Below are 56,441 nucleotides of genomic sequence, written 5' to 3'. Positions count from 1 at the left end.
CAGGGGCCGTAACGGGGCAGGGCGGGTCTTTGGCCACAAGTGTCAAAACCCTGGCAGCATCGGTCAAGATTGCACAGCACGTGCCGGTCTATCCCCTTGGTCATCGCAACCCACCAAGGAGACAGACCCATGCAAGACCAACCCATCCTCGTCATCGGCGCCACCGGCAAGACCGGATCGCGCGTCGCCACCAAGCTTGAAGCGCTGGGCCACCCAGTCCGTCGCGGTTCGCGCAATTCGGCCATCCCGTTCGATTGGGAAGCGCCGGAAACATGGCCCGCCGCACTGGCCGGTGTCCGCGCCGCCTATGTCACCTATTTTCCCGATCTCGCCTTCCCCGGCGCTGTGGAAAAGCTCGAGGCGCTCTGCGAAGCGGCTGTCGCGGCGGGCATTCAGCATCTGGTCCTTTTGTCCGGGCGCGGCGAACACCACGCGCGGTTGGGCGAAGAGGTGGTCCGCAACTCCGGCACCGCCTTCACCATCGTCCGCGCCGCATGGTTTGCGCAGAACTTCTCGGAAGGCTACCTGCGCGATCCGGTGCTGGCGGGTGTGCTGCCGATGCCCGGCGGCACCGTGGCCGAGCCGATCATCGACATTGACGACATCGCCGATGTGGTTGTCGCAACCCTGACCGAACCGGGACATGAAGGCCAGCTCTACGAAGTGACCGGCCCGCGCCTGATGAGCTTTGCCGACATGGCGGTCGCGCTGTCCGCAGCACTTGGCCGGGACGTGCAGTACATCCCGATCACGTTCGAGGATTTCCACGCCAGCGTTGCGCAGGCGGGGGGCGATTTCGTCGCCGACGTGTTCACCGCCATCGCACGCGAAACGCTGGACGGGCGCAATCAGCACCTGGCCGACGGTGTGCAGCGCGCGCTAGGCCGTCCGCCGCGTGACTTCGCCGAGTTCGCCCAAGCCGCCGCCCGGTCGGGCGCGTGGACCCAAGCGGCCTGACACCCGAAACGGAAAGGAACATCCCATGTCTCTCAACCGACTGCAAAAGACGGCACTTGCCGTGGCTGGTGCAATCTCGTTCGGTATCGGTGCCACCATCCTGGGCGCGCCGCATGTGTTCTACGCAAGCTACGGCATCGCCATCGGCTCCGATCCCAGCCTGCTGAGCGAAGTGCGCGCCCTCGGGGCCGGGCTGGCCGGGTTCGGCGCTGTGATGCTGGCGGGGATCTTCTGGTCGCCGCTGCGCCAGACAGCCCAGGTCGCCGCGCTTACCGTGTTCCTGGCCTTTCCCGCCGGACGCCTCGTGAGCCTTGTCGCGGACGGGGCTCCGTTTACGGGCATCCTGTCTGCGCTGGGGCTGGAACTGGCGATTGCCGCTTTGTGCCTCGTCGCCTTTCGGCAGCGTGCAACCGCTCCGGCCCGCATGGCGGTCAGCTAGTCCCAAGAGCGGGGAGGGGTGTCCTCCCCGCTGAAACCCTCCTGAACCGAAAGTCCTCTCATGTCTCCGTTTCTCTTTTTCCTTATGCAATTCGCCATCCTTGCCTATGCGCTGATCGGCGGTGTGTTTCTTGCCTTTTCCGACTTCATCATGCGGTCGCTGTCCCTGACCGGCGGTGTTGGTGGGGTCGAGGCGATGCAGGTCATCAACCGCGAAGTGTTCCGCTGGGTCTTCATGGCGCTCTTCCTCGGCATGGCGGCGGTGTCGCTGGTGATTTCCGGCTATGCGGCGGTCGCCCTCAGTGGCCCGGCAGGCACGTTGATCCTGCTCTCCGGGCTTGTCTACCTTTTCGGCTGTTTCGGTGTCACCGTGGTGTTCAACGTGCCGATGAACGAAGCCCTTGCGGGAATGGATCTCGCTGCAGACGCTACCCAAAGCTATTGGACAGGCACCTACCTGCCGCGCTGGACCTTCTGGAACTCGGTCCGGACCATCGCCTGCGGCCTGTCGGCCATGCTGTTGATGACCGGGCTTTTGTGGCTGACGCAAACGCAAGCGCGTATGGCGTGATAGCTCGGCAGCGCCGGATTGAGTTCCCCGATATCATGCCCGAGACGCGTCCGGCGAACCGCCGGGCGCGTGATCGACGTGAAAGCTGCGCTGTCGCGCAAGTCCATGAGCACGATCCGGAAGATCTAGCCGCATCACCAAGTTACATCCGTTGGTCAGCCTTCAGTGGCCGTGAGCGCCGCAAACTCCAGTTGCGCGGTCAGCCCTCCGTCGCACTCGATATTGCAGCCTGTGACCCAGCTGGCCTCGGGCGAGGCGAGAAAGCGGATCACCTGAGCGATTTCTTCGGGACGCCCCGCGCGCCCGGTGATCTCTACCCCTTTGCTGGCGCGCTCACCGAACGCGGTCATGAAATCGTCGAGGATCGGCGTCGCCACGGCGGCCGGGCTGACGGCGTTGATCCGCAGTCCCTGATCGCGAAACCGGGCGAGGTTTGACAGGCCCCAGACGATCACCGCCTCCTTCGAAAGATCATAGGCGCGGACCGGGTCGATCCGTTCATCGCGGACAAACGCAGCAAGATCATCCTTAGGGTCCATGGTCAGAAACCGCTGCACCTGCACCAGATTCTGCCGCCACTTGCCACCCGCCTTTGAGGCCATGTTGACGATGGCACCGCCGGGGCGCAGGCGCGGCAGCAGCTGCTCGGTCAAGGCGATCAGCGCCTGCGTGTTCACGCGCAGGATCGTGGTCTCCAGCCCCGGACGCGGCGGCAGACCGGCGGCATTGACCAGAACGTCAATCTCCGGGCCGGGATCAAGCGCAGGTAGAGCCGCGAGGTCCGACAGGTCGGCCTCAATCCACGCGTTGGCCATCGGGCCGGGGTCGTGGCGGTCGATCACCGTCACCCGGTCGCCCTGTGCCGTGAACAGCGCCAGCGCCGCAGCCCCGATGCCGGATGCCCCGCCGGTGAGGACAACATGTCGGCTCATCGCTGCGGGTCCCGACCGATGGCTGTGGCAAGGATGCGTCGGGCGTCTTCGGACGTGCAGATATCCCCCGACCACGCGACAAAACCATCAGGGCGCACAAGGACGATGCGCCGATCCCACGGTCCGAACCAGTCAGGCGAACTGCGCGGCGCAGTAAGCGGAACGTCAAGGGCCTGCGCGACCCTCTGGAAGGTCGCGGCATCCTCCGGATCGGCACTGAGCAGCGTGAACCCGGCGCCCAGAGCATCGCCCGCGCTGCGGCCGTCTGGTCCAGCGGGGGGCAGGTGGTGGCCGGCACGGGCGACAAAGCTGTGCGATCCCTTGGCGCTCGGCGCGCCTGTGCTGTCGGGAACAAGGGTTGAGCCTTCGTAGTTCGGCTCGAAATCCTCGACCCCCGAAACGCCCTCGGCGCGGGCCTTCCATGCCGTCTCGAAGGTGTCTCGGTCCTTGGCCGGGTCAAAGCGGTTCAGGAACTCGCGATCTTCGCGGATGAAATTCTCGATGAAATCCCGCGCGGTCGACGCAAAGACCGGCTGGCGTTCGGCGGAATAGCTGTCGAGAAGCGCATCGCTGCCCCAGCCTTGCAGCACGGCGGCGAGTTTCCAGCCCAGATTGCGCGCGTCCTCGAAGCCGGTGTTGATGCCATAGCCACCATAGGGCGGATGGCTGTGCGCCGCGTCCCCCGCGATGAAGGCGCGACCCGCGCGGTAAGTGTCGGCGAGCGACACGCGCAGATCCCAAAAGCCGATATGGTCAAACTCCAGCGCGAATTCCTGTCCCACGGCCTTGTGGAGCAGGGCGCGAAAGTCGAAATTCTCGGCTGTGGTTCCGTATGGCACTGGCGCATGAAAGAACCACGACAGCCCGTGATCGACACGCCCGAAAAACAGCCAATAGCCTTCATAATCAGGATGCAGAACGTTGTAGAACGCCTTGCCGGGATAGCGGGTCAACAGCTCGTGCAACTCTTCCGACCGGAACACCAGAAGCGCCATCAGCCGGTTGTGATCGGACAGGGTTTCCGTGATCCCGGCGGCTTCCCGGACGAAGGAGCGGCTGCCATCACAGCCGACGACAAAGGATGCCTCGATCACCTGCCGACCGTCGCCAGTGCGCTCTGCGATGCTCAGCCGGACGCCGTCCTCGAACATCGCGAGCGCGTCACCTGACCAGCCGTATAGCACCGTGATGTCCGGGATCTCCGCCGCGCGGGCGCGCAGCACGCGTTCGGTGGCGTATTGCGGCAGGCGCGCGTTCGGCGCGAAGTAGTAATCCTTCACGTTCGACCGGTTGAGCCAGTCATAGGTATGGTCGGACAACAGGCTCCGATAGGCGGTCATGCCGCCGATGCCACCGCCTTTGGGGATCGGATGCGCGCTGTGCAACTCGGCCTCGCAGCCCCACGCCCGGAAATGCTCCGAGGTGCGCTGCGTCAGGTTCTGGCCCTTCGGGATCGGCTGCGGTTCGGGATAGCGTTCGACCACGCAGACGGAAATGCCGCGCTGGCCCAGTTCGATGGCCAGACCCAAGCCAACAGGGCCGCCGCCATTGATCACGACGTCATAGCGGTTGGTCATGCGCCACCTCCCACGCGGCCCGGTTCGGAATAGATGTGCTTGGTCTCGAGAAAGTCACAAAGCCCTCCCGGCCCGTGCAACCGACCGAGGCCCGATTTGCCATAGCCGCCGGTCTCGGCCTCGGCAAAGAGCTTGAGATGGGAATTGATCCAGACCGTGCCCGCCCGGATCGCCCGCGCCATGCGCAGCGCACGGTGGTGGTCTGCCGTGAAAACGGATGCGGCAAGCCCGTAGGCGGTGGCATTGGCCTTGGCGACGGCCTCCTGCTCGTCGGCGAATGTCTCGATGGACACGATGGGGCCAAACAGCTCTTCCTGCACCAGCTGCGAGGTCACGTCGTCGATCCGGAACAGCGTGGGGGTCAGGAAGGCGGCATCCGAAAGCGGTGCGCCTTTCAGCACGATCTCGCCCTCATCGCCGGCCTGTTCGATCAGCCGTTCGATCCGCGCGCGGTTGTCCATGTCGATCAGCGATCCCATCTGGCTGTCGGGCCGGTCGCCAGGGCCGACGCGCACCGCCTTGAAGGCGGCGGTGATGCGGCTTTCGAACTCCGACGCGATGGAGGCATGGACCAGAAACCGTGCCGCCGCGACGCAGATCTGGCCCGACATCGCCAGCGCGCCATGGGTCAATTCGTGCACCGCGTGATCCAGATCAGCGTCGGCAAAGATCACGGCAGGCGCCTTTCCGCCCAGCTCCAGTCCCACGCGCTTCAGCGTTGGAGCCGCAGCCGCCATGATGGCCTGCCCGGTGCGGCTGCTTCCGGTGAAGCTGATCACGTCGATATCGGGTGAGGCGGTCATGGCCTGACCCACGGCGATGCCGTTCTCGTTGACGGAGTTTACCACGCCCTTGGGCAGGGACGGGGCTGATGCGATGGCCTGCATGATACGCGCATGCACCAGCGGCGTCTGATGCGCGGGCTTGATGACGGCAGTGCAGCCCGCAGCGAGCGCTGGTGCAAGCGAGCGCATGAGCAGGGTCACGGGCGCGTTCCACGGCACGATGATCCCCGCAACGCCCGCCGCCTCGCGATGAAAGAGCGACAGGCTGCCCGGTGTGATTTCCTGCATGGAGCCGCGAATGTCCCGCGCCAGCCCCGCATAATATCGGGTTTCGGAAATCGCGGCCATGGTCTCGCCCAGAGCTTCGGCGCGGATCTTGCCGTTCTCGGCCACCACGAGGTCCGCGATCTCGGTCTTTGCGCCCTCCAACTGGTCCGCTATCTCCAGCAGCACCTGCGCGCGCAGCCGTGGAGCAAAGGCCCAGTCGGTGCCGAAAAAGGCCGCGCGGGCAGAGGCTGCGGCCGCATCGGCAAGCGCGGCGCTGCCGAGGTGAAACTGTCCCAGCCGCTCGAGATTGGCTGGATTGACGCTGGCGGCCAAGGCGCCCTCGCCAATCCAGTCTCCGCCAATGTAATGCCGTGCAGGGTCGGGGATCATGATGTCGGTCTCTCCTGGTCTGTCATGGGTCAGGCACTTGCCCGGTGCGGGGCTTGGGACAGGGCATCGGAAATCGCTTCGGCTCTGTCGCGGATCATGGTGCGGAGTGCGGTGAGCTGGTCCTTGGACAATGTCGCTTCTTCGGTCGATAGGCAGAGCGCGCCGACCGGTGTGCCGTCGCCAGCCAGAATGGGCGACGCGACCCCGACAAGGCCGGGTGTGACTTCGCCCCTTGCCGTGGCCACGCGATCACGACGGATGCGCTTGAGCTCTGTCAGCACCGCGTCCTTGGTCGAACCGATGCCCGAGGTCACGAAGGCGTCTAGGTAATCGCTCACCAGAGCCGCCCGTTCCTTCGGCGGCAGAAACGCGACGATGGCGCGGCTGACCGCGCCCTTGCCGATGGGCATGGGGCGCCCGCGCGGGTAAGAGGACCGAGGCTCGGGGGCAGAGACCTCTGAGGCCACGCAGAGCATCTTCTGCCCATAGAACCGCAGCACGAAGGCCGAACCGACAAACGCCTCGGACAGTGCCCTGAGATGGGGTTGGGATGCGGCGATGAGCGGGTCGGACCGCCGCATGAGGAAATCAAGCTCGGTCACGCGCGGACCAAGCGTGTATCCCGCCTGCGGCAACGACACGAGATAACCCGCATCCTTGAGCGTCTTGAGATAGCGGTAGAGTGTCGGGCGAGAGAACCCAAGCGCCTGCATCATCTCTTCCGGTGTCCATTCCGGCGCGTCCTCGGAAAACAGGCCGAGGATGGCCAGCAAACGTTCGCCGGATCCCGAAACCGAGGTCATTGCGGTGTCTCCTGCGTGGCTCCGGTGGCCCGCGCGCGGACCATCTCGGCCAGTATCAGCGCGATACCAAGCGCTACGCCGACCGCATCTGTCAGGATCGCACCGTCGAACGCACCAGCCGGCACTAGGGCCATCAGACCCGCAGCGATGAAGAGCGCTCTTTTCAGCGGCGACAGACGGACGACGAAATACCCGGCAAGGGCTGCGGAAACGAGCCAGACACCAAGGCTGGCCGTCACGGCCGCAAACAGGATCTCGGCCGTCTGCCCGATCAGGATCAGCGAGGGGCTGAAAACGAACAGAACCGGGATCACATATGCCGCCCAGCCGAACCGCATGGCAGCCCAGCCTGTCGCCATGGCCGGTGCCTTGGCGATGGCGGCGGCGGCAAAGGCGGCCATGGCGATGGGAGGCGTGATCATCGACATCATGCCGAAATAAAGCACATAGAGATGTGCGGCGATTGGCTCGATCCCCACTTCGATCAGCGCTGGGGCCACCAGTGCGGCAAGCAGAACATAGACACCGAGGGTCGGCAGGCCCATGCCGAGGATGATGCAGACGATGGCGGACAGGGCCAGCAGCATCACCGCGCTGCCGCCGCCCACCTGAACCAGAGCATAGGTCAGGTTGAAGCTGAGACCCGTGATGTTGAGAACCCCGATCACCATGCCGGATGCAGCGGAAATCAGCAGGATCTCGACCACACCGTGCCCGGTGCGGGCAAAGCTGCCGAAAAGTGCGCGCAGGGAGGGGCGCACGCCGCGATAGCCGAAGATCAGCGCGGTGATGCACAGCGCCAGCGCCGACCAGAGGGCCGCACGCTCGGGCTGGTAGCGCATCCAGAAGAGCAGGTAGATCAGCACGGCGAAGGCGGTGGCGAAATGCAGGCCGACCAGGACCGTGCTCTTGGTCGGGATCTCGGACTCGGGCACGCGCTGGATGCCCAGCTTGGCGGCTTCGAGATCAGCCTGAATGAACAGGGCCACGTAATACAGGACCGCAGGCAGCAGCGCCCCCATCACGATCTGGCTGTAGGGAATGGCGAGAAATTCCGCCATCAGGAAGGCGGATGCGCCCATGACGGGGGGCATGAGTTGTCCGCCGGTCGAGGCCACAGCCTCGATTGCGCCGGCTTTATGGGCCGGATAGCCATCGCGCTTGATCATCGGGATCGTCACAACGCCGGTGCCGACCACGTTGGCGACGGCAGAGCCCGAGATGGACCCGAAGAGGCCCGAAGCCAGAACCGAGATCTTCATCGACCCGCCCCGGAACCGCCCCATGCCGATCATGGCCGCATCGGTGAAGAACTGCGATCCCCCGGTGATGCCCAGCAGGACACCGAACAGGATGAAAGCAATCACCACCGTAGCCGCAACCGACATCGGCAGGCCCAGCACGCCGTTGGAGTCGACCGCCAGATATCCCGCCAGCAATTGCCAGTTCTGCGGCCGCCCCTGCAGTCGTCCCGGGACAAGGTCTCCGAAGAGGGCATAGAGCAGGAAGGCGGCGATGATCAGCACCAGCGCCCATCCCGTCGCGCGGCGCAGCGCTTCGAGCAACAGGACGATGATGATGCCGCTTGTGATCCAGAGCTCGGGTGGTCGGGCAAAGATCATCAGCACCAGATCGGGATACCTGACGGCGACATAGCCGAATGCGGCCATGGACAGGGTAGCCAGTCCAAGATCGTGGAGCGGGACATCCTCGCGGTCCGTGCCGCGCCGGGCGGGCAGGGTCAGAAACGCCAGTGGCAGGGCAAAGGCCAGAACACCCGCGAAGAATTGCTGCGGGTAGAGGTCCAGCCCCAGCTTGCGCTGCACGGACAAGGCCCAGCCCACCGCCAGCAGGACAAGGCAGGCAGCCAGCAGATCGGCAAGGGGTCTGGCACGGCGCGCGGGTAGGGCGGGCATGGGGATGATCCTGTCCTCGAGCGCGGGGGCAAGAGCGGGTGGCGCGCGCCGGATTGCGGCGCGCGCACCGGGCTCAGTTCAGGCCGACGTCTTCGAAGAAGCGGAGCGCACCGGGATGATATTCCGCGGCACCCTGCGCGCCGCGCATTTCACCGGGTTTGAAGGCGCGGAACGGAGGGAAGGTGTCCACCATCACCTGCGCGTTCTCGTAGATCGCCTTGGTCATCGCGTAGACCGTGTCGTCTGGGACATTTGCATGGGTGAAGATCACCTGCGGGAAGGCGATATAGACCGTGTCTTCCAGCACGCCGGGCATCGCGCCTGCGGGCAAAGTGGTGAAGAACGCGGTCGGCCAGTGTTCCCGCGCGGCTGCGAGCGCGGCATCGCTGTCGTCCTCGACCCCAAGCGCACGCAGGCCGCCCACGGCGGCATCGGCTTCGCGGACCTTGCCCGCGCCATGGGCAAAGATGAAGCCCACCGTGTCGCCCGCCATAAAGGCATCGGCCCCGGCAACCACGCTCGCGACCGAGACTTTCTCCACATCGTCGCGGGTCATACCGGCGGTTGCATAGAAGGCAGAAAGCTGCGGCAGGATGGTGTTCTGCGCCGTATAGCCATCGGTCATCGGCTGGCCCTTGAGATCGGACACCTTCATGATGTCGCTGTCTGCGCGGACGAAGATCGCCTCGACAAGCGGCATGAGATGCGCGACGACGCGCAGGTTGGGATGGCTGCGCCCGTCCCACCACGCGTCACCGGTGAGGGCGTAATCGACCTCCTGCAGGTTCGCCACGCCGAATTCGATACCGCCCTGGTCAATGAACGGAATGAACTGGTTGGGGCTGGTGGCCGGCTGGATCGTCGTGTTCAGCCCGGCGGCGTTCGCGGCATTGGCGACGGCGGTGCCGATGTTGTGGAACAGCGATCCGGGGTTCGATGTGGCGATGCCGACATTCTGCGCACTGGCGGATGTGGCAAGGGTCGCGCCTAGAAATACCGCTGCCGCGGTGAGAAGCGTCTTCATGGTGGTCCTCCCAAATATGGTTCTCGTTTGGGTTAGAATCCCAATTATTGAGAATAAGTTGACTTTACGAAGGGGCAGCGGAATATCAAGCCTGAGATTCAGGGAGGATGTATGTTTGACGATCAGGCCCGGCCCCGGACCGGAGGCGAAGCGCTGCTGGCGGCGCTGAAATCGTCGGGAATCGACTATCTGTTCGCAAATGCGGGAACCGATTTTCCTCCGATTATCGAAGGGCTTGCGCGACTTCCTGAAAGCGATGTGCCAACACCGGTCCTCGTGCCGCATGAAACGGCGGGCGTTGCCATGGCGCATGGGCACTGGCTGGTCACTGGGCGGCCGCAGGCGGTGATGGTGCATGTCAATGTCGGTCTGGCAAACGCGGTCATGGGGGTGATCAACGCGGCCTCGGACAATGTGCCGATGTTCGTTCTGTCCGGGCGCACGCCCCTGACCGAGACAGGCCGCAAGGGGGGCCGCATGACGCCGATCCAGTACGGGCAGGAGATGTATGACCAGACCAGCCTTGTGCGCGATGTGGTCAAGTTCGATTACGAATTGCGCTATCCTGAACAGGCGGACAGCGTGACCAAACGCGCGGCGGCGCTCATGACCAGCGCGCCCGAGGGGCCGGTCTACATGAGCCTGCCGAAAGAGCCATTGACCGAGGCGTTGCCGGAAGGCTTCGTGCCAGCGCAGATGCCCGCCACCGCAACACACGCTGCACCGGATGCTGACGCGATCGCGACATTGGCGGCGTGGATTGCCGAGGCGCAGTCTCCGGTGGTCCTGTGCCAGCGTGGCGATCCGCAAGGGCGGCTCTCGTCGGTTCTGTCCCGCTGCGCCGAGGCGTTCGGTCTTGCGGTGGCCGAACCGTTCAGCATCCGCAACATTCTGGCGTCCGACGATCCGGCCCTCCTCGGCTACAATCCCAAGGCTGCGACCGCGGAGTCCGATCTGGTGATCGTCCTGGATTCCGGTGTGCCGTGGATCGAAGCGGTCAGCGCGCCGGGCAAGGACATCCGTGTCGTACATATCGGCCCAGATCCGCTGTTCCGCAGGATGCCCGTGCGCGGTTATCGCACCGATCTTGCCATCACGGCCAACCCGATCGCGGCCCTTGAGGCTCTTATTGCCTTGCCACCCGATACAAACGCATCCCGGCGGCGCGACATGGTCCATGCCAAAGTCGCGGCGGCCCGTGCGGCCAAACCGAAACCCGATGCGGGCGGTGATGGCCCGATGACCGCCGAATGGATGAGTGCCTGCATCTCGGATATCATGGATGACACAGCGGTGGCCTTCTCGGAACTGGGGCTCTTGCTGCCGCATATGAATTTGAAAGGACCAAACCGCGTGTTCTCCAACGTGCATGCAGGCGGCTTGGGCTGGGCCATGCCCGCCGCTCTGGGCGCCCAACTGGCGGATCGGGATCGTCTGGTGATCGCCTGCATGGGCGACGGGTCGTACATGTTCGCCAACCCCGTGGCGTGCCACCAGATCGCCGAGGCGCTGGATCTGCCGATCCTGACCATCATCAAGAACAACGCCATGTGGAACGCGGTGCGCCGGTCGGTGCTCAAGGGCTACCCTGACGGTGCCGCGGTACGGGCGAACCGCATCCCACTCACCTCGCTGGAGCCGATGCCGGATTTCACGCAGGTGGCGAAGGCCAGCCGCGCCCATGCAGAACGGATCGAACGCGGTGCCGATCTGCCCGAAGCGTTGCGCCGCGCCGTCGAGATCATCCGCACAGAACGCCGACAAGTCCTGCTGGATCTGTCCGTCGCAGCCTCGGACGAAAATTGATGGAGCCCGCATCCTTGGCCTTTGCCTTTGTCGGCATCCTGCTGGGCGGGTTCCTGAAAGGCGCAACCGGGGCAGGGGCTCCGGTGGTGGGCGTGCCGGTTCTGGCCATCGTCTTCGACGTGCCGAAAGCCGTGGCGATCTTTTCGGTGCTGAATCTCTGCACGAACATCTGGCAAAGCTGGGCGTTCCGGTCAGAAATCACGGAACACCGCTTCGTCTGGATGTTCGCGGCGATGGGCGCTGTCGGTGCGGTGATCGGCTCCATCCTTCTGGCATCGCTCCCGGTGCCGCTCTTGATGGCGTCCCTGGCGCTGGTGGTCTTTGCCTATATCGGATTGCGGCTGGCGCGCCCCACATGGCACCTGCCACGCGAGCGCGGACGCCAGATGGGTCCCTATGTCGGATTGGTCGGCGGCGTCATGCAGGGCGCGGGGGGCCTGTCCGCGCCAGTCTCGATCACCTTCCTCAATGCCCTGAACCTGCCGCGCAAGGAATTCATCGCAACCATTGCCATCTTCTTTCTGGCCATGTCGGTCACACAGGTGCCCGCACTCTGGACGCTCGGCATCCTGACACTGGATCGGTTGCTTCTCGCCTTTCTGGCGCTGATCCCGATGTTTCTGGGCATTCCCATCGGGTCATGGGCGGCGAGGTTCCTGTCGAAACAGGCATTCGACCGGTTGATCCTGACGCTTTTGGCGGTGATCGCGGTCAAACTGATCTGGGACGCGGCGCAAGCCGGATTTTGAGGCGGACCCAAATGCAATACGCCACCCCGGGTGGGGTGGCGTTCTTAAATAAGGCGCTGATATATCAGGATTTCTTATCGGCGTCCGGCATGACCCCGTCCAGATTGACACCGATCTGGTCGCCTATCTTCTTCATCGCGGGCAGGGCCACCGCCATGTCGAGGATCGAGTCGATGGTCTGACCCACGGGCGACGTGCTGCCCCCGCCGTCCGATTTGCCGAGGCCCGTGACATGGTTGATGTTGATGCCCCGGATCTTCTCGGCGGGCTTGACCATCTCGGCAAGGATCTTGGGCATCGCCTCCAACCGCGCCTTTTCCAGTTCCATCGACATGAGCTCTTTCGACCGGGTGTTCTCGGCCTTGATGCGCTCGGCTTCGGCTTCGGCCTCGGCGGTCTTGTAGACCTTCAGCGAGGCCGCTTCCTCGCGCTTGATCACGCCCTTGGCCTTGGCGACTTCCTGATCCGCGACCGAGGCGATCCGGGCTCGTTCCGCATTGGCCTCGGCGTCCTGCCGCGCCGCCATCAAGGCCAGCGCCTTGCGCCGTTCGGCCTCGGCCATCTCACGCAGAGTCTGGATTTCCTCCTCGGCCTTGACCAGCGCAGCGCGGGCCAGTGTCGCCTCGGCGCGGGCCTTGGATTCCTCCTCGCTCTTGGCGGCGGTCTGAATGACCTTTTCCTGTTCTGCGATTTCCAACGCCCGCAACTGCGCAATCTCGGCCTCGCGGATCTGCAATTCACGCTGGATCGAAGTGGCCTGGATCTCCTGCTCCATACGGATTCGGGCCTGCGCCGCCTCGCGTTCCGCTTCGGCCTTGCGGCGGGCGACCTCGGTCAGTTGCGCGGCCAGCAGGGTTTCGATCTCCTGCGTCTGTGCGATCTCCGCACGGCGCTCTTCGAGTTCGATCTGAAGACGGCGCTGGTTCGCCTCGACCTCGGCGCGACGCACCGCAACAGCAGTTTCGCCTTCGATCTCGGCGCGTTCCTTCTTGGACTTGGCGATCACCTCGGCCAGCTTGCGCATGCCCACGGCGTTGAAGGCGTTGTTTTCGTCCAGCGACGAGAACGGCGTCTGATCCAGAGCGGTCAGGGACACGCTGTCCAACTGCAGTCCGTATTTTACCAACGTATCCGCCAGCGCCTCGTGCACCTCGCGCACGAATTCCGAGCGGTTCTCGTGCAGCTCGTCCATCGTCATCTGCGCCGCGACGGCGCGCAGGGCATCCACCATCATCCCGTCGATCAGCGACTTGAGCTGATCCGGCTGGAAGGTGCGTTTGCCCAGCGTCTGCGCAGCGCGCACGATGGCGGCTTCCTCGGGCATCACGGAGGCGTAGAACTCGGCCCCCACGTCGATGCGCATCCGGTCCTTGGTGATCAGCGCGCTGTCGCCCGCGCGGCTGACCTCCATGCGGATGGTCTGCATGTTGACGCGGCTGATCTCGTGAAAGAACGGAATGGCGAGAGTCCCGCCGTCGATCACGACCTTGCGCCCACCGACCCCGGTGCGCACAAGGCTGATTTCATTGGTCGCGCGTTCATAGAACCACGCGGCCAGAACCACGATAAGTGCGGCAATGACCAGAAGCAGGATGATCCATCCAAGAGCTGTCATGTGTAATCCTCCCTAAACGCGGGTCAAAAGACCGGCGGGTAATGGCGGCCGCCGCGTTCCAGCGTGATCCACCGCAGTTCCGTAAACGCATCCAGCGACCAGCGCCCGCCATAGCGCCCGACGCCCGAGGCTTTGACACCGCCGAACGGCACCTGCGGTTCGTCATTGATGTTCTGGTCGTTCACATGAACCATCCCGGTCTCAAGCCGCCCGGCCATGCGCAATGCGCGGCCTTCATCGGCAGTCCAGACCGCAGCGGTCAGACCGTATTCCGTGTCGTTGTTGAGCTCGATCGCCTCGTCCTCGGTGCGGAAGGGGGTCACGACAACAACCGGACCAAAGGTTTCGTCGTGCCAGATGTCCATGCTGCGGTCGACATGGGTCAAGACCGTCGGCTCGACGAAATTCTCCCACGCCTTGCCGCCCAGAGCCAGTTGCGCCCCTTTGGCCACCGCGTCATCGATCAGCGCCTTGACCCGGTGCGCCTGACGGGTGTTCACCAGCGGGCCGATCACGTTCGATTTGTCGTTCACATGTCCGGTCTTGAGCTTGCCTGCACGGGCCAGGAATTTCTGCATGAAGGGTTCATAGACGCTTTCATGCACCAGCAGCTTTTCGGTCGACATGCAGACTTGACCCTGATGCATGAAGCTGCCGAAATTCGCGGCCTCGGCGGCTTTGTCGAGATCGGCATCTTCCAGCACGATCATCGAATCCTTGCCGCCCAGCTCGACGCAGCACTTCTTGAGATGCGCCCCGCATTTGGCGGCGATATGGCGGCCTACGGCAGTGGAGCCAGTAAACGAGATGCCCTTGACCCGTGGGTCCTCGATCAGCGCATCGCCCACTTCGCCCACGCTCTCGCGCGAACAGGTGACAACGTTGAACACCCCTGCCGGCACGCCCGCTTCCTCAAGCACTTCGGCATGGAAGAGACCACCCGAATAGGGCGTGTCCTCGGACGGTTTCAGCACCACGCAGTTACCGGCCGCCAGCGCCGCCGCATAGCCACGCGAGGTCAGGATGCCCGGCATGTTCCAAGGCGAGATCACTCCGACCACACCCAGGGGCCATCTGGTGGCCATCGACACCTTCCCATCTGCCGAGGGCAGCACTTCGCCTGTGGACTGGTAACAAAGCGCGGCGGAGGTGCGGAAAATCTCGGCCACGAACCCGGCTTCGAACACGCCTTTGCCATACCAGCCGCCGCCTTCATGCATCACCGCATGGATGAAGTCGTCCTTGCGGCTTTCCCAGACATCCGCGATGCGCAACAGCATCTTGGCGCGCTCCTGAAACGTGTTGCCCGACCATTCCGGGAAGGCGGCCTGTGCGGCGGCAATGGCGCGGTCCATGTCGGTGGCGCTGCCATCGGGGATGCGGGCAAAGAGCGAATTGTCCGACGGGTTCAGGTCATCAAAGGTGCGGGCGGCGGGCACCCAGCTTCCTCCGATATAGAGACCTCGGATAGTGGGTGCGGAGGCGGTGGAGTCGAGCATGGCGTTATCTCCTTGGCTTATAGCTTTCGGCGCGGCGGGCCGCCGCTTCGATGTCTTCGATCATGGCGCGCAACCGGTCCGACGAGGACGCAAAATCCGGGATCGCGGGCTGCGCGGGGCGTGCGGGTTGGGGCGGGGTGATCGGTGGTACGGGCATGCGCGGAGGCGGCGTTGCTCCGTTGCGGCGTGACGCGGTGGCGCTGGCCTTGGCCACCAGATCCGAGATGTTGGGCGCATTCGGTTTGGGCGCTGCGGTCATCCCATTCGCCACTGGTGCCGGTTTCGGGGCAGGAGAAGGCGCATTGGCCGGTGTAGCCGTCATTGCGGTGGGGGCGGGTCGCGCTGGCGCGCTGACCGACTTCATGGCTGCCGCCGCAATGTCGCTCGGATTCGGCCCAGACGCGGGTCGCGGGCTTGCCGGTTTCGGCATTGCCGCCGGGGCAGGGCGCTTTGCCCCACTCGCCGTGCCGCCGCCACCCAAATAGGCTTTCTGCACGGCTGGGTCATTGGCCAGCCGGTCCGCTGTGTCTTCGTGCACGATCTCTCCGTTCTCCAAGAGGTATCCCCGGTCCGCAATGCGCAGGCTTTGCTTGGCGTTCTGTTCGACCAGAAGGATGCCCAGGCCCGCCTGTTTCACCACGCGAAGGCTTTCGAACAGGTCTTTGCAGAGCAATGGCGACAGCCCCAGCGATGGCTCATCCAGCGCAAGGATCGACGGGTTCGACATCATTGCGCGGCCGATGGCGACCATCTGCTGTTCGCCGCCCGACATGGTGCGCACGGTCTGGCGGCGGCGTTCCTGCAACTTGGGGAACAGCGACAGCACCCGTTGCAGATTGCCCGCCTCCTCGTCCCGCGCCCGTTCGGCATAGGCCCCAAGCGTCAGGTTCTCCTCGACCGTCAGATCGCCGAAGACGCCACGACCCTCGGGCACCAGTGCGATCCCGGCCTCGACGATCTTGTGCGGCTTTTCCCCGACCAATTGCGCGCTTTCGAGGGTCACATCCCCCGCGACATGCCCCTCGCAAATCCCGCAGATCGCTTTGAGCAGCGTCGATTTCCCCGCACCGTTCGCCCCCAGAATGACGACAATCTCGCCCTTGCCCACACGCAGCGAGGCCCCATCCAGCGCGCGGTGCTTGCCATAGCTGACGGACAGGTTGCGCACCTCAAGCATCGTCATCCCCCAGATAGGCACGGATCACGTCGGGGTCGGACAGCACTTCGGTCGGCGTGCCCTCAGCGATCTTGGTGCCGGTGGACATGACCACGCAGCGATCACACAGCGACCGGATTGCGTCCATCACATGTTCAACCAGAATGATCGTGCGCCCCTCGTCGCGCAGCCGTTTGATCAGTGCGATACCTTCCTCAAGCTCGGTCGGGTTCAACCCGGCCAGCCATTCGTCCAGCAGCAGCACCTTGGGTTCCGAGGCCAGCACACGGGCCAGTTCGACGCGTTTCGTGTCGATATAGGTCAGCTCGCCGACATGGGCATTCGCCCTGCGGTCCAAGCCCACCAGCGCCAGCATCCGCAGCGCGTGGGCATCCGCCTCGGCCCCCCAGCGGCGGCGATGGCCGAACACGGCACCCGCGCGGACGTTTTCCAGAACGGTCATCGACGGCAGCAACCGCACCAGTTGGAAGGTCCGGGCAATGCCCCGCCGGGCGATGTCCGCCGCAGAGAGATGCGAAATCGGCGTGCCGCGCAGGGAAATCGTGCCCTCGGTCGGTTTCAACGCGCCCGAGATCAGGTTCAGCGTCGTAGACTTGCCCGACCCGTTGGGGCCGATCAGACCCAGCACCTCGTGCTCGGTCACGTCGAAGTCCATATCGTTGACCGCGACCAGCCCGCCGAAGCGTTTGGTCGCGCCGCGTAGGGACAGAACGGTGGCTCCGGTCGTCATGCAAACGCCTCCCGTTCCCGCAATTTCCGCTTGCCGCTTTCGATCAGACCGACAAAGCCGCGCGGCAGCAGGTAGACGATCACGAGAAAGCTGAGGCCCAACAAAAGTGTGGTCTGGTTCGGGAAGCTGGCCGAGATCGCCTCCCACAGCAGGGTGAACGGAATGACGCCGACAAGCGGCCCCCACAACCGACCCGTGCCGCCCAAAAGCGCCATGATCACCACGAGGAAGGACAGCATCGGCGTAAACGCCAGCGCGGGTTCGATGTAGATGTAACGCGGTGCCAGCATCGACCCCACCACGGCGGCGGTCGCTCCGGACACCATGAACAGCAGGATCTTGGCCCGCGACGTGTTGATCCCGGAATGGCGCGCGACCTCTTCATCGTCCCCGATGATGCGTAGCGCAAAGCCAAGACGCGACCTCCCGATGGCCCAGCCGGTCAGGTAGACGATTGCGGCCAGTATCAGCAGCTGCCAGTAGATATGCACCTCGGTGATGTCGGTCAGGACATAGAGGCCCTTCTGGCCGGACACGTTCTGCCCCCATGTCACCACCTGCCGCACCAGTTCGGCCAGACCCAGCGTGAAGATCACGAAATAGACGCCCGACAGGCGCAGCGTGGCCAGACCGACAAGGGCCGCCAGTACCGCGCCAAGGACGGCAGCAATGGGCAGGGTGGCCCAGTAGTTCAGTCCGTTCTCGATCCCGATCGCCGTGGTGTAGGTGCCAAGGCCAAAGAACGCCGCCGTGGCGAGCGAGACGTAATGCGTGGGGCCAGAGAAGAGCGCCCAGCTTGTCGCCAGCACCGCGTACATCGCGATCGTGATGCCGATGGACAGCATGTAGGCGTCCCCGGTCAGCGGCAGGCAGGCGGCAACAGCCAGCAGGACTGCCGAAAGCGTGATGGATTGCCAGTCGCGCTTGGTCAGGTTCATGTCGTGCGCCTCCCGAACAGGCCCTGCGGGCGGAAGAGCAGGATCAGGACAAAGAGAAGATAGGCGGCGGCCAGCGTCAGGCCGGGGTCGATCACGGTCGCCACGAAGGTCTCCAGGATGCCCAGCAAAAGTGCTGCCACGATGGTGCCGCGCACGTCACCGACACCGCCCATGATCACGATCACCAGCGCCTTGAGCGTGAAGAGCACGCCCGTCGAGGCATCCAGCGTCAGGAAGGTGGAAATGAGTGCACCGCCCACAGCCGTCACCGCCCCGCCAAGTGCAAAGGCAAGCGCGGACAGTTTGGGCACATCGATGCCCACCAGTCGCGCGCTTTTCGGATCGACGGCAATTGCCCGGATCGACATCCCCGCACGGGTTCGGTTCAGCCAGAGCCACAGCCCGCCACAGATGATCACCGCCGCAATTGCCGCCGTCACGCGGTTCAGCGCGTAGGTGTCGCCGATCAGGGTGATGGGCCGGGCGAGGTAGGAATACGAGAAATAATCGCCCCCGAAGACCGCCAGCATGAGACCGACCGACACGAAGGCAAGACCGAAGGTGGTCAGGATGGCATCGACCTCAAGCTGGCCATGCGACTTGGCGCGCTTGACCAGCGGGCGCAGCATCACAACATAGACAAGCCAGTTCAGCAGAAACGCCAGAGGTGCCACGATGAAGATCGTCAGAAGCGGGCTGACCTGTCCCGCGGTGTAGAACCAGAAGGCGGCGAACCCGCCGGCCACAAGGAATTCCCCATTGGCGAGGTTCATGATCCTTGCCATGCCGTATTGCAGGTTCAGCCCCATCGCGATCAGCGCGTAGGTTCCGCCCAGCAACAGTCCTGTGATCAGAATGTCCATGTGGTCTCCGGTGTTGTTCGGGATGGCCCCGGGGATGCCGGGGCCATCTCGGGATCACTCCCAGCCGGTCTTCGGCTGTGCGGCAACGGCCCCTTCGCGCCCGGTCGAGGCCACGCCCTTGAAGACGCCGCCCTGCCACTGGCCCACGGTCCAGTAGCGCGCGTTCGAGTTGTTCTCGTCCCAGGTGATCGGGCCGACAATCGTGTCGAAATCGTTGTTGGCGATATACTCGGCCACCGCCGCGCGGTCGGTCGTACCGGCCCCTTCGATGGCCTGCTGCAGGATCTGGAACGACGCATAGACCGCAGCCGATGCCCAGAAGTCGGGTTTCGCCCCTGTCACCGCTTCATGGCGCGCTGCGTAATCCTTGAACGCGTCACCATCGGCAAAGACGCCGCCCGCGCCCAGAACGCCTTCCGCCGCCGCACCGAACCGCGCCTGATAGGATGGGAAGGACGTCGCCACGGCGGTGTAGAACGCCTTGGGCGCAAGGCCTGCGATCTGCGCCTGCTCGGTCAGACCGAATGTGTCCGGCGGATAGGACCAGGCGATGAAGGCATCCGGATTGGCATCCCTGGCCCCGTTGATGACCGGCGACAGGTCCTGCGTGCCCAGCGGATAGGACGAGTCGTACACGATCTCGAACCCGGCGGCCTCGAATTGCGGACGCGCGGCTTCTGCCAGTTCGATGCCGAAGGCGTCGGCGACGTTGACCATTGCGACATTGCTGCCGATTTCGCCCGCGTCCCGCATCTGGGTCAGGACCTCGACAACGCCGCCCGACAGACCGGTCGCACCCCCCAGCAGGAAGTACATGTTCGGGAATTTGCCCGACAGGTCTTCGATCTGGTCGGAAATCGCCGTGTGCGTGATCATCGGATAGCCGTAGCGTTCAAAGATCGGAGCAGCGGCGATGTTCAGGCCTGTGCCGTAGGGCGCAAGAATGAAGTCCGCCTCGTCCTGCGTCGCCAGACGCTGCACCGCCTTGATGGTCTCGCCGGGATTGGTCTGGTCATCATATTCGATGATCTCGACCATCATCTTCGTGCCACCGACGTCGATGCCGCCGCCCGCGTTCACGTCATTGGCCCAGAGTTGCACGTTCGGCCAGAACGTGACCGCGCCGCCCCCGGCCAGCGGGCCGGTCTTGGGGCCAACCGCGCCGATCTTGAGCGTTTCCTGCGCGGCCAGCGGGCCGGACAGGGCTGTGGCCAGGCTCAACGCTGCGGCCAGTCCGAAAAGGTGTCTGCGTTTCATGTGTCGTCCTCCCTTATTGATTGTTGGTTCTGCCCCCGGAGGAGGGCTGGTCGTGAATGGCCATCCATTGACATTCGGTGAATTCCGCCACCGCATCGCGCCCGCCGAACCGCCCGTATCCGGACGCCTTGACGCCGCCGAAGGGCAGGCGCGGGTCGTCGTAGACGGTCGATCCGTTGACATGGCCTATGCCGGTTTCGATCTGGCAGAGCATGTCGCGTGCAGCGTCCGTGTCGCGGCTGAACACCGAGGCTACGAGCCCGAACTCCGTGTCATTGGCGATGGCCAGCGCCTCTTCGGCATCGGCCACGCGGATCACACCGGTGACAGGACCAAACGCTTCCTGATCATAGAGCATCATCCCCGGTGCCACGCGGTCGAGCACGGCGGGCTGCAGGCCACCACCCGAAAGCTCGCCCCCCGTGACCAGAACCGCACCCTTGGACACCGCCTCATCGATCATCGCGCGGATGCGCACCGCTGCCGATGGACCGATCAGCGCGCCCAGCGGGCTGGGGTTGCCGGGGGCAAAGCGCAACGCTTCGGCCTCCCGCGCCAGACGCGAGACCAGCGCATCGGCGACCGAGGCCTCGACGATGACCCGTTCGGTCGACATGCAAATCTGGCCCTGATTGAAAAAGCTGCCATGCGCAATGGCGGCGGCGGCATGGTCAAGATCGGCATCGGCCAGAACAACCGCAGTGCCCTTGCCCGAAAGCTCGAGCAGGCAGGGTTTGAGATGCTGGGCGGCCAGTGTCGCGATCTCGCGGCCGACCCGGGTCGATCCGGTGAAATTCACGCGCCGCACGGCCGGATGCGCGATCAGCGCGTCCACCACCTCTTCGGCATGGTCAGGCGCATTGGTGATGTAGTTGAGCACACCATCCGGCAGCCCGGCACCACAGATGGTTTCGGCCACCCATTCATGGGTCTTTGGGCACAGCTCGGACCCCTTGAGAACCACTGTGTTACCGCAGGCCAAAGGTGCTGCGACCGCCCGGGTGGCGAGTGTCACCGCTGCATTCCACGGCGCGATGCCCAGCACGACGCCCGCCGGTCTGCGCCGCAGGATGTGGCCGGGCAGGGGCGTTTCCGTCCCGTCCAGAAGCTCGGCAAGATCGGCGGTCTGCCGCAGCATCGCCGCCGCCAGCCCGGTGTTGAAGCGCACCCAGTCCGGAGCCGATCCCACCTCGGCGCAGGCGATCTCGACCACCTCATTCGCGCGGGACACGAGGGCGTCTGCGGCTGCCGTCAGAAGACCGATCCGCTCGCGCACCGGTGTTGCCGCCCAATCGGCAAACGCACTGGCAGCGGCGACCGCAGCGGCACGGGCATCACCGGCGCGCGCCGCTGCGGCACGGGTCACGACGGCATCCGAAACCGGGTCACGTCGCTCGAAGGCGACCACCGGATCCGGCGCAACATGGCGCCCGGCTATGATCAAGCGGGTTTCGTACAAGTGCTCCTCCCCAGGCACACTCACGGTGGCTGTCTCCCCACAGCTTCTTCTAAAATTGCTCGGTTCAGCGCCGAGTAAATGATATCCTGTGGTAATAACTTATCATTTCGTGGGAATCTGTATGCCGGACCTGAAGTTTCATGAATCCGCGGCCGTACGCGCCGGTGCCCTCACCGGCGATCTGCGCAGCCGGATCGTCGGGCTGGCAGAAAGCCTGCGCGGACCATCCTGGTGTGCCGTGCTGCTCGAGGAAGGAGGCGCGGTCCTGACCGGCGAAGAGGTGCGGATCGAGGCGCCGGTGCTGGCATGGCGTCCCTGGACCGAGACCTCGCGCCTGCGGTTCGATGCGGGCGCGGTGGGGACCTATGTGCTGCTCAGTGCAAGCGCCTTGGGCAACACCATCGGGCACCTGCCCGAAGCGCGGGATCTGCGCGATGTGGCGGATCACAAGCTGACCGTGCGCCTGTCCCGCTCGTCGGAACAGCGCGCCGCACTCCGCACTGCGTTTGCCGGCATCCGTCGCGAGCTTGAGGATGACGCCATCGCAGCGCATGTGGTGGTCGAGGCGTATCTGCGGGTGATCCTGATCGAGCTTCTGCGCGCGGCGCCGACCCATTCAGACGGGCCGCGCGGTGCCAGTCCATCGCACCGCGCCTTCACCCGGTTCAGCACGTTGGTCGAGCGACATTTCCGCGACCGTTGGACCGTGTCCCTGTATGCCGAGGCGCTGGGCGTGACCCGTGACCGTCTTGGAGACATCTGTCGGCGCGTGCGCGGGCTTAGTCCCAAGGACATCATCGACCGCCGCGTGATGATCGAATCGCAGCTCTTGCTCGAGACATCGGGCCATTCGATCAACGAGATCGCAAGCGAGCTAGGCTTTGGGTCCGCCGCCCAGTTCAGCCGGTTCTTCGGACGTCATTTCAGCCAGCCGCCGGGCGCCTATCGGGCTGCGTTCCTGCGCGGACAAGAGCAGGGCGTCTCTGATCCGGCACGTCCCTTTGATTGGCCGTAAGGGCATTCTGTATACAGGATTGCAAAAAACTTTTGCCTTGAGCGCAATATTTCCCGGATTGACAGGTTTCTGTATACAACTTACCACAAGTGCCAGAACGCCGCAGGGGAGAGCGGCGGGCGCTCTGAGGGGGGTGCATGTCCGATCGCATGACGCAGTTCGACAAGGCGCTGCTGGGCCTTCGCTCGCTTGTGATGAGCGGCGAATTCGCCGGAAGCGCGCGCCTGTCCGAAGTCGCATTGGCCGAGAGACTGGGCCTGTCGCGCACGCCCTTGCGTCAGGCAATGGACCGCCTTGTCGCCGAAGGCCTGCTTGAACGGATCGAAACCGGCGGCTGCCGGGCGGCGCGCTTCACACTGGATGACATCAACGACGCAATCGAACTGCGCGGCGTGATCGAGGGGACGGCGGCACGCCTTGCCGCCGAACGGGGGCCCGAGCCCGAGTCGCTGGCCGAAGCCCAGCTTGTCCTCGACCGGATCGACCGCGCGCTCGACCGGGCCGACCACATCGACTTTGATGCCTATATCCTTGAGAATGCAGAGTTTCATCGGATTCTTGCGCGCCTCGCCGGCAGCCAGCTGATCCAGCGCGAGGCCGACCGGGTCAGCCGTCTGCCGCTGGCTTCGCCCAGTGCCTTTCTGCGCGAGCAGGAACTGATCCCGGATTTCAGCGCCTCCTTGCTGCGCGCCCAGCACCAGCACCGCGCCATTCTCGAAGCGATCCGCGCCCGCGAAGGCGCACGGGCCGAACATCTTGCCCGGGAACACGCCCGCCTAGCCCGGCGCAATCTCGATTACCTCGCCAATGCCGGTCCGGCCGTCGCCACGCGCGTGCCGGGCCTGTCGCTACTTTCCGCAGACTAAGATTCTCAGGAGGAGATCACATCTATGCCCAGCTTGTCCGACAAGATGAAGGAATGGGGAAATCCCGTTGAAATGCTTCGGAATTCCCAGATCGGGATGTATGTCTACCCGGTCGTGACCCCGGAATTCCGCAACTGGCGTGTCGAACAGGAAGCCTGGCGCAAGACCGCCGTCCTGTTCGACCAGTCGCACCACATGGACGAGTTGATCGTCGAAGGCCCGCAGGCCGAGGAATTCCTTGCCCATCACGGCATCAACGCCTTCCACAATTTCGACCTGAACCGCGCCAAGCATTACGTCCCCGTCACGCCGAACGGCCATGTGATCGGCGACCACATCATCTTCCGCGAACGTCAGGACAAGTTCATCCTCGTGGGCCGCGCGCCCACCTCCAACTGGCTGATGTTCGCCGCCGCCTGGGGCAAATGGAACGTGCGGATCAAGCACGATCCCCGCTCGACCTCGCGCCCCGAAGGCGAGCGCGTTCTGCGCACCCATTACCGCTACCAGATCCAGGGCCCGGATGCGCCGAAGATCTTCGAAAAAATGAACGGCGGCCCGATCCCGGACATCAAGTTCTTCCATGTCGACTGGATCAATATCGGCTCCAAGAAGGTGCAGGCGCTGCGTCACGGCATGTCCGGTGCGCCCGGTCTCGAAGTGTGGGGGCCGTATGAGGACAAGCACTACATCCACTCGACCATCCTGCAGGCCGCGCGCGATGCAGGTGTCGATCTGGTGCAGTGCGGCAGCCGCGCCTATTCGACCAACACGCTCGAGTCGGGCTGGATCCCGTCGCCTCTGCCGGGCATCTACACCGGCGACGGCATGCTGGCCGATTACCGCGACTGGCTGGGCACCGACATGTACGAAGCGGCGGGCGCCATCGGCGGCAGCTTCATCAGCGACAACATCGAAGACTACTACGTCAACCCGTTCGAACTGGGTTACGACTTCTACATCGGCTGGAAGAAGGACGACTTCATCGGCAAGGAGGCGCTTCTCAAGATGAAAGAGAGCGGCACCAACCGCAAGAAAGTCACCTTCGAATGGAACAAGGAAGACGTGCTCAAGGTCATCGCCTCGGCCTTCGAGGACGGCATTCCCTACAAGTGGATCGACTTCCCGCAGCCGAACTACGCGTCAAGCTCGGCCGACATGATCATGCATGGTGACAAGATGGTCGGCATGAGCATGTTCAACGGCTACAGCTACAACGAACGCTGCGTGCTGTCTCTGGGCGTGGTCGACCAGAGCGTCGAGGTGGGCGATGTCCTGACGCTGCGCTGGGGCGAATCCGACGACACCGCGAAAACATCGACCGAGCAGCACAAACAGGCCGAAATCCGCGTTCGCGTGTCGCCGACACCGTATTCCAATGAGGCGCGGTCGAGCTATGCTGAGAACAGCTGGCGGACCAAGGCAGTCTGACCGGCACGACATTCGCGGGACGCCCACGCAGAAGGGGCGTCCCGCGTCACATCTGGTTCGACAGGGTCGGACCGTTCACGGGAGGAAAGACCATGACACTCAGAACGACCTTCATGGGGGCTGCTCTGGCCCTTGCTGCGGCCGCACCTCTGGCGGCACAGGAACTGAAATTCGCCAATTTCACGCCACCGTTCCACACGGTCAACGCCAGCGTGATCGAAAAGCTGAACGCCGATCTGTCGGCGGCCACGGGGGGCAGCCTGACCGTGCGCGGCTATCACGGCGGTGAGCTGGGCGCAGGCCCGGTCGAACAATATGTCCGCGCCGTGCAGGGTGTGGCCGACATGACCTGGGGCCTGCCGGGCTACACCTCGCAGCAGTTCGAAAAGACGATGATCGTCGAACTGCCGGGGGTCGTGCCCGAGGGCAAAACCGGCGCTGACGCGCTCTGCGATGCGATGGACGAGATCTCGGGCGAGTTTCCGGGCACCGTTCCCGTGGCGCTCTGGACGTCCGAGCCCAACATCATGATCATGAAGGACAAGGTTGTCCGCACGCCCGCCGATCTGGCTGGCCTCAAGATCCGCGTCGCGGGTGCAACCGCGGGCAAGGTGGCCGAAGCGCTTGGCGCGACCCCGGTCCAGATGCCGATCAATCAGGTCTACAACTCGCTTCAGACCGGACTGATCGACGGCGTCTTCACCGGAGCCTCCACGCTCAGCGACTTCAAGCTGGATGAAGTGGCCGATGCCTTCACGCTGGGCGCACCGCTTGGCCGCTTGGCCTTTTTCGCCGTGATGGGGCAGGGCGCCTACGACGCACTGTCGGACGAGGCCAAGGCGGCGCTGGACGAAGTGCGCGGCTGCGGGCTGGGCAACAATGCCGAAACCGCCTGGAACGCCACCGCCGACGCGGCGCTCGAGGCGGCACGCGGCGATGCGGCCAATACCTTTGTCGATCTGACGGCGGACGAGGCGCAGGCCTTCCAGGATGCCGTGTCGAACGTCGTGGCCGATTACGTGGCCAGCGTGGGTGGCGATGCGGCGCTGGCCGCGATGCAGAACTGAGCGGTGCGTCAGATTCGCATCCTTGCGGACAGGCTGATCGGCCTGTCCGCGTCCATCGGCGCAACCGCGCTGATGCTGGTGGTCGGCGTGATCCTGGTCGATGTGATCGGCCGCGCCTTTGGCAGTCCGCTCTACGGCGGTCAGGACATCACCACCATGGCCACGGTCATCCTTGTCTTTGCGCCGATGGCTCTGTGTGACCGGTTGGGCGGGCACATCTCGGTCGATCTCTTCGAACGGTATTTCCCAGATGCCATGAACCGCGCGATCGACATCTGTGTGGCGCTCATGGGCGCGGTGATCTTCGCAACACTGGCCTGGGCCACATGGGACAGCGCAAAGCTGTCCGTTATGCTCAACCTGTCGACCAACCTCCTTTATCTGCCCAAAGCCTGGTTCCAATGGGCGGCCATCGTCTTTCTGTGCATCGCGTCGCTTGGCCTTGCCCTGCGCGCGCTGGAACTGGCGATCACCGGCCGCGACATCCGCAAGGAGACCGCATCATGAGCGCCGCCGCGACGGGTGTTCTGGGCATGCTCGCCCTGTTCGCGCTGCTGGCGCTGCGGGTGCCGGTGGCCTTTGCCATGTTCGTGATCGGATTTCTGGGTATCTGGGCACTCAACGGGCTCAACGCCGCAACCTCGCTCTTGGCATCCGAGGCGTTCACTCTGGCATCTTCGCCTGAACTCGTCGTGATCCCGCTTTTCATCCTGATGGGCAACGTGGCCTCGCATACCGGCATGAGCCGTCAGCTCTTCGACGCCGCCTATGCCGTGATCGGATCTATCCGGGGTGGTCTCGCCTCGGCCACGGTGATCGGCTGTGGCGGGTTCGCCGCGTTGTCGGGATCGTCCGTGGCCTCGGCCCTGACCATGGGCAAGGTGGCATTGTCCGAGATGGACCGCTTCAAATATGACGATCGCCTGTCCACAGGCGTGGTCGCAGCGGGCGGGACGCTCGGTATCCTGATCCCACCCTCCACCGGGTTCGTGATCTACGCCATCCTGACCGAGCAATCCATCGGACGTCTGTTTCTGGCAGGCGTGCTTCCGGGGCTGCTGTTGCTGACGATGTTCGTTCTGGCAATCACGCTGATCTGCATGGTCCGCCCGGATTTCGGTCCGGCGGGTCCGGCGACGTCGCTGGCCGAGAAAATCCGGGCTGTCGGAGGGGCTGGCCCGATCGTGCTGGTGATCTTCATCACCATCGGCGGCATGTATGGCGGGTTTTTCTCTCCGGTCGAGGCGGCCGCCGTCGGGGCGGGTGCCGTCATCATGATCGGCTTTGTGACCCGCAAACTGCGCCTGTCGATGCTCTGGGCGGCGGCCAAGGACAGCGTGGTCACGACCGCGACGGTCATGCTGATCCTGATCGCCGCGCATATGATCAACCCGTTCCTCGCCCTCAGCCATATGACAGACCTCGTGGCACGGGCCTTCGTCGCACTTGATCTGGGGCCAATGGGCAGTCTGCTTCTGATCCTCGCCATCTACATCGTTCTGGGCTGTTTTCTCGAAGGGTTCGCCATGCTGGTCCTGACCCTGCCGATCTTCTTTCCCATCGTGCTCGACCTTGGCATCGACCCGATCTGGTTCGGTGTTCTGGTCGTGCTGGCATTGGAGATGGGTCTGATCTCACCCCCCGTCGGTCTGAACGTCTTTATCGTGAAATCCGTGGCCCCGGGCGTGTCGCTGGGGCGGATCTTCGTGGGTGTCGTGCCTTTCTGGGTCATGATGTTGCTCACGCTCGCGATCCTCGTGGCCTTCCCGCAAATCTCGCTCGTCCTGCCAAACACCATGTTCAATTGAGGCGCTTATGACCGAACCCTGCTTTGACGTTGCCCATCTCGGCCATGTGGAGGTCCTGACAAACAGGTTTGACGAGAGTCTCGATTTCTTCACGCGGGTGTATGGGTTGAAACTGTCGGCGCTCGACGGCGACAGCGCCTATCTGCGCGCGTGGGACGATTACGAATTCCATACACTCAAGCTCACCAAATCCGACACGACAGGGGTCGCCCATATCGGCTACCGCGTGTCCTCCGAGGCGGCGCTGGAACGACGGGTCAAGGTGATCGAGGCGTCGGGTTACAAGATTCATGGCTGGGTCGAGGGCGATCTGGGCCATGGGCGGGCATTCAGGTTCGAGGACCCGTTCGGCCATGTGTTCGAGCTTTACTGGGACACGGTGAAGTACGACCCGCCCGAGAACGACAAGCCCGCACTCAAGAACATGTCGAGCCGATTTCACGCACAGGGTGTGTCTCCGCGCAGGCTCGATCACCTGAACCTGTTGGCCGAGGACGTGACCCAGTTCCGCGACTTCATGCAGACCTGTCTGGGAAGCCGCGTGACCGAACAGATCCGTCTGAACAACGGGCGTCTTGGCGGGTGCTGGTTCACCATCAACAACAAGACCTACGATCTGGCCTGCACCGAAGAGCACGGGCGCGGCAGCAACCGGTTGCACCATGTGACCTACGCCACCGACCAGCGAGAAGACATCCTGCGCGCGGCTGACATCTTTCTGGAGAACGGCGTCCATATCGAAACCGGCCCGCACAAACACGCCATTCAGGGGACGTTCTTCCTCTATGTCTGGGAACCGGCGGGCAACCGGGTGGAACTGGCCAATGCCGGCGCGCGGCTGATCCTGCAGCCGGATTGGGAAACCGTCACCTGGACCGAGGATGAACGCAAGAAGGGACAGGCCTGGGGGCTCAAGACGATCGAGACCTTCCACACCCACGGCACCCCCCCGGTCGAAAGCTGACCGCGTCGGTGGAGCCCGCGTCCAACGATATGCGCGATGCATGGCTGTCCCGTCTGGGATTGCCCTCGGATCTTCCGGTGACGCTGGACAGCCTGACCACGATCACCCGCGCGCATCTCGACCGTATCCCGTTCGAGAACCTGACCGTTTTCTGCGGCGACGTCCCCGAGCTCGACTCGGATGCGCTGACGGCGAAGATCCTGCACCAGCGCCGCGGCGGGTATTGCGTCGAGTTGAACCCGCTCCTTTGTGCGGGACTTCGCGCCTTGGGCTTCGACGCCCGTCTGCGCATGGCGCGGGTGCTGTGGCAGCGGGACGTACCCGGCCCGCGCAGCCATTGCCTCTGCCTCGTCACGTTGGAGGGCCGCGAGTATCTGGTCGATGTGGGGTTTGGCGGTCCGGGGCCGACCGGACCGCATCTGCTGGGCTCCGAAACTGAGAACCTTCGCACCGAAGCGCGGCAGGCTCTGGGCACCGTCCTGTCCCGGCAGGTGGCAGAGGGCAACTGGCGGGATCTCTATGCCTTTACCGACGAAGTGACCACGATGTCGGACGTTCAGGTCGGCAACTGGCTGGCGGCGACCTTGCCGGGATCGCTCTTCACCCGCTCCCTGATCGTCACCCGCCATATCGACGACACGCGGTTGGTGCTTGAGGGCGGAACGTTTCGCAGATTTGCAAAGGGCAGGGCACCCGAGGCCGAGGTTTTGCAAACCCCCAGCGACCTGATCGCCTGCCTGCAGGACACCTTCGCCATCGACCCGCCACCGGGTCTTGAACGCGCGCTGATCGACAAAGGGCTTTTTTGACCAAATGGTCAAAAAGCCGCCAACCCCGCATTTGTGTTGAGCAGGAACTGCGTGAAGATCGGACTGCTGGCTGCACCAATGGCCCGCGCATTGCCGCCCACGCTGCCCGGTTCGATCAACGGCGGGATCAGGCCGCGCGTGTCCTGATTGGCCAGATACCGCCGCACCCGTTCCACCAGTTCGATCCGAACTGCCGCAGGGAAAGCGCCATCAATCAGCACCGCCTCGAAGTCGATCACGGCGCAGACCGACAGGGACGCCTTGGCCAGCTCCTGCGCGGTTTCCCCGATCCAGGGTTCCACATAGCGGCTGAGATCGGTCCAGTCCTGTGGTTGATGCCAGAGCACACGGGGGTCGATCCCGGCCTGAACCAGCCGCCCCTCGAGCAGATGGATCGACGCCACGTCGATCAATTGCTGGCTTTCCCCCAAAGGCCCCGTGCTGCGCAGGGACCCGAGCGCCCCGGCATTCCCCTGATTTCCCTCGAACACGGTGTCATTGACGACAACGCCGCCGCCGACAAAAGAGCCGATGAAGAAATACGCCCAGTCGCGGAAGTCGTGCGTGCGCCCGTAGAGGTGTTCGGCACGACAGGCCGCAGTGGCGTCGTTCACCACAAAGACCGGCAGGTCCGTGAAGCGCGCCACCTGTTCCGCGAAATCCAGATCCTTCCACGATTTGAACCGCTGTGACGGTGCACCGATCAGGTCGTTCCATTTCCACAACTCGAACGGTGCGGCGATGCCGATGCCGCAGACCCGGTCCAGCGCGTCTTCCGACAGGTCCGCAAGCAGCGATGCCATGCCCTCTTCGAGAAAGGTGAACACCTCGTCGGGCAGGGGGTAGGGATAGCCGGTGCTGACCTGCGCGCGCACGTTGCCGGTGAAGTCGAGCAGCAGAAGCTCGGCGCTGCGCCGCCCGATCTTGAGGCCCAGGGACAGCACGCCATCGGGCGACAGTTCCATCGGGATGGACGGTTTGCCCACCTTTCCGCGCACCGGATCACCCCGGCGCAGGAACCCGTCCTGTTCCAGCTTGCGAAAGATCACGGACACGGTCTGCGGCGACAATCCGGTCAGGCGCGCAAGGTCGATCCCGGCCATACCGCCCCGGCGCTGAAGCATCGAAAGCAGCAAGCGTTCGTTATGGTTGCGTACACCGCTCTGGTTTACGCCACCACTTGCTCCCCTGATCTTTCCGCCGTCCATGACCGCGACCTTACTCCTCCTCCACGCACAGGCAATCATGGCAGAGGCCATTTAATAAATAAAGTTTATTTATTTATTGACAGGCCAAATAGAATCTGGCCTTTTCATCGCCAACCTGCAGCAATCCATGCAGGCAGGGGAGGGCGGTCTGGTCACGGTCCGCGCGATTGCAAAACTGACGATTTCTGGGAGGAAACCATGAAGAAACTACTGCTGAGCTCGGCCATTGCACTGGCCTCCATGTCCGGCGCGGCCTTTGCTGCCGGTCACGGCGTGAGCGCCTGCCTCATCACCAAGACGGACACCAACCCGTTCTTCGTGAAGATGCGCGAAGGTGCCACCGCCAAGGCGGAAGAGCTGGGCATCACGCTCAACAGCTATGCCGGCAAGATCGACGGCGACCACGAAACACAGGTCGCAGCCATCGAGACTTGCATCGCCAATGGCGCCAAGGGCATCCTGCTCACCGCGTCCGACACCTCGTCCATCGTCCCTGCCGTGCAGCAGGCACGGGATGCGGGCATCCTCGTGATCGCGCTCGACACCCCGCTTGATCCGATCGACGCCGCGGACATGACCTTTGCCACCGACAACTTCCTTGCCGGTCAGCTTATCGGTCAGTGGGCGCGCGCCGCTCTGGGGGACGATGCGGCAAATGCCAAGATCGCAACGCTCGACCTGAACGTCAGCCAGCCGACCGTGGACGTGCTGCGCAACCAGGGCTTCCTGCAGGGCTTCGGCATCGATCTGGCTGACCCGAACGTGATCGGCGACGAAACCGACCCGCGCATCGTGGGCTCCGACGTAACCGACGGCAACGAAGAGGGCGGCCGCCGCGCGATGGAGAACCTGCTGGCGAAAGACCCGATGATCAACGTCGTGCACACCATCAACGAACCCGCCGCTGCCGGTGCCTATGAGGCGCTCAAGGCGATTGGCCGTGAAAACGACGTGCTGATCGTGTCGGTCGACGGTGGCTGCCCCGGCATCCAGAACGTCAAGGACGGCGTGATCGGCGCAACCTCGCAGCAGTACCCGCTGCTGATGGCCTCCAAGGGCATCGAGGCGATTGCCGCATGGGCCGCGGACGGCACGAAGCCGTCGGCCACCGAAGGCAAGGACTTCTTCGACACCGGCGTGGCGCTTGTGACCGACAAGCCGGTCGACGGGGTCGAGTCCATCGACACCACCGAAGGCACCAACCTCTGCTGGGGTTGATCCTGAACCCATCTGAATGAACAGTCAGGGAAAGGGCGGGTACCGACCCGCCCTTTTCACAAGAACGACCCGTTTCTTCGTGAGGGAGGATTCAATGCCATCATCAGACAATTATGAATCGGTTGTCGGCAAGGCGAGCGCTGAAATCGCGTCCTTTGGCGGGCGCGACAAAAGCCTGATCGACCGGTTCCACCACGCCCTGCACACGACCCCGGCGCTGGTGCCGCTGATCGTGCTTGTCTCGGCGATCATCATTTTCGGCCTTCTGCTGGGGACACGGTTCTTTTCGCCCTTCGCGCTGACGCTGATCCTGCAGCAGGTGCAGATCGTCGGCATCGTCGCTGCCGCACAATCGCTGGTGATCCTGACCAAGGGCATCGACCTGAGCGTCGGGGCCATCGCGGTGATCTCTTCGGTGGTGATGGGGCAGTTCGCCTTCCGCTACGGCCTGCCGCCGGGCATCGCCGTTGTCTGCGGGCTGGCACTGGGCACCGCCATCGGGGCGCTGAACGGCTGGCTGGTGGCGCAGATGAAACTGCCGCCGTTCATCGTGACGCTGGGCATGTGGCAGATCGTGCTGGCGGCAAACTTCCTGTACTCGCAGAACGAAACCATCCGCTCGCAGGAGATCGCGGAGCAGGCACCGCTTCTGCAGATCATGGGCGCCAAGTTCGAAGTGGGCGGTGCCGTCTTTACGCTGGGCGTTGTGTTCATGGTGCTGCTCGTGCTCGTGCTGGCCTTCGTCCTGCGTCACACCGCATGGGGCCGCCATGTCTATGCGGTGGGTGACGATCCCGAGGCGGCGGAACTGGCGGGCGTCAACGTCAAGGCAACGCTGATTTCCGTCTATGCTCTGGCCGGTCTGATCTGCGCCTTCGCCGGCTGGGCCCTGATCGGGCGCATCGGGTCGGTGTCGCCAACCTCGGGTCAGCTTCTCAACATCGAAAGCATCACCGCCGTGGTGATTGGAGGCATCTCGCTTTTCGGGGGGCGCGGGTCGATCCTCGGCACCTTCTTCGGTGCGCTGATCGTGGGTGTGTTCACGCTGGGCCTGCGTCTGGCCGGAGCGGATGCGCAATGGACCTTCCTCTTGATCGGTGTGCTCATCATCGCCGCCGTGGCCGTGGACCAGTGGATCAGAAAGGTGGCAGCCTGATGGAACCGATTTTGAAAGGCCGTGGCCTCGTCAAACGCTACGGACGTGTGACTGCTCTGGACAATTGCGACTTCGATCTGATGCCGGGGGAAATCCTCGCGGTGATCGGAGACAACGGGGCCGGGAAAAGCTCGCTCATCAAGGCGATCTCGGGCGCGGTGATCCCGGACGAAGGCACCGTGACGCTCGAAGGCAAGGAGGTGCGCTTTTCCTCTCCCATCGAGGCACGGGAAGCGGGGATCGAAACCGTCTACCAGACACTCGCCATGTCGCCCGCCCTGTCGATTGCCGACAATATGTTCATGGGCCGGGAAATCCGCAAACCCGGCTGGCGGGGCAAGTGGCTGCGCCAGCTCGACCGTCCGGCGATGGAAAAGATGGCGCGGGACAAGCTGTCGGATCTGGGGCTGATGACCATCCAGAACATCAATCAGGCGGTGGAAACCCTGTCGGGCGGTCAGCGTCAGGGGGTGGCCGTCGCCCGCGCGGCAGCCTTCGGATCGAAAGTCATCATCCTTGACGAGCCGACAGCGGCGCTGGGCGTGAAGGAAAGCCGCAAGGTGCTGGAACTGATCCAGGACGTGAAATCGCGTGGCATTCCGATCATCCTGATCAGTCACAACATGCCGCACGTGTTCGAAGTGGCCGACCGCATCCATGTGCACCGTCTGGGCAAACGGCTCTGCGTGATCGACCCCAAGGACTACACCATGTCCGATGCGGTGGCGTTCATGACCGGAGCGAAAGAGGCCCCCGAGGCGGCCTGACACGACGGACTTTTGAAAGAACGGCCCGGGGTTCGCCTTGGGCTGTTTTTTTAACGGATGGTCAAGTTCAAGTATTTCGCAGAACCCCGGGAACCGGATCGGCGGTTTCGCGTTGCATCAGTCAACCGTGGCCGCGAGCCGCGCAAAACGCATGCAAGATGAGGACTGATCCGCATGGAAGAAGTTGAAGCTGTCGCCACCAGCGTCTGGGACCAGATCGCCGCCATTTTCACGATGGAGATCTACAATGGCCGGTCCTTTGCCGACCTTCTGACGCTCGAGGCGATGCTGTCATTGCTGGGCAATGCCATTGCGGCAACACTGATCCTTGTCATCGGCTTCACCATCTCCAGCGTCCTCAGCCGCCGGATCACCCGGATCGGGTCGATGCATGCGAGCCTTGACGATACGCTCTTCGTGTTCTTCGGCAATATCGCGCGATATACGATCCTCGCCTTTACGGCGCTGTTTGTGCTCAACACCTTCGGCGTTCGGACGACCTCGGTTGTTGCGGTCATCGGTGCGGCCGGTCTGGCGATTGGTCTTGCCCTGCAGGGCACGCTGTCGAACGTCGCGGCGGGGGTGATGCTGATCCTGTTCCGGCCTTTGAAGAACGGCGATTTCGTGCAGGTCAACGATGTGGTCGGTACGGTCAAGGAGATCACCCTGAACTATACCGAGATCGCGGATATCGGGAACGTGAAGGTTGTGGTTCCGAATTCCGAGGTCTGGGGCAACACAATCAAGAATTACTCCGGCTACAAGACGCGCCGCGCGGAATGGGAGTTCGGTGTGGGCTATGGCGCCAATCTTGCGGATGCCGAGCGGGTGATCCGCGACACGATCATGTCCGACCCCCGGTCGCATCACGAGCCGGAGCCGTTTATCCAGGTCAACAACCTCAACAGCAGCAGCGTCGATTTCCTTGTGCGCGTCTGGTGCGATGCCTCGGTTTATTTCCAGTATCAGGCCGACATGAAGCGCAAGGTGAAAGAGGCGCTGGACAAGGCAGGGGTCGACATTCCTTTCCCGACGCGGACCTTGGTCGTTCAGAAGGACGAGACTCTGGTCAAAGAAAAGTCCAAACCGATTTCCGTTCAGTAAACGCCCGACGCCGCCGGGCGCTGGCTTGGGTCACTCGCCGTTGCGATGCACATGCACCGCGCAGGGCGCGTGACGCACAACCCGTGCGGCGGTGGAGCCGAGAAAGAAGTCGCTCAGCCCCGGTTTGTGCGATCCGATGACGATGCAGTCGGTGCCATGCTGCGCGGCATAGTCGATGATCGTGCGGGCCGAGTGTCCTTTGACAAGGGCAGGGGTGATGCCGTCCAGACCTTGCAGCTTTTCATGCAGACGTTCGCGGGCGCGCTCGAACCCGGCCTTCATGACCGCGTCATCGACATAGGCGCTGACCGTGCCCTGCGGCGCTTCGTAGACATGCAGGGCCGTGATCTCGGCCCCGTCCGAGGCCAGAACCCGCGCGATCTGCAGGGTCAGAGGCGAAATGCCGTGGTCCAGAGCCATGGGAACGAGGATCTTCTTGTACATGTCAGGTCTCCTGTCGGGGTTGGGTCAGGCCCAAGGATCAAGGATGATCTTCGGTGTGGCAACCGCGCCGTGGTGCAGATCGTGAAAGGCGGCCGCGCCGCCGGCCAGCGGGCGGGTCTGGAACCAGTCAAGCGGGCCAAGCCGTCCGTCAAAAATCGCCTGAGCGGTGTCGCGGAAATCCTGCCCGGTGTAGGTGTAGGTGCCGATGAAGGTGATCTCCTGCAGCGTCATGCGACGCACATCGAGACCGCCTGTGTCCTCGCCAAGGCCCACATGACCGATGACGCCCCCGGGTTGCGCATGGGCCGAGGCCGCCGCGCGGGTGGCGGCATAGCCCACGGCGTCGATGATCAGGGGATACATCCCGTCCGGGTCGGCCAAGGCGGTTTCTCCGCAGGTGTCGGTCAGGAAGCCGCGGCGTGTCGGGTTGGGTTCGACAATCGTGACGGCCTCAACCCCCATCGCCTTGAGCGCGAGCGATGCCGCGAGCCCGATGGCACCTCCACCCAGCACAAGCGCCCGGCGCTCCATCGACGGATGCAGCGCCGTCAGGGCCAGCCGGGCGGTGTGCCAGCTTACGGCCAAGGGTTCGGCCAGTGCCGCTTTGTCCAAAGGGACCGCGTCCGGCACGGTGACAAGGTTCGACGCGGGCATCGAGACGTATTGCGCAAAGGCGCCCGGTCGCGGCTCCATCGAGATGATCTGGCGCGTGGGGCAAAGGTTCTCCCGCGCGCTTGTGCAGGCGGGGCAGGTGCCGCAGGTCACAAGCGGATTGATTGTCACGCGGGTGCTATCCATCGGCCCACCCTGAACCACACCTGCCGCCTCGTGCCCAAGGATCAGCGGGGCGGGGCGGCGGGCATCGTGACCCAGATAGGCGTGCATGTCGGACCCGCAGATCCCCACCGCCGCGATCCGGATCAAGTGTTCCCCCTCGCGCGCCGTGATGTCGGGCACCTCCCGATAGGCCAGCGTTTCGACACCTTCGTACATCAGCGCCTTCATTTCGCGGTAAACCCTCCGTCCACCATGAGAACCTGCCCCGTGACATAGGCCGATGCGTCCGAGCAGAGGAACAGGATCGGGCCGTCGATATCCTCCATCCGGCCATTCCGCCCGATGCAGGTCTGCGCCGCATTCCGTGCCGCGCGGTCGGGGTCGGAAAACACCGCCTGCGTAAGTTCGGTCGGAAAGAACCCCGGACCGATGGCATTGGCGGTGATGCCGTGCGGCGACCACGCCTCGGCCATGGCGCGGGTCAGTTGGGCGATCCCCCCTTTGGTAGCGCCATAGGCGATGCCGCCCGGAAAGGCGCGCGTGGTTTGGAGCGAGGCGAAGTTGACGATCCGGCCCCAGCCTTTTGCCTTCATCGCGGGCACCAAGGCCTGCGATAGGAAGAACGGGGCTGACAGGTTCAGCGATAGGGTCATGTCCCAGCCCTCGGCTGTAACGTCATCTGCCGCCTCACGGGTGTTGATCCCGGCTGCGTGCACCACGATGTCGGGTGGGCCGAACGGCGTCGAAATCGCTTCGACAAGCGCGGGAAGGCCGTCGCGGTCGGTCACGTCGCCCACGACATAGGCCGCCGCAAAGCCGATCTCCCGACACAGGCTCTCCAGTTCGGCCTGCCGCCGCGCGACACCCACCACCATCGCGCCGGCCGCACCTAGTGCCAGTGCTGCGCGCCGACCGAGGCCGGAACTGGCACCGGTGACGACGGCCACCTTGCCGCCAAGGTGGAACAGTCTGTCCATATCAGCCATCGGCGGTCAGGTCGAAATTCACGCCGGGGAAGTACTTGGCAAGACGCACATCCGCCGCGCGGGCATGGCCCTCCATGCCTTCGAGGCGGGAGATGCGGGCCGTCGCTTCGGCAATGGCACGCGACCCTTCGCGGGTGGCGCGCTGCCAGGTGACGATCTTCATGTATTTGTGCACCGACAGACCGCCCGTATAGCTGGCGGCACCCGAAGTTGGCAGCACATGGTTGGTGCCGGTCGCCTTGTCGCCATAGGACACGGTGGTTTCCTCGCCAAGGAATAGCGAGCCGTAGCAGGTCAGGCGATTGAGCCACCAATCCAGATCCTCGGCCTGCACCGTCAGGTGTTCGGGGGCGTATTCGTCGGAACAGGCGGCCATCGCCTCGCGGTCGGAGCAGACGATCACCTCGGCATAGTCGCGCCATGCGGCGGCGGCGTTCTGGCTGTTCACCTCCGGCAGGTCGGCGATTAGGCCGGGGACCAGCTCCATCACCTTTTCCGCCAGCGCGCGGTCATCCGTCACCAGCCAGACGGGAGAGTTGTAGCCATGTTCCGCCTGACTCACGAGGTCGGTTGCCACGATATGCGCGTCAGCGGTCTTGTCGGCCAGGATCAGACTGTCTGTGGGTCCCGCGATCATGTCGATGCCGACGCGGCCAAACAGGATGCGCTTGGCTTCGGCAACGAACTGGTTGCCGGGGCCGACAAGGATGTTGGCCTTTGGCAGACCGAACAGACCAAAGGTCATTGCAGCCACACCCTGCACGCCGCCCATCGCCATGATCTTGTCCGCACCGCAGATATGCGCGGCGTAGACGATGGCGGGCGCGATGCCGACACCGGGGCGGGGCGGCGAACAGGCGGTGATGTGGCGGCAGCCCGCGACCTTGGCGGTGGTCACGGTCATGATGGCGGACGCGATGTGGCTGTAACGGCCACCGGGCACATAGCAACCTGCCGCATCCACCGGGATCGCCTTCTGACCGGCGATCATGCCCGGCACGATCTCCACCTCGACATCCGACACGGTGGCCTTTTGCGCTTCGGCAAAGCGTTTGACGTTGTCATGCGAGAACTGGATGTCGCGCTTGAGCTTTTCCGGAACCAGCGCGCAGGCCGCGTCGATGTCGTCGGGCGTCAGCAGGACATTGCCCTCGTACTGGTCGAACTTCCTTGCGTACTCCATCGCCTTGGCGTCGCCACCCACCTCGATGTCGACAAGGATGGTCTTGACCGTTTCATGCACTTCGGACGCGTCCGATTTCGCCGTCAGGGTCGCTTTTTTCAGGTAGTCTCGTGTCATCGTCGGGGTGTCCTGTTCGTTTATGTCCGGCGTCGGTGTCTCTGCGCGCCCGTCGTGACCCGGCCCGTGGACTGCCACTTGGCAGAACAACCAGAGCCGTCGCAAGGACGGTATACATGCGGCGGGACCCCACTCGAAAACCGGACGGCGGGTGTGATTCTGGGGTCAGTGTAAGCGCTTGCATTTGCGCCATGCAATCGCTTACATCTTGTGCAAAGCGGTTTTTCGGCTTTGTCTGGCCTGCAGTCGACGCCGTTCAGCGCAGGAAAGGAGATCCATGGCGGACGCGAGCACCGTGCCCACCCTCGACGACGTGGCCCGCGCGGCTGGCGTGTCGACGGCGACTGTGTCGCGCTGCCTGAATTCGCCCGAACGGGTGGTCGAACAGACCCGGACACGGGTCATGGCCGCAGTCGAGGCCTTGGGCTACACGCCCAATTTCGGCGCGCGGGTCATGGCGGCCAAGCGCACCTTCACCATCGGCGCGATCATCCCGACCATGGACAACGCGATCTTTGCGCGTGGGCTTCAGACCTTCCAGGAGGAACTGCACACGCGGGGGTATACCCTGCTTGTCGCCAGCTCGGCCTACCAGCCGCAGATCGAGGAAGAGCAGATCCGCGCCCTTGTCGCGCGGGGGGCGGATGGGTTGCTGCTCATCGGCCATGACCGCGATCCGGCGATCTACAACTATCTCCGCGCCCGGTCCATTCCGGTGCTGGCGTCCTGGGTCTACCGGCCCAACGGCACACAGCCCACCGTGGGGTTCGACAACCGCAGCGCCATGCGCGCGCTGGCGCGGCAGGTCATCGCCTTCGGCCACCGGCGCATTGCCATGGTCTCGGGGATCACCGATGGCAATGACCGGGCGGCTGCGCGTGTGGCGGGGCTGCGCGAGGCTTTGGCCGAGGGGGGGCTTGATCCGGACGCATTGCGCGTGATCGAAACCCCCTACGAGATCGACAACGGGGCTGCGGCGCTGCGCACCCTGATGCAGGCCGAAACCCCACCAACCGTGATCATGTGCGGCAATGACGTTCTGGCCGTCGGGGCGCTGCGCGGCGCGCGCGAGATTGGGCTTTCGGTGCCCGAGGATGTCTCGATCACCGGGTTCGACGACATCGAACTTGCCCGGATCGTCACGCCGCAGATTACCACAGTGCATGTGCCGCATCGCGACATGGGGCGCAGGGCGGCCGAGGCGCTGATCGACATGGTGGAAAAACGCAGCGCGGGCGTGTCCCTTGAGCTGGAGTGCAGCGTGCAGATGCGCGGCTCTCTGCGTGATCTGCGGATGTGATCCGACCCATCGACACGCCGCCGCGAACACAGTAGGCGGGCGCAGCACAGAAGGCTTGAGGGCTGCGCATGACCACCACGACCACTCCGCGCGCGCTGATGATCCAGGGCACCGGGTCGAATGTCGGCAAGTCCATGCTGGTGGCCGGTCTCTGCCGCGCGGCGCATCTGCGTGGGTTGTCCGTGGCGCCGTTCAAGCCGCAGAACATGTCGAACAACGCCGCCGTGACCGCCGATGGGGGCGAGATTGGCCGCGCGCAGGCGCTGCAGGCCATTGCCTGCGGGCGCGATCTGTCGGTGCATATGAATCCGGTTCTTCTCAAGCCCGAAAGCGATCGGGGATCGCAGGTCATCGTGCAAGGCCAAGTGCGCGGCTGGCTTGAGGCACGCCGCTTTCGCGAGGATCGGGGCGTGTTGCTGGATGTGGTGCTGGACAGCTTTCACACCCTTGCCAAGACTGCCGATCTGATCCTTGTCGAAGGCGCGGGCAGCCCGGCCGAGGTCAACCTGCGGCGCGGTGACATCGCCAATATGGGTTTTGCCTGTGCCGCGGATGTGCCGGTGATCGTTGCCGGCGACATCGACCGGGGCGGGGTGATCGCGCAGATCGTCGGCACACGCGCGGTGATGACCGACGAAGATGTGGCGCAGGTTGCCGGGTTTCTGGTGAACAAGTTTCGCGGGGACGTATCCCTGTTCGAAGACGGCTACCGCGCCATCGAAGACCACACCGGCTGGACGGGATATGGCGTCCTGCCGTGGTTCGACGCGGCGCATCTGTTGCCTGCCGAGGATGCCGTGGAACTGGCCGAGACCAGTGGCGGGCAGGGGTTCCACATCGCCTGTCCGATGCTGTCTCGGATCGCCAATTTCGACGATCTCGATCCGCTCAAGGCCGAACCGGAAATCCGCCTGACCATGGTGCCGCCCGGGCAGGCGCTGCCCGGTGATGCCGATCTGATCGTGCTGCCCGGCACCAAATCCACCCGCGCCGATCTGGCCTTCCTGCGCGCGCAGGGCTGGGACATCGACATTAAGGCGCATCTGCGGCGGGGTGGCCGAGTTCTGGGGATTTGTGGCGGATACCAGATGCTGGGCACGCGCATCGACGATCCCGACGGGTTGGAGGGGGACGCGGGGTCGACGAAAGGGCTGGGGCTGCTGGACGTGACAACCGAGATGCAGCCGCGCAAGACGCTGACCCGCGTGGATGCCGTGCATGTGCCGACGGGAGCGGGCTTTGACGGGTACGAGATCCATATCGGCCAGACCATAGGCCCGGACAGTGCCCGACCCTTCGCCCGGATTGGTGATGCACCCGATGGGGCGGTGTCCGGCAATGGGCGGGTGATGGGGACCTACCTGCACGGGCTCTTCGCCAATGGCGGGTTCAGGCAGGCCTTCCTGCGCCAGATGGGGCATGCGTCGGGTGGGGCGGATTACACCCGCACGGTGGACCGGACGCTCAACGACCTTGCTGCGCATATGGAGGCGCATCTCGACATCGACGGCCTTCTGGCTGCGGCCCGTCCGATCAGGGCTTAAGGCCGGGCAACCACCACTTCGGTATCCCAAGCGGCGCATTTCTCGGGCAGATCCCCGGGCAGCGGCGCGTCGGTGAACATGGTGCCGATCGCGGACAGCGACGCAATGCGCGCAGGCGCGTTGCGTTTGAGCTTGGAGGCGTCCGCCACCAGATAGGTCCGGCGCGATTGCTGCAGGATCGCCTGACTGACGCCCACCTCCTGGATGTCAAAGTCAAGAAGGTCGCCATCCCGGTCCAGCGCGGAACAGCCGATGACGGCAAGGTCGAACTTGAACTGCAGGATGGTGTCGGTTGCCAGCTTGCCCACCAGACCGCCATCGACGCGGCGCAGGTTGCCCCCGGTCACGACCACTTCGCAGTCCTGCGTTTCGGCCAGAATGTTGGCGACGTTCATGTTGTTGGTGATCACGAGCAGGTTGCGGTGGTTGCGCAACTCGCGCGCCACCGCTTCGGTGCTGGTGCCGATGTTCAGAAAGAGCGAGATGTTGTTCGGGATGCGCTGGGCACAGGCGCGTGCCATCGCCGCCTTGGATTTCGCATTCAGCGTGCGGCGCTGCTCGTACCCGATATTGCTCGTGCTGGACGGCAGCATCGCGCCGCCATGGACCCGTTCCAGACGCCCGTCCTCGGCAAGGTCCGAAAGATCCCGCCGGATGGTCTGCAGCGTGACGCCAAAATGCCGGGCAAGTCCCTCGACCGTGACCTGACCCTCCTTGCGCGCAATGTCGAGGATCTCACGGTGGCGAAAGGCGTGGGACATGGGAGCCGGGGTCCTCTGAGCGGTCCTGCGAGGCCGACGCGTCGTGATTCCACGAAAGGTCGGATCGGTTGGGTGTTGGTTCCGCGATCATAGCGGGGCCGGGGCGCGAAAACCTAGCGGCAATTGTTCTTTGCAATCAGAGCCATGGCAAAAAGCGAACAAAAACGAAAAAATTCGCCTTGCCTGATCGGGGTCCAAGGGCGCATACAGGCGCCCGGGTTTCCTCCGGTCGGGAAAGGATGTGCAGCATGGTTGACCAGCAGAGCGAACCGACGGACCTCTTCATTATCGGTGGCGGCATCAACGGATGCGGCATCGCGCGCGATGCGGCCGGGCGCGGCCTGTCCGTCACCCTCGCCGAGATGAACGACCTTGCCTCTGCAACGTCCTCGGCCTCGACCAAGCTCTTTCATGGCGGGTTGCGCTATCTCGAATATTTCGAGTTCCGCCTTGTTCGCGAGGCACTGATCGAACGCGAGGTGCTGCTCAAGGCGATGCCGCATATCAGCTGGCCGATGCGTTTTGTTCTACCCTATCATCCGGATATGCGCTTCGAAAGCGAAACGCCGACCTCGCGCCTGCTCAGCCGTGTGATGCCGTGGATGAAGGGGCGCCGGCCGGCTTGGCTGATCCGACTGGGTCTTTTCCTGTATGACATTCTGGGGGGGAGGGACATTCTTCCGGGCACATCCACCCTGTCGCTTGCGGGCACGCCGGAAGGCGCGCCGCTTCAGGATCGCTTTGCCAAGGCTTATGAATACTCCGATTGCTGGGTCGAGGACTCCCGCCTCGTCGTGCTCAATGCGCGCGATGCCGAGTCACGCGGTGCGACGATCCTGACGCGGACCAAGGTGCTGTCGGCCAGCCGGGAAGGCGATCTCTGGCGCATCGAAACGCAAAATACCGAAAAAGGAGAAACCCGCACCCATCAGGCCCGGATGCTGGTGAATGCCGGTGGCCCCTGGGTGGGGGACATCATCCAGACCAAGGCCCGGCTCAATTCAAAGGAAGGCGTCCGCCTTGTGCGCGGGTCGCATATCGTGACGCGCAAGCTTTACGATCACGGCAAGTGCTACTTCTTTCAGGGCACCGATGGACGCATCATCTTTGCCATCCCCTACGAGACCGATTTCACCCTGATCGGCACCACAGATGCCGAACATGACGATCCATCCAACACGCCCGTCTGCACGCCGAAAGAGCAGGCCTATCTGCTCGATTTTGCAAACCGCTATTTCAAGCAGGACCTGACCGATGCAGATGTGGTCTGGACCTATTCCGGGGTGCGCCCGCTCTATGATGACGGCGCCACCAGCGCGACAGCGGCCACCCGCGACTACACGCTCAAGGTCGATACGGCAGGCGGCGCGCCCGTGCTCAACATCTTTGGCGGCAAGATCACGACCTATCGCAGGTTGGCGGAAAGTGCGCTGGACAAGATCGCGCAGCATCTATCGGACGTGAAGGTTCCCTGGACCGCAGGTGTGCCCTTGCCCGGCGGGGATTTCCCGGTCGCGCGGTTCGACAGGCTCGTGGCCGATCTGCAGGACGCCTATCCCTTCCTCGGTCCGGTCTGGGCCCGTCGCCTCGTGCGCGCCTACGGCACGGAAGCCACATCCGTTCTTGGTGACGCGCGGGCTGTCGAGGACCTCGGCCGCGCATTCGGCGCCACCCTGACCGAGGCGGAAGTGCGCTGGCTCATGGAGCAGGAATACGCCCGCACCGCCGAAGACGTCGTCTGGCGCCGCACCAAGCTCGGCCTGCGTCTGACCGCCGATCAGATCGCGGCCCTGGATCGCTGGATGGCCGCGCATCGCGTGCCGTGCCGCAACGCCGCCGAATGACGCCGTCCGAGGCCGGGCTTGACCCCGGCGCGCCATGCCGTTGAATGGGGCGATCCGACATCAGACAGACGATCTCCCGGACGAAACCGGGGGACAGGACCACCAGGGAGGCCCGCCGCACATGACCCATATCCTTGCCATTGATCAGGGCACCACCTCGACCCGTGCCATTCTGTTCGACACCAGCCTGACCGTTGTCGCCTCGGCGCAGGAGGAATTCACCCAGCACTACCCGCAAAGCGGTTGGGTCGAACATGACCCGTCCGACCTCTGGTCCACAACTGCCGCCACCTGCCGCGCCGCGATCGAGAAGGCCCCGGTCGGGGCCGACGAGATTGCCGCCATCGGCATCACCAACCAGCGCGAAACCACGCTGGTCTGGGACCGCGTCACCGGCAAGCCGGTGTTCAACGCCATCGTCTGGCAGGACCGTCGCACCTCCGATCACTGCAAGCGCCTCAAGTCCGAAGGCTTCGAAGACGTCGTGACCGACCGCACCGGCCTGCTGCTGGACCCGTATTTCAGCGGCACGAAACTGGCTTGGATCCTCGACAATGTGGACGGCGTGCGCGCGCGGGCCGAGGCGGGCGAGCTGGCCTTCGGCACTGTGGATACGTGGCTTGTCTGGAACCTGACGGGGGGCAAGGTGCATGTCACCGACGCCACCAACGCTGCCCGCACCATGCTCTATGACATCCGCAAAGGCCGCTGGTCCAAGACCATCTGCGACAAGCTGGGGATCCCGATGTCGCTGCTGCCCGAGGTCAAGGACTGCGCCGCCGATTTCGGCGAAACCCGCCCCGACCTCTTTGGCCGCGCCATCCCGATCTGCGGCATCGCGGGCGACCAGCAGGCGGCGACCGTGGGGCAGGCGTGCTTCAAGCCGGGGATGCTGAAATCCACCTATGGCACGGGCTGTTTTGCGCTTCTGAACACGGGCGACACGCCGGTGACCTCGACCAACCGGCTTCTGACGACCATCGCCTACCAGTTGGACGGCAAACCGACCTACGCGCTCGAAGGGTCGATCTTCATCGCGGGCGCGGTGGTGCAATGGCTGCGCGACGGCCTCAAGATCATCCGAGAGGCGAAAGAGACCCAGCCCTTGGCAGAGAAAGCCGACGACACGCAGGACGTGGTGCTTGTTCCGGCCTTTACAGGCCTCGGCGCACCCTACTGGAACGCCGAATGCCGCGGCGCAATCTTCGGCCTGACCCGCAATTCCGGCCCTGAGGAATTCGCGCGCGCGGCATTGGAAAGCGTCGGATACCAGACCCGCGATCTCTTGGAGGCGATGAAGGCGGACTGGTCCGGTCAATCCGAAACCGCCCTGCGCGTCGATGGCGGCATGAGCGCGTCCGACTGGACGATGCAATTCCTGTCAGACATCATCGACGCGCCCGTCGAGAGACCCAAGGTGCTGGAAACCACCGCGATGGGGGCGGCGTGGCTTGCAGGCTACAAGGCAGGCGTTCTGCCCGACATGGAGGCCTTCGCCGCGCAATGGGCGGTGGATGCCCGGTTCGAGCCGGACATGCCGTCAGAGGCCCGGGACCGGAGATATGGTGCGTGGAAGCGCGCCATCGAGGCAACCATCGGGTTTGCGGGGTAAGAGCCGCGTCGACGCGGCTTCAGCCCGTGGCGAAGAGCTTTCGAAAGCTCTTCGCGTCAGCCGACCGTCAGCACGATCTTCCCGATATGGGTCGACCCTTCCATCCGCGCATGGGCTTGTGCCGCATCCGCCAGCGCAAACGCGCTGTCCATCACCGGGGCGATGCGGCTAGACGCCAGATGCGGCCAGACCTCGGCCTCCAGATCGCGTGCAATAGCGGCCTTGGCGGCAACGGACTGGGGCCGCAGGGTCGATCCCGTGAGGGTCAGCCGCCGAGTCATCATCTGGGTGAAATTCATCTCGACCTTCGGGCCTTGCAGGAACGCGATCTGCACCAGCCGACCATCATCGGCCAGCGCCTTGACGTTGCGCGGCAGGTAATCGCCGCCGACCATGTCGAGGATCACATCCGCACCGCCCATCGCGCGCATCGCATCGACGAAATCCACCTCGCGGTAATTCCACGCCGCCTCGGCCCCCAGTGCCAGACAGGCGTTGCACTTGTCCGCCGACCCGGCGGTCGTGAACACCCGTGCGCCGCGTAAATGCGCCAGTTGGATCGCGGTGGTGCCAATGCCGCTCGATCCGCCATGCACGAGGAGCCGCTCTCCGGCCTTCAATCCACCGCGTCGGAAGACATTTGACCAAACGGTAAAAAACGTCTCGCAGAGGGCGGCTGCCTGATCCATCGGCATGCCCTCGGGCACCGGCAGGGCGTGGTCGGCATGGGTGGTGACATACTCCGCATAGCCGCCACCGGGCAGCAGGGCCGTCACGGCATCGCCCACGCTCCAGCGCGCAACACCGGGGCCAACCGCCGCCACGGTTCCAGCGGCCTCGAGCCCGGGCAGGGGCGAGGCATCGGGCGGCGGGTTATAGAGGCCCGCACGTTGCAGCGCGTCGGGGCGGTTGACCCCGGCATAGGCGACCTTGATCAGGATTTCCCCCGCCTTGGGTGTCGGCACGGGAACGGTCACGGGCTGCAGGACCTCGGGTCCGCCATGGGTGGTGATCTCGACAGCGGTCATGGTCTCGGGAAGCGTCATGGCGGTGCGGGCTCCTGTCTGGTTGGCCTTCCTTGTGTCGCAGAATGCGCCTGCTCTGCAAGGTCGCGGGACAGAGTTTTGCACCAGCGTCGGAAATCGAAACGCCGTTCTTCGATCCTTCGCCACATGCCGGGCCAATGTCCTTTCGAGCAACCCAACAGTTGTGAGCCGCACGGTGTTGCCCTAATCCTGTGCGCAACCAAGTAGTTCCAAGGGGAGAGAACCATGACAGACGGACCGAGCTACGGTTTCGACACGCTTCAAATCCATGCTGGCGCACGGCCCGATCCGGCCACTGGCGCGCGGCAGGTGCCGATCTACCAGACGACCGCTTACGTGTTCCGGGATGCCGATCACGCGGCGGCGCTCTTCAACCTGCAGGAAGTGGGCTACATCTATTCCCGCCTGACCAACCCGACCGTGGCCGCGTTGCAGGAACGCATGGCGACGCTTGAGGGCGGTGTCGGCGCGGTCTGCTGTTCCTCAGGCCACGCGGCACAGATCATGGCGCTCTTCCCACTGATGGGGCCGGGCAAGAACATCGTCGCCTCGACACGTCTTTACGGCGGCACGATCACCCAATTCAGCCAGACGATCAAACGCTTCGGCTGGTCGGCGACCTTTGTCGATTTCGACGATCTCGACGCGGTCAAGGCCGCGATCAACGACGACACCCGCGCGGTGTTCTGCGAATCCATCGCCAACCCCGGTGGCTACATCACAGATCTCGACGCGATCTCGGCGATTTCCGATGCGGCGGGTATCCCGCTCATCGTGGACAACACCTCGGCCACGCCATACCTCTGCCGCCCGATCGAACATGGCGCGACATTGGTCGTGCACTCGATGACCAAATACCTTACCGGCAATGGCACCGTGACCGGTGGCGTCGTGGTGGACAGCGGCAAGTTTGACTGGTCCGCCAATGACAAGTTCCCGTCGCTGAGCGCGCCCGAGCCCGCCTATCACGGCCTCAAGTTCCACGAGACCTTCGGCCCGCTGGCCTTTACCTTCCACGGCATCGCCATCGGTCTGCGCGATCTGGGCATGACGCTGAACCCGCAGGCGGCGCATTACACGCTGATGGGGATCGAGACCCTGTCCCTGCGCATGCAGAAGCATGTCGCGAACGCGATGGAAGTGGCAAGCGGGCTCGAAACGCATGAGGCGGTCGAGGCTGTGACCTATGCGGGTCTGCCGTCCTCGCCCTATAACGACCGGGTGGCACGGATTTGCCCGAACGGGGCAGGCGGCCTTTTCACTGTGCGGCTGAAGGGTGGATACGAGTCCTGCATCAAGTTTGTCGATGCCCTGCAGATCTTCAGCCACGTGGCGAACCTTGGCGACACGCGCAGCCTCGTGATCCATTCGGCCTCGACCACACACCGTCAGTTGACCCCCGAGCAGCAGGAAGCGGCGGGTGCGGGTCCGAGCGTGGTGCGGATTTCCATCGGGATCGAAGACCCGGCGGACCTGATCGCGGATCTGAACCAGGCGCTGAACGCGGCCAAGTGAGGCGGAAGGCCCTTCGAAGGGCCTTTCCCGCATTTTGGAAAATGCGGCAAGCCCGTTCGAACGGGCTTGCCGCCAGTTCAGACCGTGATCGCCTGCATCACCTGCGGCTCGATCACATCGACGTCCGGAAGCGCGCGGATCAACCCTTCGGCGGATTGCTCCAGCGCCGGGAACGTCCGGTAGTGGCAGGGGATCAGCGTCTTGAAGTCGAAATACCGCTTCGCGGCATAGGCCACACCGGCCATATCCATGGTGTAATAGCCGCCCGCCGACAGGATGCCGATGTCGGGTTTGTAGCAATCCCCGATCCAGTCCATGTCGGCCATGATCGACGTATCGCCTGAGAAGTAGAGCGTCTTGCCGTCACCGCGCAGGATGAAGCCGGTTTCCATGCCCATGTAGCGCTTGTCGCCATCGATCTCCATTGAGGAGGAATGCGATGCCGGCACCAGTGTCACCGCGACATTGCCCAGCGTGATCGTGCCCCCCTTGTTGAACGCGTGCCCTTGATGTGCTCCAAGCGCAAACAGGTGTTGCGCCAGTTCCACCATCCCAGAGACCGGCGCCCCGGTTTTCTGTGACAGCGCCACAACATCCGCGGTGTGATCGCCGTGCCCATGGGTCACAAGGAAATGCGTTGCGCCCGCAATCGCCGCGTCCTTGTCCTGCCCCTCCATCATCGGGTTGCCGTTAAGCCACGGGTCGATCAGCAGCACCTGATCGCCGATCTCGATCCGGAACGATCCGTGCCCAAGCCATATGATGTTCATCTGAGAACCTCCCTCCTTGTTCGGGCCAAGGCTAGCACAGCGGGCGCTGCGGAAAAGAGGTCAGGGCATTTTGATCTATGTCAATCAAAGCGGACAAATAAACTGTCAATATAAGTTTACACACACGGGGAGAGTCGCCATGCGCATTTTGTTTGTCCATCCCAACTACCGCTCCGGCGGGGCCGAGATCGCGGGCACCTGGCCGCCGGCTTGGGTGGCGTATCTGTCGGGCCATCTGCGGCAGGCGGGATTTGACGACATCCACTTCATCGACGCCATGACCGACAACGTGTCGGATGCCGATCTCGCCAAACGCATGGAAGAGCTGGACCCCGACGTGGTGGGTGTGACCGCGATCACCCCGTCGATCTACCGCGCCGAGGACGTGCTCAAGGTTGCAAGCGAGGTGGTCCCCAACGCCGTGCGGATGCTGGGCGGGGTCCACGCGACCTTCATGTACAAGCAGGTCCTGTCGGAAGCGCCCTGGGTCGACGTGATCGTGCGCGGCGAAGGCGAGGAGATCTGCACCGAACTGATGCTCGCCATCGAGGACGGGCGTTGGCCTGCGGACAAGCACAAGATCAAGGGTCTGGCCTTCATGGAGGGCGACCAGATCGTCGCGACCCCGGCGGCGAGCACGGTCAAGGACCTGTCCAAGATCAAACCCGACTGGACCGTTCTGGAGTGGTCGAAATACATCTACATTCCGCTGGGGACGCGCGTGGCGATCCCCAACCTCGCGCGCGGCTGTCCCTTCACCTGTTCCTTCTGTTCCCAGTGGAAATTCTGGCGCGACTACCGCGTGCGCGATCCGAAGGACGTGGTCGACGAGATCGAGGATCTGGTCGAAAATCACGGCGTCGGCTTTTTCATCCTTGCCGACGAGGAACCCACCATCAACAAGAAGAAATTCGTCGCCTTCTGTCAGGAGCTGATCGACCGGGGCCTGCCGGACCGGGTCAAATGGGGCATCAACACCCGCGTGACCGACATCTACCGCGACCGCGATCTGCTCAAGTTCTACCGCAAGGCGGGGCTGGTGCACGTGTCGCTTGGCACCGAGGCCGCCGCGCAGATGAAGCTCGACATCTTCAACAAGGAAACCAAGGTCGACGAGAACAAGACTGCGATCCGCTTGCTGCGCGAGGCCGACATCCTGGTCGAGGCGCAGTTCATCGTGGGGCTCGACAACGAAACGCCTGAGACGCTGGAAGAGACCTACCAGATGGCGTGGGACTGGCAGCCGGACCTCGCCAACTGGTCCATGTACACGCCGTGGCCTTTCACGCCCTTGTTCCAGGAATTGAAGGACCAGGTAGAAGTCTTTGATTTCAGTCGATATAACTTTGTGACACCCATCATGAAACCAGCCGCGATGGAGCGAGGGGAATTGCTCGATGGCGTGATGAACAACTACCGCCGGTTCTACATGAAAAAAGCGCTGTTCCACTATCCGTGGCGCGGCACCGGGTTCCGGCGGCGGTACCTGCTGGGCTGTCTCTATGCCTTCCTCAAGGCGGGTGTGGGGCGCACCTTCTACGATCTGGGCAAGGTGGGCTATACCGGGCCGCAATCGAAGAACAAGCTCGACTTCCATTTCGACGACAGCCGCACCATCGCCGAGGCGCAGATGGAGGATTGGGAGGCCTCTGCCGACAAGGCCGCGGCCGCCAAGGAACGCCGCGAGGCGGTCAAGGCGCAGATGAAAGAACGCTCGGCTGAACGCACTCAGGACTTCAAACTGCCCAACGGGGCCGAGATCAAGGCCTGTGGAGGGGGATCGCAGCAAATGGAGGACGTCTGAGGATGCCCGCGCAACCGGCCATCGCGGCGCGCTGATCGGGCCCAACGCCATCCTGCAGCTTCTGCCGCAGATCGAACGGATCGGCGGCGAGGCGCGGGTGGTGCAGATGCTGGCCGAAGCGGGGGTTTTCGAGGTGCCCGACGGTACCCAGATGATCCCCGAAGGCGATGCCGCGCGGCTGCATCAGGTGCTGCGCCGGGATGAGCCGGACCTTGCCCCGGAACTGGCGGCTTGGGCCGGGCGCGCCACGGCAGAGTACATTCTGGCCCATCGCATTCCGCGACCGGCGCAACTGATCCTGAAGGGTCTTCCAGCCCCTCTGGCGGCACGGGCCCTGTCCAGTGCAATCCGCAAACACGCCTGGACCTTTGCCGGGTCGGGCGCGTTCACGGCGATAAGCCCGTGGCGGTTCGACATCGCGCACAATCCCATCGTGCAGGGCGAACACAGCGATGTGCCGCTCTGCCACTGGCATGCGGCGGTGTTCGAACATCTCTACCGCAAACTCGTTCACCCGCGCGCTCGGTGTCGCGAAACGGCCTGTTGCGCATTGCCCGGTCACTCCACCTGTCAGTTCGAGCTGACACTCGCAAGCCGCTGAAATCCGGCGATTTCCTGCGCCATTATGACATTCGGCTTTGCCTGCCCAGCATTGGACGTTATCATCGGGCTTTGAAACGGCTTGGGGCGTGATGCGCGTTCCCGGTCCGATCGGAGTGCCGGTGCTCAGGGGTGGGTTCCGGCGAGGTTCAGTACACGGCACAGCACAGGTCGCGTCAGCGGGGGCAGGGCGCATGAACATGCAGAAATCAAACGGCGTGACACAGTTTCCGACCGATCCCTTGCCGGATCACGAGGCCCGCCTCTCGGACCGGGCGCGTCTGTCCGCGCTTGCGGATGCCGGGGTGATGGAGACGCCGCCCGAAGAGATTTTCGACCGCGCCGCACGGCTTGCAACGACCTTTCTGGGGGTGCCGATCGGTCTGGCCTCTTTCGTCGATGCGGAACGGCAGTTCTTCAAGGCGCAATGCGGGCTGCCGTCAGATGTGGCAGCGGACCGCGAAACGCCGCTCAGTCACTCCTTCTGTCAGTATGTGGTCGCACATGACCGCACTCTTGCGGTGTCCGATGCGCGTGCGCATCCCCTTCTGACCAGCAACATGGCGATTTCGGACCTGGGTGTGATCGCCTATCTGGGAGTGCCGATCCACGCCCCCACCGGAGAGCCGATCGGGTCGTTCTGCGCCATCGACACCGCCCCGCGCGACTGGACGGACAAGGATGTCGAGATACTGTCCGATCTGGCCGCGATGCTTGAAACCGAACTGCATCTCCGCCGCGAACGTGACGCGATGCAGACGCTTGCGCGCGAGATGAACCACAGGGTCAAGAACCTGTTTTCGGTGGTGGGTGGCATGATCGCGCTGACCTCGCGCACGGTGGACACCCCCGCCGACATGGCGCGCGTGCTTCAGGGGCGGCTGGCAGCGCTCGATCTTGCGCATTCGATGGTCAGCCCGTCACTGGCAGATGGGCGCACGGATGCGCAAAGCCTCGCGCTTGAGGACCTCATCACCCGCATCGTGCAGCCGCATCTGTCCAACGGGTCCGCGCAGTTGGGTCTGGATCTTCCGGACCTGCACCTGTCAGGACGCGCGATCACCGATATTGCGCTCGTGCTCCATGAACTCGCCACCAATGCCGCGAAATACGGCGCGCTGTCCTGCCCGGATGGCATCGTCACGATCACCGGCCAGATCGACGGCGATCATGTCGGCCTCAACTGGAGCGAAGAGGGCGGGCCCGACATTGCCGCTGCCCCGACCGAAACCGGCTTTGGCAGCCGCCTGATCGACGTTACCGTCGCGCGCCAGATGAATGGCAGCCTGAACAGCGATTGGCGCCGCTCGGGTGTTGCCCACAGGCTGACCCTGCCACTGTCCGTTTTCGAGGCACCCGAGCCGTAGTCACCAACATTTCGACGACCGGACCGTGCCATCCGGTCACGGGAGGTTGAAGCGGCGGTCGCGCCACTTGAACCCTTGCCCTGCTGGGGCTAAACGCAGCGACAGATCCGCAGACCGCAAACTCGGGGGGACCCCGCCGCATGTCCATTGATATCGAAACCGCCGCCCGCGTGGCCAAGCTCGCGCGCATCCGCGTCGAAGAGGACGCGCTGCCCGCACTGGCACAGGAATTCAGCAATATTCTCGGCTTCATTGAGCAGCTGAACGAGGTCGATGTCGAGGGCGTGGAGCCGATGGTCAGCGTCGAGCCGATGCGCCTCAAGCGACGCAAGGACGGCGTCACCGATGGGGGCATGCAGGACAAGGTTCTCGCCAACGCCCCCGACGCCCGCGAGGGCTTTTTCGCCGTGCCGAAGGTGGTGGAATAATGACCGATCTGACCAAGCTCAAAATCTCCGAGGCCCGCGACGCGCTGCGCAAAGGCGACGTGTCCTCCGTAGATCTGACCGAGGCCTGCCTTGCGGCGATCGACAAGGCCGACGCGCTTGGCGCGTTTGTGCACAAGACGCCCGAAATTGCCATGACGCAGGCCAAATCCGCCGACGCCCGGATCAAGGCCGGGGACGCGCCCGACCTCTGCGGTATCCCGCTCGGGATCAAGGACCTTTTCTGCACCAAGGGTGTGCCGTCACAGGCCGCAAGCGCCATTCTCAACGGGTTCAAACCGGAATACGAAAGCACCGTCACCAGCCAGCTGTTCGACGCGGGCGCGGTCATGCTGGGCAAGCTCAACATGGACGAGTTCGCCATGGGGTCGTCGAACGAGACCTCGACCTATGGCAACGCGATCAACCCGTGGCGCCGCGGCAATGACGACACCGCGCTGACACCGGGCGGGTCCTCCGGTGGCTCGGCCTCAGCCGTCGCCGCCGACCTCTGCCTTGGCGCCACAGGCACCGACACCGGCGGCTCCATCCGCCAGCCTGCCGCTTTCACCGGCATCACCGGCATCAAGCCGACCTATGGTCGCTGTTCGCGCTGGGGCATCGTGGCCTTTGCGTCCAGCCTTGATCAGGCGGGTCCGATGACCAAGGATGTGCGCGATGCCGCGATCATGCTCGAAGCCATGTGCGGCCACGACCCCAAAGACAGCACATCCGCCGATCTCGCCGTGCCGAATTTCGAGGCGATGCTCACCGGCGACATCAAGGGCAAAGTGATCGGCATCCCGCGCGAATACCGCATGGACGGCATGCCTGAAGAGATCGAGGCGCTATGGTCCGAAGGCCGCAAGATGCTCGAAGACGCAGGCGCGCAAATCCGCGACATCTCGCTTCCGCACACCAAATACGCGCTGCCCGCCTATTACGTGATCGCACCTGCCGAGGCGTCCTCGAACCTCGCTCGCTATGACGGCGTGCGCTACGGTCACCGCGCGAAACTGGCGCAGGGCGATGGCATCACCGAGATGTACGAGAAAACCCGCGCCGAAGGCTTCGGCAAGGAAGTGCAGCGCCGCGTGATGGTCGGCACCTACGTGCTTTCTGCAGGCTTCTACGACGCCTACTACAACCGCGCGCGCAAGGTCCGCACCCTGATCAAGAAAGACTTCGAGGATGTCTTCGCCCAAGGTGTTGATGCGATCCTGACACCGGCCACGCCGTCCTCGGCGTTCGAACTTGGCAAGCAACACACCGATCCGGTCGAGATGTATCTCAACGACGTCTTCACCGTGACCGTGAACCTTGCCGGTCTGCCGGGGATCGCGGTGCCCACGGGGCTTGACAAGCAGGGCCTGCCCATGGGTCTGCAGCTGATCGGGCGACCCTGGGAAGAGGGCGACCTGCTGAATACCGCCTACGCGCTCGAACAGGCGGCGGGCTTTGTGGCAAAGCCCACCCAATGGTGGTAATTTCGCGCCGAACGAGGCAGGACATGAACCAGAAACATCGCATCATCCGGGCGTGGGTCGCGGGCGCCGCCCTTGTGGCGGTCACCGCCTGCAGCCCCAGCATTCCCGACAGCGCCGTGGGCTTCGACCGCATCGACGGCTACCAGCAGCGTCGCGATGCGGTGCTCGAAGGGCGCGCGGCGCCCACCACCATCGGCGCACCTCCAACCGTGACGGGAGCGCCCCTGTCCGCCACAGGCCCGCTCGATGCGGCCGATCTCGAGGCACGGCGCGCCAATTCCGGGATTGACCCGGTGCAGGCATCTCCCGGCAACCCGGCCCCGCAGATCGTGGAGAACGCCGCCGGGATTTCGGCGGAAAACGATTTCGACGCGGTCTCCAACACCCGCAGCATCGAAGGCGATGCCGCACTCATCGCGCAGAACCGCGCGCGCTATCAGATCATCGCGCCCGAGGCCCTGCCGACGCGTCCCGGCACCAACACGCCCAACATCGTGGCCTATGCGCTGCAGACCAACAATCCCAAGGGCGCGCCGATCTACCGCCGCTCGGCCTTTGCCACGGAAAACCGGCACCTGCGCAACTGCGCGGCGTTTGCGTCCGCGGATCTGGCGCAGGAGGAATTCCTCGCCAATGGTGGCCCCGAGCGCGACCGCCAGAACCTCGATCCCGATGGGGACGGTTTTGCCTGTGGTTGGGATCCGGCCCCGTTCCGCGCGGTGCGCAACTGACGCCGCTCTGGCATCCCTCGCCAAATTGCGGGCCGCGCCGCGACGGTGCGTGGCCTGACCTGATCGTCCTGCACTACACTGCCATGGACTGCGCCGAAAAGGCGCGCGACTGGCTCTGCCATGCCGACGCTCAGGTCTCGGCCCATTACGTGATCGCACCGGATGGCAGGGTCTGGCACCTTGTCGACGAGGCGGACCGCGCCTGGCATGCCGGAGCAGGGGCGTGGGGGCCGGTGACAGATGTCAATTCCCGCTCCATCGGCATCGAGATCGCCAACACCGGCAGCACGCCCTTTGCCGCCAAGCAGATGGACGCGCTCGACGCTCTGGTCGCGGGCATCATGGAGCGCCACGCCATCCCGCCGGAGCGCGTGATCGGCCATTCCGACATGGCGCCGGGCCGCAAGATCGACCCCGGCCCGCGCTTTGACTGGCAACGCCTTGCCCGGCAGGGTCTGGCCATCTGGCCGGACGCACAGGGCGATGGCGATTTCACTGAAAACGCGCGCCGTTTCGGCTACACCGCCGATGTGCCGTTTGACACACTCCTGCACAGCTTCCGCCTGCGCTTCCGCCCCGGCGTGACAGGCCCGCACGACGACAGCGACCGTGCGATCATGGCCAATCTCGCCGATCGCTGGCCTGTCGCCGCGTCCTGATCTTCTCTGGTTTCAAAATACTTCGGGGTCTGGGGCAGAGCCCCAGTGTTTCCGTCAACGGAAACACGCGATGCGTCGCCGCATCGCCCGCGCTCAACTCAACTCATACGGCAGGATTCCCCGCCGATGCGTCTGGATCGTCAGCTTCCGCTCAAGGGGCGGGACGGACCTTTGATGACAGTTCGACCGCTCGCAGATGCGGCAGGAAATCCCGATCGGCTCGAACGCCCCATCCCGGGTAAGGTCGAGCCCATCGGCATAGACCAGCGCGCCGGCATGTTTGACCTCACATCCCAAAGCAAT

53 protein-coding genes (2 of these 53 only partly in view) are annotated in these 56,441 nt (G+C 64.0%); 30 read left to right on the top strand and 23 right to left on the bottom strand.

Features of this window, described 5'->3' with window-relative positions; all coding sequences use genetic code 11:
* From MRY75_RS15565 to MRY75_RS15550, 4 genes are all read left to right on the top strand, one after another.
* On the top strand, positions 1-12 hold the 3' portion of the coding sequence (locus MRY75_RS15565; RefSeq protein ID WP_292308918.1) for an AraC family transcriptional regulator. It extends 993 nt beyond the left edge of the window; 12 of the gene's 1,005 nt are visible here — the last part of the coding sequence; its start codon lies off the left edge, out of view; its stop codon occupies positions 10-12.
* A 117-nt stretch (positions 13-129) separates the two neighbouring features.
* Positions 130-957 (top strand): NmrA family NAD(P)-binding protein, encoded by an 828-nt coding sequence (locus MRY75_RS15560; RefSeq protein WP_292308917.1) that lies wholly within the window; start codon positions 130-132, stop codon positions 955-957.
* A 25-nt stretch (positions 958-982) separates the two neighbouring features.
* Positions 983-1,396, top strand: coding sequence for a DUF4345 domain-containing protein (locus MRY75_RS15555; RefSeq protein WP_292308916.1), 414 nt, complete (start codon positions 983-985; stop codon positions 1,394-1,396).
* Positions 1,397-1,456: 60 nt separating this feature from the next.
* On the top strand, positions 1,457-1,966 hold the full coding sequence (locus MRY75_RS15550) for an anthrone oxygenase family protein (protein WP_292308915.1): 510 nt from the start codon (positions 1,457-1,459) through the stop codon (positions 1,964-1,966).
* Between the two features lie 155 nt (positions 1,967-2,121).
* Here MRY75_RS15550 and MRY75_RS15545 read toward each other — a convergent pair whose 3' ends face one another.
* The 6 genes from MRY75_RS15545 to MRY75_RS15520 form a co-directional block, all read right to left on the bottom strand.
* Complete coding sequence (locus tag MRY75_RS15545) at positions 2,122-2,898, bottom strand: SDR family oxidoreductase (RefSeq protein WP_292308914.1); 777 nt, start codon at positions 2,896-2,898, stop codon at positions 2,122-2,124.
* Positions 2,895-4,475 (bottom strand): FAD-dependent monooxygenase, encoded by a 1,581-nt coding sequence (locus MRY75_RS15540; protein WP_292308913.1) that lies wholly within the window; start codon positions 4,473-4,475, stop codon positions 2,895-2,897. Before MRY75_RS15540 ends, MRY75_RS15545 begins: the two co-directional genes overlap by 4 nt.
* Positions 4,472-5,917, bottom strand: a complete 1,446-nt coding sequence (locus tag MRY75_RS15535; RefSeq protein WP_292308912.1) for an aldehyde dehydrogenase family protein — start codon at positions 5,915-5,917, stop codon at positions 4,472-4,474. Before MRY75_RS15535 ends, MRY75_RS15540 begins: the two co-directional genes overlap by 4 nt.
* Before the next feature lie 29 nt (positions 5,918-5,946).
* Entirely contained in the window at positions 5,947-6,720 is a 774-nt protein-coding gene (locus MRY75_RS15530; protein WP_292308911.1) for an IclR family transcriptional regulator, read from the bottom strand.
* Positions 6,717-8,636 carry a TRAP transporter fused permease subunit gene (locus MRY75_RS15525; protein ID WP_292308910.1) on the bottom strand — a complete coding sequence of 640 codons (1,920 nt, stop codon included), beginning with the start codon at positions 8,634-8,636 and terminating at the stop codon, positions 6,717-6,719. Before MRY75_RS15525 ends, MRY75_RS15530 begins: the two co-directional genes overlap by 4 nt.
* A 73-nt stretch (positions 8,637-8,709) precedes the next feature.
* Positions 8,710-9,660 (bottom strand): TAXI family TRAP transporter solute-binding subunit, encoded by a 951-nt coding sequence (locus tag MRY75_RS15520; RefSeq protein ID WP_292308909.1) that lies wholly within the window; start codon positions 9,658-9,660, stop codon positions 8,710-8,712.
* Between the two features lie 111 nt (positions 9,661-9,771).
* On the opposite strand from MRY75_RS15520, the gene MRY75_RS15515 reads away from it, so the two are divergent.
* Both MRY75_RS15515 and MRY75_RS15510 read left to right on the top strand, forming a co-directional pair.
* Positions 9,772-11,466, top strand: a complete 1,695-nt coding sequence (locus tag MRY75_RS15515; protein ID WP_292308908.1) for a thiamine pyrophosphate-requiring protein — start codon at positions 9,772-9,774, stop codon at positions 11,464-11,466.
* A complete protein-coding gene (locus tag MRY75_RS15510) occupies positions 11,466-12,215 on the top strand; it encodes a sulfite exporter TauE/SafE family protein (RefSeq protein WP_292308907.1) in 750 nt (249 codons plus the stop codon). The genes MRY75_RS15515 and MRY75_RS15510 overlap by 1 nt, the downstream gene beginning before the upstream one ends.
* Positions 12,216-12,279: 64 nt before the next feature.
* On the opposite strand, the gene MRY75_RS15505 is transcribed toward MRY75_RS15510, so the two are convergent.
* Genes MRY75_RS15505 through MRY75_RS15470 form a run of 8 tightly spaced genes read right to left on the bottom strand, consistent with a single transcriptional unit; the run spans position 12,280 to position 21,753 of the window.
* Positions 12,280-13,830, bottom strand: coding sequence for a flotillin domain-containing protein (locus tag MRY75_RS15505; RefSeq protein WP_292308906.1), 1,551 nt, complete (start codon positions 13,828-13,830; stop codon positions 12,280-12,282).
* Positions 13,831-13,853: 23 nt separating this feature from the next.
* On the bottom strand, positions 13,854-15,329 hold the full coding sequence (locus MRY75_RS15500) for an aldehyde dehydrogenase family protein (RefSeq protein WP_292308905.1): 1,476 nt from the start codon (positions 15,327-15,329) through the stop codon (positions 13,854-13,856).
* Between the two features lie 4 nt (positions 15,330-15,333).
* Positions 15,334-16,506 (bottom strand): ABC transporter ATP-binding protein, encoded by a 1,173-nt coding sequence (locus MRY75_RS15495; protein WP_292308904.1) that lies wholly within the window; start codon positions 16,504-16,506, stop codon positions 15,334-15,336.
* The gene (locus tag MRY75_RS15490) at positions 16,499-17,236 is read right to left on the bottom strand and encodes an ABC transporter ATP-binding protein (protein WP_292308903.1); all 738 of its coding nucleotides are present in this window, start codon (positions 17,234-17,236) and stop codon (positions 16,499-16,501) included. The genes MRY75_RS15495 and MRY75_RS15490 overlap by 8 nt, the downstream gene beginning before the upstream one ends.
* Positions 17,233-18,174, bottom strand: a complete 942-nt coding sequence (locus tag MRY75_RS15485) for a branched-chain amino acid ABC transporter permease (RefSeq protein ID WP_292308902.1) — start codon at positions 18,172-18,174, stop codon at positions 17,233-17,235. The genes MRY75_RS15490 and MRY75_RS15485 overlap by 4 nt, the downstream gene beginning before the upstream one ends.
* Positions 18,171-19,037, bottom strand: a complete 867-nt coding sequence (locus tag MRY75_RS15480; RefSeq protein ID WP_292308901.1) for a branched-chain amino acid ABC transporter permease — start codon at positions 19,035-19,037, stop codon at positions 18,171-18,173. Before MRY75_RS15480 ends, MRY75_RS15485 begins: the two co-directional genes overlap by 4 nt.
* A 54-nt stretch (positions 19,038-19,091) precedes the next feature.
* Positions 19,092-20,294, bottom strand: coding sequence for an amino acid ABC transporter substrate-binding protein (locus MRY75_RS15475; RefSeq protein ID WP_292308900.1), 1,203 nt, complete (start codon positions 20,292-20,294; stop codon positions 19,092-19,094).
* Between the two features lie 13 nt (positions 20,295-20,307).
* Positions 20,308-21,753 (bottom strand): aldehyde dehydrogenase family protein, encoded by a 1,446-nt coding sequence (locus tag MRY75_RS15470; protein ID WP_292308899.1) that lies wholly within the window; start codon positions 21,751-21,753, stop codon positions 20,308-20,310.
* 121 nt (positions 21,754-21,874) lie between these two features.
* Here MRY75_RS15470 and MRY75_RS15465 point away from each other — a divergent pair, with 121 nt between their 5' ends.
* The 8 genes from MRY75_RS15465 (at position 21,875) to MRY75_RS15430 (ending at position 29,713) form a co-directional block, all read left to right on the top strand.
* The gene (locus MRY75_RS15465) at positions 21,875-22,768 is read left to right on the top strand and encodes an AraC family transcriptional regulator (RefSeq protein ID WP_292308898.1); all 894 of its coding nucleotides are present in this window, start codon (positions 21,875-21,877) and stop codon (positions 22,766-22,768) included.
* Positions 22,769-22,905: 137 nt separating this feature from the next.
* On the top strand, positions 22,906-23,634 hold the full coding sequence (locus MRY75_RS15460; protein WP_292308897.1) for a GntR family transcriptional regulator: 729 nt from the start codon (positions 22,906-22,908) through the stop codon (positions 23,632-23,634).
* Positions 23,635-23,658: 24 nt separating this feature from the next.
* Entirely contained in the window at positions 23,659-25,065 is a 1,407-nt protein-coding gene (locus tag MRY75_RS15455) for an aminomethyltransferase family protein (protein ID WP_292308896.1), read from the top strand.
* Between the two features lie 92 nt (positions 25,066-25,157).
* Entirely contained in the window at positions 25,158-26,132 is a 975-nt protein-coding gene (locus tag MRY75_RS15450; protein WP_292308895.1) for a TRAP transporter substrate-binding protein, read from the top strand.
* Between the two features lie 3 nt (positions 26,133-26,135).
* On the top strand, positions 26,136-26,639 hold the full coding sequence (locus MRY75_RS15445) for a TRAP transporter small permease (protein ID WP_292308894.1): 504 nt from the start codon (positions 26,136-26,138) through the stop codon (positions 26,637-26,639).
* Positions 26,636-27,940, top strand: coding sequence for a TRAP transporter large permease (locus MRY75_RS15440; protein ID WP_292308893.1), 1,305 nt, complete (start codon positions 26,636-26,638; stop codon positions 27,938-27,940). The genes MRY75_RS15445 and MRY75_RS15440 overlap by 4 nt, the downstream gene beginning before the upstream one ends.
* A 7-nt stretch (positions 27,941-27,947) precedes the next feature.
* Positions 27,948-28,904: a VOC family protein gene (locus MRY75_RS15435; RefSeq protein WP_292308892.1), complete on the top strand. Its 957-nt coding sequence runs from the start codon at positions 27,948-27,950 to the stop codon at positions 28,902-28,904.
* Positions 28,905-28,933: 29 nt separating this feature from the next.
* On the top strand, positions 28,934-29,713 hold the full coding sequence (locus tag MRY75_RS15430; RefSeq protein ID WP_292308891.1) for an arylamine N-acetyltransferase: 780 nt from the start codon (positions 28,934-28,936) through the stop codon (positions 29,711-29,713).
* 8 nt (positions 29,714-29,721) lie between these two features.
* On the opposite strand, the gene MRY75_RS15425 is transcribed toward MRY75_RS15430, so the two are convergent.
* On the bottom strand, positions 29,722-30,921 hold the full coding sequence (locus MRY75_RS15425) for an ROK family transcriptional regulator (RefSeq protein WP_292308890.1): 1,200 nt from the start codon (positions 30,919-30,921) through the stop codon (positions 29,722-29,724).
* Positions 30,922-31,119: 198 nt separating this feature from the next.
* Between MRY75_RS15425 and MRY75_RS15420 the strand changes: the two genes are divergently transcribed.
* The 4 genes from MRY75_RS15420 to MRY75_RS15405 all read left to right on the top strand — a co-directional run bounded on the left by MRY75_RS15420 (position 31,120) and on the right by MRY75_RS15405 (position 35,166).
* Positions 31,120-32,139 (top strand): sugar ABC transporter substrate-binding protein, encoded by a 1,020-nt coding sequence (locus tag MRY75_RS15420; protein ID WP_292308889.1) that lies wholly within the window; start codon positions 31,120-31,122, stop codon positions 32,137-32,139.
* Positions 32,140-32,233: 94 nt separating this feature from the next.
* Positions 32,234-33,295: an ABC transporter permease gene (locus MRY75_RS15415; RefSeq protein WP_292308888.1), complete on the top strand. Its 1,062-nt coding sequence runs from the start codon at positions 32,234-32,236 to the stop codon at positions 33,293-33,295.
* Positions 33,295-34,062, top strand: a complete 768-nt coding sequence (locus MRY75_RS15410; RefSeq protein WP_292308887.1) for an ATP-binding cassette domain-containing protein — start codon at positions 33,295-33,297, stop codon at positions 34,060-34,062. The genes MRY75_RS15415 and MRY75_RS15410 overlap by 1 nt, the downstream gene beginning before the upstream one ends.
* A gap of 234 nt (positions 34,063-34,296) precedes the next feature.
* The gene (locus MRY75_RS15405) at positions 34,297-35,166 is read left to right on the top strand and encodes a mechanosensitive ion channel family protein (protein WP_292308934.1); all 870 of its coding nucleotides are present in this window, start codon (positions 34,297-34,299) and stop codon (positions 35,164-35,166) included.
* Positions 35,167-35,196: 30 nt separating this feature from the next.
* Here the strand turns inward: MRY75_RS15405 and MRY75_RS15400 are convergent, their stop codons facing one another.
* The 4 genes from MRY75_RS15400 to hisD are packed head-to-tail and all read right to left on the bottom strand — an operon-like array spanning position 35,197 to position 38,673.
* Positions 35,197-35,610 (bottom strand): universal stress protein, encoded by a 414-nt coding sequence (locus tag MRY75_RS15400; protein WP_292308886.1) that lies wholly within the window; start codon positions 35,608-35,610, stop codon positions 35,197-35,199.
* A 24-nt stretch (positions 35,611-35,634) separates the two neighbouring features.
* Entirely contained in the window at positions 35,635-36,615 is a 981-nt protein-coding gene (locus tag MRY75_RS15395; RefSeq protein WP_292308885.1) for an alcohol dehydrogenase catalytic domain-containing protein, read from the bottom strand.
* Positions 36,612-37,373: an SDR family oxidoreductase gene (locus MRY75_RS15390; RefSeq protein WP_292308884.1), complete on the bottom strand. Its 762-nt coding sequence runs from the start codon at positions 37,371-37,373 to the stop codon at positions 36,612-36,614. Before MRY75_RS15390 ends, MRY75_RS15395 begins: the two co-directional genes overlap by 4 nt.
* Entirely contained in the window at positions 37,366-38,673 is a 1,308-nt protein-coding gene (gene hisD / locus MRY75_RS15385) for a histidinol dehydrogenase (RefSeq protein WP_292308883.1), read from the bottom strand. The genes MRY75_RS15390 and hisD overlap by 8 nt, the downstream gene beginning before the upstream one ends.
* A 277-nt stretch (positions 38,674-38,950) precedes the next feature.
* On the opposite strand from hisD, the gene MRY75_RS15380 reads away from it, so the two are divergent.
* Together MRY75_RS15380 and MRY75_RS15375 are read left to right on the top strand one after the other, a co-directional pair.
* A complete protein-coding gene (locus MRY75_RS15380) occupies positions 38,951-39,973 on the top strand; it encodes a LacI family DNA-binding transcriptional regulator (protein ID WP_292308882.1) in 1,023 nt (340 codons plus the stop codon).
* Between the two features lie 68 nt (positions 39,974-40,041).
* The gene (locus MRY75_RS15375) at positions 40,042-41,517 is read left to right on the top strand and encodes a cobyric acid synthase (RefSeq protein WP_292308881.1); all 1,476 of its coding nucleotides are present in this window, start codon (positions 40,042-40,044) and stop codon (positions 41,515-41,517) included.
* On the opposite strand, the gene MRY75_RS15370 is transcribed toward MRY75_RS15375, so the two are convergent.
* Positions 41,514-42,278 carry a DeoR/GlpR family DNA-binding transcription regulator gene (locus MRY75_RS15370; protein WP_292308880.1) on the bottom strand — a complete coding sequence of 255 codons (765 nt, stop codon included), beginning with the start codon at positions 42,276-42,278 and terminating at the stop codon, positions 41,514-41,516. The two genes, MRY75_RS15375 and MRY75_RS15370, sit on opposite strands and share 4 nt — an antisense overlap.
* A gap of 248 nt (positions 42,279-42,526) precedes the next feature.
* Here MRY75_RS15370 and glpD point away from each other — a divergent pair, with 248 nt between their 5' ends.
* A complete protein-coding gene (gene glpD, locus MRY75_RS15365) occupies positions 42,527-44,122 on the top strand; it encodes a glycerol-3-phosphate dehydrogenase (RefSeq protein WP_292308879.1) in 1,596 nt (531 codons plus the stop codon).
* Positions 44,123-44,243: 121 nt separating this feature from the next.
* The gene (glpK, locus tag MRY75_RS15360) at positions 44,244-45,734 is read left to right on the top strand and encodes a glycerol kinase GlpK (protein ID WP_292308878.1); all 1,491 of its coding nucleotides are present in this window, start codon (positions 44,244-44,246) and stop codon (positions 45,732-45,734) included.
* A gap of 56 nt (positions 45,735-45,790) precedes the next feature.
* On the opposite strand, the gene MRY75_RS15355 is transcribed toward glpK, so the two are convergent.
* Positions 45,791-46,780 (bottom strand): NAD(P)H-quinone oxidoreductase, encoded by a 990-nt coding sequence (locus tag MRY75_RS15355; RefSeq protein ID WP_292308877.1) that lies wholly within the window; start codon positions 46,778-46,780, stop codon positions 45,791-45,793.
* 225 nt (positions 46,781-47,005) lie between these two features.
* On the opposite strand from MRY75_RS15355, the gene MRY75_RS15350 reads away from it, so the two are divergent.
* Complete coding sequence (locus MRY75_RS15350) at positions 47,006-48,295, top strand: O-acetylhomoserine aminocarboxypropyltransferase/cysteine synthase family protein (RefSeq protein ID WP_292308876.1); 1,290 nt, start codon at positions 47,006-47,008, stop codon at positions 48,293-48,295.
* 77 nt (positions 48,296-48,372) lie between these two features.
* Here MRY75_RS15350 and MRY75_RS15345 read toward each other — a convergent pair whose 3' ends face one another.
* Positions 48,373-49,065, bottom strand: a complete 693-nt coding sequence (locus MRY75_RS15345; protein WP_292308875.1) for a metal-dependent hydrolase — start codon at positions 49,063-49,065, stop codon at positions 48,373-48,375.
* 139 nt (positions 49,066-49,204) lie between these two features.
* On the opposite strand from MRY75_RS15345, the gene bchE reads away from it, so the two are divergent.
* The 7 genes from bchE (at position 49,205) to MRY75_RS15310 (ending at position 56,138) form a co-directional block, all read left to right on the top strand.
* Positions 49,205-50,869, top strand: coding sequence for a magnesium-protoporphyrin IX monomethyl ester anaerobic oxidative cyclase (bchE, locus tag MRY75_RS15340; protein ID WP_292308874.1), 1,665 nt, complete (start codon positions 49,205-49,207; stop codon positions 50,867-50,869).
* A gap of 31 nt (positions 50,870-50,900) precedes the next feature.
* Positions 50,901-51,470: a bacteriochlorophyll 4-vinyl reductase gene (gene bchJ, locus MRY75_RS15335; protein WP_366934941.1), complete on the top strand. Its 570-nt coding sequence runs from the start codon at positions 50,901-50,903 to the stop codon at positions 51,468-51,470.
* A gap of 217 nt (positions 51,471-51,687) precedes the next feature.
* A complete protein-coding gene (locus tag MRY75_RS15330) occupies positions 51,688-52,836 on the top strand; it encodes a GAF domain-containing protein (RefSeq protein WP_292308872.1) in 1,149 nt (382 codons plus the stop codon).
* Positions 52,837-52,976: 140 nt separating this feature from the next.
* Positions 52,977-53,264: an Asp-tRNA(Asn)/Glu-tRNA(Gln) amidotransferase subunit GatC gene (gatC, locus tag MRY75_RS15325; protein ID WP_292308871.1), complete on the top strand. Its 288-nt coding sequence runs from the start codon at positions 52,977-52,979 to the stop codon at positions 53,262-53,264.
* Positions 53,264-54,748 (top strand): Asp-tRNA(Asn)/Glu-tRNA(Gln) amidotransferase subunit GatA, encoded by a 1,485-nt coding sequence (gene gatA / locus MRY75_RS15320; protein ID WP_292308870.1) that lies wholly within the window; start codon positions 53,264-53,266, stop codon positions 54,746-54,748. Before gatC ends, gatA begins: the two co-directional genes overlap by 1 nt.
* A 23-nt stretch (positions 54,749-54,771) precedes the next feature.
* Positions 54,772-55,479, top strand: coding sequence for a hypothetical protein (locus MRY75_RS15315; RefSeq protein ID WP_292308869.1), 708 nt, complete (start codon positions 54,772-54,774; stop codon positions 55,477-55,479).
* 83 nt (positions 55,480-55,562) lie between these two features.
* Complete coding sequence (locus MRY75_RS15310) at positions 55,563-56,138, top strand: N-acetylmuramoyl-L-alanine amidase (protein WP_292308868.1); 576 nt, start codon at positions 55,563-55,565, stop codon at positions 56,136-56,138.
* A 93-nt stretch (positions 56,139-56,231) separates the two neighbouring features.
* Here MRY75_RS15310 and MRY75_RS15305 read toward each other — a convergent pair whose 3' ends face one another.
* Positions 56,232-56,441, bottom strand: partial view of a short-chain fatty acyl-CoA regulator family protein gene (locus MRY75_RS15305; RefSeq protein ID WP_292308867.1) — the end only. The gene runs 1,188 nt beyond the window's last position; the window shows 210 of its 1,398 coding nt (coding positions 1,189-1,398); its start codon lies off the right edge, out of view; it ends in the stop codon at positions 56,232-56,234.

The sequence above is a fragment of the Marivita sp. genome (genome assembly GCF_022763305.1).
GTDB lineage: Bacteria > Pseudomonadota > Alphaproteobacteria > Rhodobacterales > Rhodobacteraceae > Marivita.
Note: the sequence above shows the minus strand (reverse complement) of the source record. Positions and strands in the feature narration are given on the sequence as shown.

Excerpts from the sequence above, each read along its gene's own strand:
- MRY75_RS15560 (WP_292308917.1), top strand. The coding sequence starts at position 130 with ATGCAAGACCAACCCATCCTCGTCATCGGCGCCACCGGCAAGACCGGA.
- MRY75_RS15555 (WP_292308916.1), top strand. The coding sequence starts at position 983 with ATGTCTCTCAACCGACTGCAAAAGACGGCACTTGCCGTGGCTGGTGCA.
- MRY75_RS15550 (WP_292308915.1), top strand. The coding sequence starts at position 1,457 with ATGTCTCCGTTTCTCTTTTTCCTTATGCAATTCGCCATCCTTGCCTAT.
- MRY75_RS15545 (WP_292308914.1), bottom strand. The coding sequence starts at position 2,898 with ATGAGCCGACATGTTGTCCTCACCGGCGGGGCATCCGGCATCGGGGCT.
- MRY75_RS15540 (WP_292308913.1), bottom strand. The coding sequence starts at position 4,475 with ATGACCAACCGCTATGACGTCGTGATCAATGGCGGCGGCCCTGTTGGC.
- MRY75_RS15535 (WP_292308912.1), bottom strand. The coding sequence starts at position 5,917 with ATGATCCCCGACCCTGCACGGCATTACATTGGCGGAGACTGGATTGGC.
- MRY75_RS15530 (WP_292308911.1), bottom strand. The coding sequence starts at position 6,720 with ATGACCTCGGTTTCGGGATCCGGCGAACGTTTGCTGGCCATCCTCGGC.
- MRY75_RS15525 (WP_292308910.1), bottom strand. The coding sequence starts at position 8,636 with ATGCCCGCCCTACCCGCGCGCCGTGCCAGACCCCTTGCCGATCTGCTG.
- MRY75_RS15520 (WP_292308909.1), bottom strand. The coding sequence starts at position 9,660 with ATGAAGACGCTTCTCACCGCGGCAGCGGTATTTCTAGGCGCGACCCTT.
- MRY75_RS15515 (WP_292308908.1), top strand. The coding sequence starts at position 9,772 with ATGTTTGACGATCAGGCCCGGCCCCGGACCGGAGGCGAAGCGCTGCTG.
- MRY75_RS15510 (WP_292308907.1), top strand. The coding sequence starts at position 11,466 with ATGGAGCCCGCATCCTTGGCCTTTGCCTTTGTCGGCATCCTGCTGGGC.
- MRY75_RS15505 (WP_292308906.1), bottom strand. The coding sequence starts at position 13,830 with ATGACAGCTCTTGGATGGATCATCCTGCTTCTGGTCATTGCCGCACTT.
- MRY75_RS15500 (WP_292308905.1), bottom strand. The coding sequence starts at position 15,329 with ATGCTCGACTCCACCGCCTCCGCACCCACTATCCGAGGTCTCTATATC.
- MRY75_RS15495 (WP_292308904.1), bottom strand. The coding sequence starts at position 16,506 with ATGCTTGAGGTGCGCAACCTGTCCGTCAGCTATGGCAAGCACCGCGCG.
- MRY75_RS15490 (WP_292308903.1), bottom strand. The coding sequence starts at position 17,236 with ATGACGACCGGAGCCACCGTTCTGTCCCTACGCGGCGCGACCAAACGC.
- MRY75_RS15485 (WP_292308902.1), bottom strand. The coding sequence starts at position 18,174 with ATGAACCTGACCAAGCGCGACTGGCAATCCATCACGCTTTCGGCAGTC.
- MRY75_RS15480 (WP_292308901.1), bottom strand. The coding sequence starts at position 19,037 with ATGGACATTCTGATCACAGGACTGTTGCTGGGCGGAACCTACGCGCTG.
- MRY75_RS15475 (WP_292308900.1), bottom strand. The coding sequence starts at position 20,294 with ATGAAACGCAGACACCTTTTCGGACTGGCCGCAGCGTTGAGCCTGGCC.
- MRY75_RS15465 (WP_292308898.1), top strand. The coding sequence starts at position 21,875 with ATGCCGGACCTGAAGTTTCATGAATCCGCGGCCGTACGCGCCGGTGCC.
- MRY75_RS15460 (WP_292308897.1), top strand. The coding sequence starts at position 22,906 with ATGTCCGATCGCATGACGCAGTTCGACAAGGCGCTGCTGGGCCTTCGC.
- MRY75_RS15455 (WP_292308896.1), top strand. The coding sequence starts at position 23,659 with ATGCCCAGCTTGTCCGACAAGATGAAGGAATGGGGAAATCCCGTTGAA.
- MRY75_RS15450 (WP_292308895.1), top strand. The coding sequence starts at position 25,158 with ATGACACTCAGAACGACCTTCATGGGGGCTGCTCTGGCCCTTGCTGCG.
- MRY75_RS15440 (WP_292308893.1), top strand. The coding sequence starts at position 26,636 with ATGAGCGCCGCCGCGACGGGTGTTCTGGGCATGCTCGCCCTGTTCGCG.
- MRY75_RS15435 (WP_292308892.1), top strand. The coding sequence starts at position 27,948 with ATGACCGAACCCTGCTTTGACGTTGCCCATCTCGGCCATGTGGAGGTC.
- MRY75_RS15430 (WP_292308891.1), top strand. The coding sequence starts at position 28,934 with ATGCGCGATGCATGGCTGTCCCGTCTGGGATTGCCCTCGGATCTTCCG.
- MRY75_RS15425 (WP_292308890.1), bottom strand. The coding sequence starts at position 30,921 with ATGGACGGCGGAAAGATCAGGGGAGCAAGTGGTGGCGTAAACCAGAGC.
- MRY75_RS15420 (WP_292308889.1), top strand. The coding sequence starts at position 31,120 with ATGAAGAAACTACTGCTGAGCTCGGCCATTGCACTGGCCTCCATGTCC.
- MRY75_RS15415 (WP_292308888.1), top strand. The coding sequence starts at position 32,234 with ATGCCATCATCAGACAATTATGAATCGGTTGTCGGCAAGGCGAGCGCT.
- MRY75_RS15410 (WP_292308887.1), top strand. The coding sequence starts at position 33,295 with ATGGAACCGATTTTGAAAGGCCGTGGCCTCGTCAAACGCTACGGACGT.
- MRY75_RS15405 (WP_292308934.1), top strand. The coding sequence starts at position 34,297 with ATGGAGATCTACAATGGCCGGTCCTTTGCCGACCTTCTGACGCTCGAG.
- MRY75_RS15400 (WP_292308886.1), bottom strand. The coding sequence starts at position 35,610 with ATGTACAAGAAGATCCTCGTTCCCATGGCTCTGGACCACGGCATTTCG.
- MRY75_RS15395 (WP_292308885.1), bottom strand. The coding sequence starts at position 36,615 with ATGAAGGCGCTGATGTACGAAGGTGTCGAAACGCTGGCCTATCGGGAG.
- MRY75_RS15390 (WP_292308884.1), bottom strand. The coding sequence starts at position 37,373 with ATGGCTGATATGGACAGACTGTTCCACCTTGGCGGCAAGGTGGCCGTC.
- hisD (WP_292308883.1), bottom strand. The coding sequence starts at position 38,673 with ATGACACGAGACTACCTGAAAAAAGCGACCCTGACGGCGAAATCGGAC.
- MRY75_RS15380 (WP_292308882.1), top strand. The coding sequence starts at position 38,951 with ATGGCGGACGCGAGCACCGTGCCCACCCTCGACGACGTGGCCCGCGCG.
- MRY75_RS15375 (WP_292308881.1), top strand. The coding sequence starts at position 40,042 with ATGACCACCACGACCACTCCGCGCGCGCTGATGATCCAGGGCACCGGG.
- MRY75_RS15370 (WP_292308880.1), bottom strand. The coding sequence starts at position 42,278 with ATGTCCCACGCCTTTCGCCACCGTGAGATCCTCGACATTGCGCGCAAG.
- glpD (WP_292308879.1), top strand. The coding sequence starts at position 42,527 with ATGGTTGACCAGCAGAGCGAACCGACGGACCTCTTCATTATCGGTGGC.
- glpK (WP_292308878.1), top strand. The coding sequence starts at position 44,244 with ATGACCCATATCCTTGCCATTGATCAGGGCACCACCTCGACCCGTGCC.
- MRY75_RS15355 (WP_292308877.1), bottom strand. The coding sequence starts at position 46,780 with ATGACGCTTCCCGAGACCATGACCGCTGTCGAGATCACCACCCATGGC.
- MRY75_RS15350 (WP_292308876.1), top strand. The coding sequence starts at position 47,006 with ATGACAGACGGACCGAGCTACGGTTTCGACACGCTTCAAATCCATGCT.
- MRY75_RS15345 (WP_292308875.1), bottom strand. The coding sequence starts at position 49,065 with ATGAACATCATATGGCTTGGGCACGGATCGTTCCGGATCGAGATCGGC.
- bchE (WP_292308874.1), top strand. The coding sequence starts at position 49,205 with ATGCGCATTTTGTTTGTCCATCCCAACTACCGCTCCGGCGGGGCCGAG.
- gatC (WP_292308871.1), top strand. The coding sequence starts at position 52,977 with ATGTCCATTGATATCGAAACCGCCGCCCGCGTGGCCAAGCTCGCGCGC.
- gatA (WP_292308870.1), top strand. The coding sequence starts at position 53,264 with ATGACCGATCTGACCAAGCTCAAAATCTCCGAGGCCCGCGACGCGCTG.
- MRY75_RS15315 (WP_292308869.1), top strand. The coding sequence starts at position 54,772 with ATGAACCAGAAACATCGCATCATCCGGGCGTGGGTCGCGGGCGCCGCC.
- MRY75_RS15310 (WP_292308868.1), top strand. The coding sequence starts at position 55,563 with ATGGACTGCGCCGAAAAGGCGCGCGACTGGCTCTGCCATGCCGACGCT.